This is a genomic window from Flavobacterium weaverense, from assembly GCF_003688495.1.
GTDB lineage: Bacteria > Bacteroidota > Bacteroidia > Flavobacteriales > Flavobacteriaceae > Flavobacterium > Flavobacterium weaverense.
Window position 1 is genome coordinate 115,343 of sequence record NZ_REFH01000009.1, and the last position, 57,671, is coordinate 173,013.

The following is a 57,671-nucleotide window of genomic DNA, read 5'->3' on the forward strand; positions in this document are numbered from 1 at the left end:
AGTTCAAAGATGCGCCTAGAATGTTAAAGGCATTCGAACATTGGTTTGGACCTTATCCTTTTTATGAAGATAGTTACAAGCTCGTTGAAGCGCCTTATTTAGGAATGGAGCATCAAAGCTCAGTGACTTACGGCAACGGATTTGAAAACGGTTATTTAGGTAGAGATTTGAGTGGTACGGGTTGGGGACTCAAATTTGATTTTATAATAATACATGAATCAGGGCATGAGTGGTTTGCTAATAATATTACATATAAAGATATTGCTGACATGTGGATTCATGAGAGTTTTACAAATTATTCAGAGAGCTTATTTGTAGAATACTATTACGGAAAGCAAGCTGGATATGAATATGTAAAAGGACTTAGGAAAAGTATAAATAATGATATACCTATTATCGGTAAATATGATGTAAACAACGAAGGTTCAGCTGATATGTATTATAAAGGTTCGAATGTTTTACATACTTTGCGACAAATTGTAAATAATGATGAGAAATGGAGAGCAATTTTAAGAGGTTTAAATAGCACTTTTTACCATCAAACAGTTACAACTAAACAAATTGAAGACTATATTAGTAAAGAAGTTGGAATGGACTTAAATCCCTTTTTTAATCAGTATTTGCGAGATACTAGAATTCCAACATTAGAATACTTTTTCAAGAATAATGCTTTAGGTTATCGTTGGACTAATAGCGTAATGGGATTCAATATGCCGATAAAAGTAATGTTAAATGGTAAAGAGCAACTTTTAAAGCCAACTAGTGATTGGTCTACTTTAGCTGCTGTTAGCAGTCAGCCTAGCTTAACTGTCGATAGTAATTTTTATGTGGCACGCATTAATATTACGGACTAAATTAATTTTCATTATATAAAAAAAGACAAATTGAGCGATTTGTCTTTTTTTGTACAATATATTTTAGCGGTCAAATAATCCTAAAGTACCGCCAACCCAATCCTTATCTTTATTAAACTTTACTCCAATCATTTCGCCTCGACTCAATCGAACTAAGTTGCAAAGTAGAGTAGGAGCTTTATCTTCTTTTTTCCAAGCGCAAAGGATACGAACTTCTACCTTAACTTTTCCATCAGGAGATTGTACTATTGGCTTATAATGTACTTTTTTCTGTAAAATGTAAAGATCCTTATCTACAATACCTTCAATATCTCCCTTTTTCACATGGAAAATGACTCCAGTTCCTGAAAATGAGAATAGCGGTTTTAAAACGTAATTTTCCAAATCTTCAGGGATTTCTTTTAGTTCACTTAATAATGTGGTTTCAATAAAATATTTTCCTTTTAAAAAAGGCAATATAAATTTACTAATTCGAAAGAACCAATTAGGATGTCCAGCCCATTCCACATCTAAATCATCTGAAAAGCTAAAGTCCATTTTCAAATCAGTTCTTAAATCTAATTCGTCAAAAATAACTCTATTATAGATTCGCTTTACTAAAATTTCTTCACCTTCATTATTATTGTAATAAAGCTGTTTTCCTTTCTTTGTTAATTCAGTTACACAAACTACAGGAATTCCAATATCTTTATTGCAATAATAAAAATCGATTTTAGTATTTTGTTTCTCTGGTTCAATTTCGAGAAGAATAACATTTTCCTTTGGATGATTATTGCAAATAACCTCTTCAATTATATCGTGATATTCTTCTGCAGAAATTCCATTGATAAAAGGAGTAAGCTCTTCTAGAAAAGGATAATGGTTTTTAAATTTTTCGTATAAATTGATTTGGTAATTATACAAAGAAGGAAATCCTTGCACTTCAATTAATTTAGACAAAACTTGTCCATCTTCCTCACATATTCCGAAATCAATGGCTAGAAAAGAAGTGTGTTTATCTTCATTCGGAACTTTACGGTTGAGTTCTAATGATTTATTTGTTAACTCTTTAAAGTCATCTCGTTGAATGAAAGATATAACTTCGTTACAACCTTCAATAAGCTGCTCCTTGAGTTCATTCGAGATAAAAAAAGGAGTTTCACCTAACCTAAAAGTCGGCAGATAATTAAAATCGGAAGCAATATCATTTTTAAAATCTAGATATTTTTGTTCTGAGAATTGAGTGTTAAATAACTCCCGATATTTTGTAATCATATTTAAATAACTTTATTAATTAGATAACATTTTCTTTGTTTTCATTAAATCGTTAATCGCAGTTCTGAGAAAATTTGGAATCAAGGTTTCGTTAGTTTTATATATCTTGTCATCATCCATAAGATCTTCAAGCATATTTCTAAACTTCTTTTTTCCCTTCATGTTCTTAATTTTTTCCTTAGCTTCTTTGTTTCTCAAGTGAGCAACAAAGCTAATTGGATCTGCTTCTGGATGAAACTGTGTTCCCACAAAATAATCTGTAAAACGAACTGCCATAATTGCGCGTTCGTACTGTACATGATCACGAATTTTTTCTAGAGAAATAATCTTAGCTCCCTTTTTAGCAAAAACACTTAATTTTGGCTGTACTACTTGATAGTCTCTAGAATCAATTCCGTAAAATGGATTTGCTAAACCTTCAAATAGTGAATCTACAGCACCTTCTTTGGTTTTATGAATCGTCATTACGCCAAAAGAAGTATCGTTTCGTTTCGTTACTGTCGCTAAACCAAAATGAAGACAAGCCATTTGGAACGAATGACAAATAAACAGCACATGCTTCTTTACGGTATTTTCAATGTTCCACTTGCTAAGTAGATCTATGAAATCATAATATTTTTTGTCCCAATTGCCATCTCCAATAAGCGGATTTCCAGGACCACCGGTCGAAATATAAATATCAAACTTCTCAATATTTGGCAATTCACATTTTACTCGAACATCAAATATTTCAAAAGCAACGACTGGACTAAATCTATTGATGACATCAATTATACAACGCATTCCTTGATTAGGTTCACCGTTGTACATATCTAAAATAGCAATTTTTATAATTTTATTAGGCATAAAAAAGTTTTAAAGGGAAAAACGCAAAGTTACTTCATTATTCTATAATCCCTTGGTAAATTCACTAGTTATAAAATCTACAACCTTAGAAAGATCATTCGTTTCTTGAAAAATAGCAAGCTGTTTATCAGCTCCAGTTCCTTCATTTAAAATTTTATGCACAAAATTGATCTCTTCACGACTTCCTAATTCATCGACTACATCATCAATGAATTCAAGTAGTTCGAGAATTAATCCTTTTGTCTCTACTTCTTTTTGTAAACCAAAATCAATCATGCTATTATCAATTCCGTAACGAGCGGCACGAAATTTATTCTCTTTTATTAATGCTAGCCTATAAATATTAAAACTAGTATTATTCATATTTAACTTATAGAGTTTAGCTACAATTGCTTGAATAATTGCTACGATGCAAATGGTTTCATCCACGGTCAAACACATATCGCAAATTCTAAATTCGATTGTATTGTAAAAAGGGTGCAGACGTAAATCCCACCATATCTTTTTTGGATTATCAATGCAATTAGTTTTTACCAATGTGTCTAAATAATTTTGATACGAAGCAACGGAATCAAAATATTCAGGTAAACCCGTTCGAGGAAATTTATCAAAAACTTTAGTTCTAAAGGATTTGTAACCCGTTTGTCTTCCTTCCCAGAAAGGAGAGTTTGTTGATAATGCGAATATATGTGGCAGAAAATATGTCGCCTGATTCATTAATTGCAAACCAATTTCTCGATTTTCAATCCCCACGTGACAATGCATTCCAAAAATTAAATTTGATCTTGCCGCGTCTTGCAGTTCATTTACAATATCGTGATAGCGAGGATCGTCAGTAATAGGTTGGTCTTGCCACTTAGAAAATGGATGAGTTCCAGCACCACCAACAATCAAATCCTGCTTATCAGCAAGTTCGACAATTTTTGATCTTAAAAACCGAATCTCATTCCTAGCATCATTAACATTATTACAAATATTTGTGCCCACTTCAACCACAGATTGATGCATTTCAGCTTTTACCTGCTCATTTAAAATGATTTTTGCACCATCTACAATTTTAGACAAATGCGAGCGCAAATCTCTAGTAATAGGATCTATAATTTGATATTCCTCTTCTACACCAAGTGTGAAAATTGGTAATTTTTTCATTACATTATTTTTTTTAGGAGCTGTATTCCGCTACGCGATTTAAAATTTACACTTCATTCCGCAATTAAGGAAAAATGAAGTGCAAATATTTTTCTCGAAAAATAGGGACAATCGGAAATAGTTGATTTTTAAATCCACACTATTTATTTTCCTGCAGCATCCTTGATGAATGTTCCCCAAGTCAAATTCATTTTACCTGGTTTTTGTTTTTTTGCAGCGGCAATTGCCATTTTTGCAGCTTCCTCAACTACCCATTCGAAATTCTCTTCACCCACAGAAGATAACTCCGCGTCTGGCGCCGGATTACCAAAATCTATAGCGTAAGGAATTCCATCGCGCACCGCAAATTCCACAGTATTGAAATCATAACCTAATCCTTTGCAAAGTCTAAGTGTATAATCTTTTATTGTGGCTAATAATTTTTTATCAGTTGGTGGTCCGTCAATTACATATCGTAAATGATGTGGATTTCTTGGTTCGTACTGCATAATTTTAACCGCTTTATTGCCTAAGCAATACACTCTAAAATATTCAGTAAAAACAATTTCTTCTTGCAACATCATCACCAGTTGCCCAGTTTCTTGATGCTTTTCCCAAAATTCTTCTTTATTTTCAAGACGGTAAACATTTTTCCATCCGCCACCAGCATACGGTTTCATATACGCTGGAAATCCGATGTAATCAAATATTCCCTCCCAATCCATTGGATATTTTAAGTTTCGAAAAGACTTACCAGTAGTATCTGTAGGATGTTCTGCAGATGGTAAAATTACGGTGTTAGGAAGTGGTACGCCAAGAGTGTCCGCTAAAGCATTATTAAAAAACTTGTCGTCAGCACTCCACCAGAATGGATTATTAATCACATTGGTTCCAGTAAGTGCAGCATTCTTTAGATACGCACGATAGAAGGGAACGTCTTGCGAAATTCTATCAATAATTACAGCATATTCGCCGCCTTTATTTTGAACTACTTTATCTATACTAACTGCTTCTGCAATTATTCCTTTTTCATTTTTTGAATTTACTCGGTCTATAAATGCTTGCGGAAAGGTATCTTCCATTCCAAATAAAATCCCTATTTTTTTCGATTCCATACTTTTATATTTTTAAAAAAATTTAATTCTTGATAGATAATGTGGAAACATTTCTTTCCAAACTGGCCAATCATGCTTTTGATCTTGACGAATATCTAACCAATGATGAATATTCTTATCACTTAATACTTTGCTCATTTTTAAGTTGGCATCTAGACAAATATCCCAATTAGAAGTTCCTAATACAATATCCATATTCCAAAGTTCGTGATCATTTAATCCGTACAGATAATCTTCTGGGCTGTTATAAAATACATCATCATTATGGAAACCATCCATGAAAGTGTTAATTTGGAAAGCACCACTCATTGAAAATAGATGACTTACATAACCAGGATGTCTAAAAGCAAAGTTTGCTGCGTGATAACCGCCAAAGCTGCATCCTGCAACAGCAATTTTTCCAGAAGGAGTATTATTTTTAACACGTTCAACGATCTCGTGACAAATCATTTTGTCGTATTTGACGTGATTTTCAATGCGATGGACAGGATGTATTTTCTTATTGTAGAAACTATTTTTGTCAATACTATCAGGGCAGTAAATCTGTATTAAACCTTGTTCGATATACCATCTTGCTGATTCAATCAAACCCATATCTTTATTTTCGTGATAGGATCCCATAGAAGTTGGGAATAAAACAACAGGATATCCTGAATGTCCAAAAACCAGCATTTCAATATCGGTATTTAAATTTGGGGAGTACCATTTAAAATATTCTTCCTTCATAAAATTTAGTTTTAACAATTATAATGAAAATAACGGTGCAAAGAGCATATAATACTAAGGTAAGTCTAAATTTATTATATAGAAGATTAAGATTATTAAATGGTATTTGAAATGCAAAAAATCGACCTGTAAAGGCCGATTTTTTAAAGTATGAATAATAAAAATGCTGAATTTAACATTCTACGAACTTTTTAGAAACCTTTTTTCTTTCCAATTGATCTCGAATTTCTTTGTTTGTTCTAAAAACTGCTGTTAACGAAGATAAAGTGTGCTGCATACAGAGAAATGGTGCTGTTAATTATCAAAAAGCTGTATTTGGCTTTTTAATCTTTCAGCAAGCATACTCATCATTCTTTTATTAATATTTGAATCATTTTCTGCATAAATAGAATATTCATCAGTAGTGAATAAACCGATTACGGCGCCTCGAAGCGTGTTTCTAAATTTGACATCTTTTTGAAGTGCATTATCAATGACAGCTAATTTTGCTTCCATAGTTTTAGCTGTAAATTCAACTTTATTTTTTTCAATGTACGAATTGAATGCAGCAATAAATAAATCGTTTTGAAGTTTTAAAATCGGGCGTAAGACTTCATTTTGGAATGATTCCTCAGAACTAGAGTCGGTTGTTACCGATCCAATTGCTTGTCCTCTAAATTCTAGTAAAAATGTATCGCGTGTGTTCATGTTTTTTCTTTAAAATTAAAAAAAAATAAATAGAGAAAATACTTTTTTAGTAATCTTTAAGAAAAAAAATCCGATTTACTCCTGCAAAAAAGAGCTTTGAAATCTTTATGTTTTATGATAGTGAGATTAAATAACCGATAGAAGATGGAACAACTAAACGTCACAAATGAAAAATTGCGCAAAGAGCAACCAATTAACTGGAGCACTTTACGCAATTAAAATGTAATAACTATTTCTGCTTTGTTTCGAATAATAGACAAGAATTTACTTCGAATCAAAATTATTCTCAGATGGTAACTCAAAAATCTCCAAATCAAAATAACCTACAGATGCTATAATATGATCAAAGATATCTGACATTAAAAATTCATAATTTTCAAATCGCTTATCCTGTGAAAACGCATAAACTTCAAGAGGAACGCCGTGCGAAGTTGATTGCAATTGACGGCAAAGCATCAACATATCTTTGTTAACGCCAGGATAATTATGTAAATATTCGGTGATGTATTTTCGAAACAAACCTAAATTGGTCATATTCCTACCGTTGATAGGCAAGGTTTTGTCAATGCTATTCTCACTATTGAATTCGTCAATTTCTAATTTTCTAGAATCGATATAGTCAGATATTAGATGAATTTTCTTCAAACTACTCAACTCTTCTGCTTCTAGAAACCGAATACTTGATGCTTTAATTAAAATGTGCCTTTTAATTCTTCGACCTTCGGAATTAAGCATTCCGCGCCAGTTTTGGAACGAGTCTGAACTCAAACTATACGTTGGTATTGTCGTTGTGGTGTTATCAAAATTTCGAACCTTAACCGTAGCTAAATTGATTTCGATAACATCTCCATCAGCGCCAAAGCGATCCATTGTAATCCAGTCACCGATGCGCACCATATCATTAATAGACACTTGTACGCTTGAAACAAACCCTAAAATAGTATCTCTAAAAATTAAAATAATAACAGCAGAAACAGCTCCTAAAATAGTTAAAAGTTCTTTCTGATTTATTTCGAATAATGTGGAGAAAATTACCGCAATCCCCACAGCCCAAAGCACAATCATAATTACTTGTATGAAACTGTCTATAGGTTTATCGCTGTAGCGCGGCTTTAATTTTAAGTAATCTCGTAGAGCGTTAAATACAGTCCTAATGATCCATAAGATCAGCAAGACGATGTAAATTCCAACAAACTTTCCAAAAACGCCTTCCCAGTATTCGTAGCGATCTAGGATTATTGGAACTGATTTGTAAATAAATAGAAATGGTATTAAATGCGCTATGTATTTAGCTGTTTTATTGGTCACCAATAAATCATCAAATTTAGTTTTAGTCTTTTGGGCGATAAGCACCATAATGGTGACTAAAATTAATCGGAACACTACGTAAATTGCATACGCCAAGACGCATAAAACTACAATATTGATGAATAAGCTGATGTAAGAAGCAAAACCGCTTCCCAATCCCATTTTTTTAAAAAATGGATATACTAGATGAAATAACTTTTCTAGATAGTTATGCATTTTTCAAGTATTTTCTCTCGATGTAAAAAGTTCCTAGTGGAACTAATGAAGCAAATTGAATTAAAAGAAAAGTTTTGAAATCCCATTTTTGCGATTTTTTTAGTAAAATTGCTAATAAAACGTATCCGATAAAAAGTACACCGTGACTCATTCCTATAGGATAAAGTAAGGTTTTGTAAAGATCCATATTGTTGGGTTTAACCAGCAACATATTTGCAAATAAAACCAAATAAGAAATTCCCTCTAGAATCGCTGTAATCTTAAAAATCTTAAGCATTTTTTGTTTTTTAGTAATAATCGACAAAAATAAGTATTAACATTGATTTTTAGGGTATTGATTCCTAAAGTAATTTACTTTTGTACTCTTAAACTTTGATAATGAGCAAGCGCGATTTAAAAAAATATTTGGCTGAATTGAATAAAGAACAATTAGAAGAACAAATCATCGAATTGTACGAGAAATTCAGTCCTGTGAAAGTGTATTATAACTTTGTTTTTAACCCAAAGGAAGAATCATTACTGCAGGAATGCAAACTCAAAATTTCACATGAATATTTTCCCATTAAGAAATCGGGTAGGCGTAGCAAACCAAAAATGAGACGCTCTGTCGCACAGAAATACATCAAACACTTTATCGTTTTAGGAGTGGATCCTTTTGTAATTGCTGATGTCATGCTTTACAATGTAGAAATTGCACAAACATTCTCATCAGAAAATGCGGTAAAGCAAGATTTGTTTTTTAAAAGTATGTTCAACTCCTTTGAGCAAGCGGTAATTTTTTTAATTGCAAATGGAATATTGTCGGAATTCAAAGCGAGAATTTTAGCGATTCACAATCAGACAATTGTCCAAAAATGGTATAACGAACCAGAATTCAACGCGATCATCGAGCGATTTGAATATTAAATCAAGTATTTTTCATACAAATTTGCTCTTAATAATACTTAGAAATGTAAAAATAGAAGGCGGATGGAATAATTATGAAGATCCAGATCGATGATTTTTAAACAAGTTATTTCTTACCATTTATTATCCGTTATTTTAAAAATGCTAATAAAATAGGCGTTTTTTACTCTTCCCTTAAAATAATTTTATTTAAACACTACCCTATATTTTTAGATAAATATGGCCCGTAAACTGTTTTTTAGCCGTATTTTTGCAAAAATCCAATAAGAAGCAATGCCGGAAAACACCTTAGAAATTGAAATCGAAGACAAAAAAGAACTCTATGCTTACCAGAAGGGAGATATAGATTCCATCTTTGAACGTATCGATAATGGACCTCGTCAACATCATTTGTTATATCAACTACCTACAGGCGGTGGGAAAACAGTAGTTTTCTCTGAAATAGTACGCCGTTATTTATCTAAACACGATAAAAAAGTAGTGGTTTTAACACACAGAATCGAACTTTGTAAACAAACTTCAAAAATGTTGAAGGGTTTTGATGTAAAAAACAAAATCATCAACAGTAAAGTAAAAGAACTTCCAGATCAAAACGACTATTCTTGTTTTGTGGCGATGGTAGAGACTTTGAAAAACCGAATCAATGATGAAAAATTGCATTTGGATAACATTGGTTTAGTAATTATCGATGAGGCGCATTACAACTCTTTTAGAAAATTATTAAGCTCTTTCAAAAACGCATTTATATTAGGAGTTACGGCAACACCGCTAAGTTCTAATGTAAAATTACCAATGCATGAAAGCTATGATGAATTGATAGTAGGAGATACTATCAGTTCTTTGATTGATAAAGGATTTTTGGCAAAAGCCATTACTTATAGTTATGACGTTGGATTGACATCATTAAAAGTGGGGATTAACGGAGATTATACCGTAAAATCTTCTGATGATTTATACACCAATATGGCCATGCAAGAAAAATTATTGCATGCCTACACCGAGAAATCTATTGGTAAAAAAACCTTGATTTTTAATAACGGGATCAATACCTCTTTATATGTTTATGAAACATTTAGAGAAGCCGGTTATGAAATCCGTCACTTAGATAACACTAGTAGCACTGAGGAACGTAAAGAAATTTTACATTGGTTTAAGCACACTCCAGATGCTATTTTGACATCTGTTGGAATTCTTACCACTGGTTTTGATGAACCTACAGTCGAGACAATTATATTAAACAGAGCTACTAAATCATTGACTTTGTATTACCAAATGATTGGTCGTGGCTCTCGTAAATTACCTAATAAAGATAGCTTTAATGTAATCGATTTAGGTAATAACGCAGCACGTTTTGGATTGTGGAGTGAGCCTGTAAACTGGCAACACATCTTTAAATCTCCTGAGTTTTACTTAGAGAATTTACGTGATGATACGGAGATTGAATTGTATTTTAAATACAGTATGCCTCCTGAATTACGTGAAAAATTTAGTAAAACTGCTGTCGTAACTTTTGATGTCGATGAAGAACACAAATTAATCATCAAGCAAAATTTACGTTCTAAGGAAGTTTTAGATAAATCACTAGAGCAACATGCCGCAATGTGTGTCGATAATTCGGATACTTTGCAGGAAGCAAAAGCTTTAGGAAAATTGCTAGAGGACGATATCGATTGTCGTATCAAGCGTTATTCAAAATGCTTGAGTCAATGCAGTAAAAATTATCGTGAATGGCTAGTGGACGATTACAAATTGAAACTAGTATTGCTAACAGGTAAAAAATACCGTGAGAAAATTATGAACGAACCGGATGAAGATTAATTTCATTAGGAGCTTTTTCCCGCTATCCGCTATATCTGCTGTGGCAAACACGGCCACAACAGGATAACGCTACTATCGGGGCTAGCGTTCTCGATTACAAACAACTATTTTTTCCAACTTATAAAATCCAAATAAAATGTCAAAACAATTCGCTGATTTAGGAATTTCTAAACCAATATTGAATGCACTTTCTGATTTGAATATTGTTACTCCGACAGAAATTCAGCAAAAAACAATTCCGTTATTATTAGCTAACACAACTGATTTTGTTGGATTAGCTAAAACAGGAACTGGTAAAACAGCTGCTTTTGGATTGCCTATTTTACAATTAATAGACACTAATTCTACACTTGTTCAAGCGGTTATTTTAGCGCCAACGAGAGAATTAGGCCAACAAATATTCAAGAATTTAGAATCGTTTGCTACATTCTTGCCAGAAGTTTCTATCGCAGCCACTTGCGGAGGAATTCCTATAAAACCTCAAATCGAACGTTTAGCATCGCCAACGCATATTGTTGTAGCAACGCCAGGACGTTTAATTGATTTAATTCAACGCAAAGCGATTAATCTTAAGGAAACTAAATTTTTAGTGCTTGACGAAGCAGATGAAATGGTCTCTATCTTAAAAGAAAGCCTTGACGAAATCGTAGCCGAATTACCTAAAGAGCACAAAACCTTTTTGTTCTCAGCAACGATGCCAGGAACCATCAAACAACTGGTTCAGAATTACCTAAGTAAAAACGTAGTTCAGGTCAGTGCTAACATGGAAACAGTAGGAAATCAAGGAATTGATCACGAGTATATTGTGGTAGATCCTATTGAAAAACTAGATGTTTTGATGCATTTCTTAAACTCAAAAGAAGGCGAACGCGGAATTATCTTTTGTAAAACAAAAGCGGCTGTAAATAAACTAGCTAAGAATTTAGCAATTAATCGTTTTTCATCAGGCGCTTTACACGGAAGTTTATCACAAGGAATTAGAGATCGTATCATGGAGCAATTCCGTGAAGGTCATATCAATATATTAGTGGCTACAGATCTTGCGGCAAGAGGAATTGACGTAAAGGAAATTTCGTATGTGGTTAATTACCATTTACCAGACGCTTATGAAGCATACGTTCACCGTAGCGGAAGAACGGCAAGAGCAGGAGCAAAGGGACTTTCGTTAACCGTATTACAACCGGAAGAAGTTGGCGAAATTGCCGATTTCGAAAAAGAATTGGGAATTAAATTCACCGAATTTAAAAAGCCAAGTTCACTAAGCATCGAGGAAAACAATACCCTTTTATGGGCCAAACAAATATTCAAAACCAAACCTAACCATGAAGTGGATGCGGAATTGAAAACAAAAATAAAAACCGTTTTCCATCATTTAACTAAAGAGGAGTTGATCGAAAAACTGTTGGCTAATTATTTGTTACAAAACAAAAACGAACCAGCCGAAAAACCGGTTAAAAGACAAAAAATGAAATAGAATTTTTTTTCTGTTTTAAGAAATTGAGAAACCATTATAAAGCTTGAAGAAGTTTTGTAATGGTTTTTTTTTATAAATTTTCTAAAATTGAAAGAAAAAGATTAATTATTTAATTAAATAAAGAATTAAGTATATATTTGATTTTGTATGTTATTAACGGCTTTGATAAAAAAAAATTAGATTAACATTATGGGGTCAGAAAAAATAAAAAGTTAATAATAATATCCCTATGTTCAAGCAAATATACTTTTAGTCAACACTAATAATTTCTTTACATTGACAACTAAGATTTAAAACGAATGACAGCATTAATTATAATTGGAGTAATAATAATCATAGTTTTTGTTGTGAAAGGCAATAAAAAGCGAACACGACAAGACGCTATTTACTCAAATTTGAAAATCAGACAGAAATCAGAGAAAGAAATTCACGACGAATTAGTTCAAAGTCTTGTCAAAAATATTAAGATTACTGTGACGACAAGTAACGGAACTAGTAGTTATAACGATGACTCAATAATTGATGTAACAGACCAAATTTATAACATTAATTCAAACAATAGTTTGAAAAAATACAGTATTGGGGTACCTTACTGGACACATTATTATGTTTATTCGTACTCTGAATTATTAAGTGCATCGGCTGAACAAAAGAAATTTTATAACATTTTTAAAGCTAACTTTTTAAATGGCGAGTATATCGATTTAGAAGGGAATACAAATTACGCATTCATTTTATTGTTTGACTTACTCAATGAATACGATAAAGATATATCAATATTAGAAAGCCAACTTAAAATCTTAGGGCAATATTATCCAAAAACTAAATCGTATGGAGTTTCATTTTTAATTAAAAAATTGGAAATAGATGGTTATAGTGAAGACGTTTCAAGACTTAGAAGAGAGGACAGGTTTAGCTATCAAAATTACAACTCAGATTACGATTATGACTACTGGAGGTTAGGGAGTAAATACAAATCCAGATTAAATCTCAATGAAAAAGAAGTAAAACTTTTAAACAAGCTTTATTATCCAAGTAATAATTTTTGCAGGATTGAATTTTGTATCCTTGAAGTTATAAAACTTTACATGTCGTTGATTTCTGAATTGAAATCTATATATGAATCAGAGGGAACAAATATTGATAAAGAATTTTTATTTGTTGCAGATGTGCTCGCAAGGAAACACTTCAGATACAGAAAAGGAAGTCAGAATTATAATTATTCTATTGTATCAACCACAAATGAATTCTATTCTAACATTTTTAAACATTGTGAAAATGCAGTTCGTGAATCCTTTGGTCATAAACGGAAATTAAATACAGATACTTATTACACGAATGATGAAGCCAAATTTGAATTTGAATCTAAAATAGTGGCAAAGGTTTTAGAATTATTGCCAGCCTTAATTTCTAATGTTAACGCACCTGATGAAGAAACTGAAATTGAACTTTATTCACAGACGATAAGTAGATGGAAATTAAAATTTGAGGAATTAACAACGAATTATAAAAGTAATCAAAAGGAATTTGTAGAATCAATTATCGAGCTTGGAAAACTTAATAAAAAGAATCCCTCTATTGAAAATATATTTTTTGAAGCATCAAAATTTATTGCAAAGCACGATAAAGTTTCATCATTGATACTTTATATTCTTTACTTACACCACGATATAAAATCTGTAACCTTTGACAACAAGAAACTAACAAAGACAATCCAGAAAGGTCTTTTTAAAACTAATGAGCAAATTCAAGATTTTGAACAAATTGTTAACGAATTTATAAGTGATAAGAAATTAGATAAGGCACTCAAAGCTGTTGTGAAAGTGTACGAAGTAAAACGAAAAAAAATACAACTAGACAGAACTACAATTAAGGAAGTTCAAGCACAACATTCCGGAACGGTTGAACTTCTTAATGAATATTTACGTGATGACTTTGAAGATGAAAATGACACGATTCAAAATCAAGAAATAAATAGTGAAGAAATAATGATTGAAATAATTCAGAAAAATGATGAATCTCATCAATCGCCATTTTTACCTGAATTATCACTTAATCAAATCCAAATTTCTATTTTAGAACTGTTTTATAAAAATAATTTTTCAATTCTTCAAAGTGAAATTGAAGAATTTGCAAAATTAAAAGGTGTGTTTAAAAATCAAGTAATCGAAAGTGTCAATGAAACCTGTTATGAAGTTTTAGATGATGTGTTAATCGAAGAGGAAGACGATTACTATTCAATAATTCCAGAGTATTTCCAAAAAATTTCAATAAAATGATAGATAACATAAAACCAAAAGAAGCCACTTCAATAATCAATTCACTTATTGGTGGTGTAGTTCCAAAGATTGGTATTCAACATATAACTGTTGGTCGATCAGAAGAAATAAATGCAGTCGTATCTGCTTTAGAGGATGTGAAAAATGGCCATAGTATGGTGAAATTCTGGATTGGAGACTTCGGTTCAGGTAAATCGTTTATGCTTCACTTGCTCAATACAGTTGCTTTAAAACAAAAGTTTGTAGTAGCTAATGCAGATTTCACACCTGATAACCGTTTGTATTCAAATGATGGAAAAGGTGTTGCTCTTTATTCTGCAATAATGGATAATGTTTCCATTCAGACAAAACCCGAAGGTGGAGCTTTGCCTACTTTGTTGGAAAAATGGATTGAACAAATTATTACAAAAACAGCAGATGAAAATAATATCTCGATAGCTGATATTCGAAATGAGCAATACTTGAATCTGATTCAGAACAATATAATGACAACCATAAATGAAATTACTGACGTTGGTGGTTTCGACTTTGGAACAGTTGTAATGAAATATTACGAAGGTTACATTAAAGGAGATGAACAACTAAGAAGAAATGCATTAAAATGGCTCAAAGGAGAATATAGAACAAAAACCGAAGCAAGGCAGGATTTAGGCGTTAGAGAAGTAATTAATGACCTAAATTACTATGATATGCTTAAAAACTTCTGTAAACTTTTTGTAAGTATGGGTTATAGTGGTTTTATGATAAATCTTGACGAAGCTATAAATCTATACAAGATTTCGACTTCTGTAATGAGAGAAAAAAACTATGAAAAGATTCTAGCTATTTACAATGATTGTTTTCAAGGAAAGGTTTCTAACATATTCTTCAATTTTGCTGGAACAAAAGAGTTCTTGGAAAATGAACGTAGAGGGCTTTTCAGTTATGATGCTCTGAAAACAAGACTTGCAACCAATAAATTTGAAACAGCTCTAATAAGAGACTTCGCGCAGCCTGTTCTGAAATTATTACCTCTAAATAATAACGAAATATTTGTATTACTTCAGAAATTAAAAGCAATCTTTGATTACAACTACAAAACTGAAATACAAATTTCTGATGATGAAATTCAGCAATTTATGGAGGAGCTATTCAATAAACCTGGTGCTTCAGAATTTTTAACTCCGAGAGAAGTAATTAGGGACTTCTTAAATATCCTAAACATTATTCGACAAAACCCAACTATTGATAAAAACATGTTATTTGGAGAACTTGAAGTTTCTGATGAAAGACCTGAAGAATTTTCATTAGATAGCATAGAAGAATTATAATGTCATTTGATTTACTTTCAGAACCAATACGAAAATTTATTCGTGATAAGGGTTGGGAACAGTTGCGACCAATTCAAAATGCTGCTATTTCCAGAATTTTGAGTTCAGATGAAAATTTTATTTTGGCTTCAAGAACTGCATCTGGTAAAACAGAAGCAGCATTTTTGCCTATACTTTCAAAAGTAAACTTCAATGATAAAGGTGTTCAAGTTCTTTATATTTCACCATTAATTGCTCTTATAAATGATCAGTTTTATCGTGTTGAAGAACTTTGCAAAAATCTTGATGTAACCGTTACCAAGTGGCACGGCGAAGCTAACAAAACTTTGAAAGAAAGATTATTAAAACAACCAAGCGGAATTATACTAATCACACCTGAATCATTGGAAGCAATGTTTGTGAACAAACCTTACAATGTCAAACAATTATTTTCCAATTTAAAGTATGTAGTTATTGATGAAATCCATTCGTTTATCGGAACAGATAGAGGAACTCAACTAAAATCCATATTAAGCAGACTTCAAAAAGTAAATTCCAGTTCTTTTAGTATTGTTGGTCTTTCTGCCACAATGAGCGAAGAAAATAAATTTATTGAAGTAAAAGAGTTTACTGGAAATGTAGAAAAAACAAAAATCCTAATAGATCGAACAGCGAAAGAAATCAATTCTGTATTTCGTTTCTTCAAAAATGAAAATGAAGAATTACCGTTAGAACTTTTGAAGGATTTATATATAGAAACGAAAGACAATAAAGTTTTAATTTTTCCAAATAGCAGAGGGCGAGTTGAAGAAGTAGCTGTAAAACTTAAAAAAATATCTGAAAGAGTAAAAGGACATCCTAATTATTTTTCGCATCATTCATCCGTTGATAGAGAAGTACGAGAATATGTAGAATACTTTGCAAAGAATAACAAGCGAAATAACTTTTGTATTTCTTGCACATCAACATTAGAACTTGGAATAGATATAGGTTCTGTTGATGAAGTTGTCCAAATCGATGCTACGCATAGTATTGCTTCTTTGATTCAGAGAGTTGGAAGAAGTGGTAGAAAAGACGGAGAAAGTAGTAATTTATTTCTTTATGCAACAAATAAATGGAGTTTACTTCAATCTATTGCTTGCTGGCTTTTGTATAAAGAGGGTTTCATAGAGCCTCCAGAAAAAAATGAAAAGCCTTATGATATTTTGGTGCATCAGGCTTTATCAATTACTAAAGGACATTCCGGAATACTTCTTACTGAATTAATAAAACAACTTAAAGAAAATGCTGCATTCAATTTGATTGAACGATCAGAAATTGAAGAAATACTTCAACATTTGATTGAAATTGATTTTCTAGAAAAACTTCAACTCGAAGTTATTATAGGCGTTGAAGGCGAGAACATTGTTAATAGTCGGGAATTTTATAGCGTATTCAAAACTGAAGAAAACTTTAAAGTTGTAAATGCTGGCAATACAATTGGTCAAATACCTTTTTCACCTCAAATTATTGAGGATGAAAACATATTGCTATCTGCAAAAATATGGAAGATAAAATTCGTTGATCACAAAGCTAAGAAAATTGAGGTCATATCAGCAAAAGATGGTAAAAAGCCAATGTTTTTTGGTGGAGGTGCAGCTATTCATCAGAAAATTAGAGAGAAAATGTTTGAAATATTATATTCTAAAATAGAATATGATTTTCTTGATGAGCCTAGTTTTGATGAAATAGAAAATATGCGAAAAGATTTCTTAGTATTCAAAATTAAGGATTTACAATCTGAAAGACCATTGTTGACATCAGAAAAACACGTGCAACTATTCACATTTACTGGAACACGAATTAACAGGACTTTACAATTGCTTTTAAATATTGCTGGCATTAAAAACAAGATCGACGAGAGTAATAGTTCGTTTGATATTGAAGTTTCAGAAGAAGATTTGATTTCAAAATGGAATTTTTTGTCCTTTCCATTGACTGATATTGACACTCACATTTCGACACTTTTAGAGTCTAATCCCACTCTTTTAGACTTTTCTAAATGGGGAATATATTTGCCCTTGAAATATAAAATTAAAGTTATTAAGAATAAATACTTTGACATTGAACAGACAAAAGTATTATTAAATAATTTTAAATTAATTTCTACTAAATAGCATTGACAACAAGTCATAAGACTAATAAAAGCAAAAAAGGACAAAATTCGTTCCTCCTAATTACTACATAATTAGCAATTTTATAAATCCTTAATAAATGAAAAGAATCAAATTCGACAATTTACAATACAATTGGTTTTTTATTTCATTAATATTACTATCCTTATTCTGTATCATGTTCGGTCTTTTTGAAATAAATGAATTTCAAAATCCAAAAATAAATAAAGGAATTAGTGCAATTGGATATGTATCGCAAGTAGTATTTTTCTCAAGAATGTTTTGGTTTAAGAATTATGTACAATATAATAAAAAAGGAATTTTTATTCGGATTAAAACATTTTTTGGAAAATCAATATCATTTGGTAATGTGGAGAGAACAGAATTAGAGAATTAGGTTCTAACAATTTATAAATGTGATGGAAATAGATATGATTTTCACTTACAAGAAATTGATGAAAATGATTCTAGAAAGCTTTTTGAGGTAATTAATCAATAGTCTTCTTAGAATAATTATTATGTGACTAAATATAACTTCTATTGTAGAAACTGCTACCAAATTAATGTTCAAACTTTAACAAACGGATTATACTTCTTAAAATTAGAAAGCGGTAAAACCTTTAAAATTTTAAAAGAATAAAAACTTTTTTTTTAAGTAAACACAGATAAAAGTATGCCATTGTATGAACTTGATAGAGTAGTGCAATGGCTATTTTTAAATCTTCAATTTTATAAAATGATACTGTTTAACTAAACCCAACAGAACGTTAAAATTAAACCTATTAAATAAATTACTTCTTACCTTTGGCTCATGATTAAAAAGTTGCACCTATATCTCGTAATTCTAACTCTTGGCCTATTCTTACTGCCAGGTTTGACTTATGCGTGTGGAACTCAGTCAGAAAAAGAATGTTGTAAAATGGAAACAACTTCAAAACAAGAGCATAAAGGATGTTCTGAAGAAAGTCATGCTGCTGATAAAAATAGCGGTTGCGACGGTCAATGCGGACATTCAAATTGTACAACAACTTCGGTACAAGTAAGCTTAGCTTTGTTTAGCCAAAATGAATTTGGCTACACTTTCTTTAATTTTCCTAATGAAAAGCAAAAGTTTTACAGTTCTAAAACTTTCGTATCATCTGGATATACTACATTATGGCTTATTCCTAAAATAGGCTAGTTTTATTTCTTGACAGCCATAACTATGGCTATTTCACTGCATTTGCAGTACATTAACTTCAATTTTTATATTAATAAGGAACGTATTTACGCTCTTATTATCTACTGATTGTTCACAAATCAAAATTTTAATTAAAACACTTTCGAAAGAAAACTCTCTTTTGATATAAAACCCTATACTATGAAATATTCAATTTCAAACGTAATGGTAGCAGCAACAATGTTGTTAACCTTTACAATCTCTAGCGCACAAATAAAAAATTCAGTAACTGAAAACGTAAAGATTTACGGTAACTGTGGCATGTGTGAAAAAACAATAGAAAAAGCAGGTAATCTAAAAAACGTTGCTACTGTTGATTGGAATAAAGACAGCAAAATGGCTTCGATAACTTATGATTCTAAAAAAACAACTCAAGACGAAGTTTTAAAACGCATTGCTTTAGCAGGATACGATAGCGATACTTTCCTTGCGCCAGAAAATGTTTATAATGAATTACCAGGTTGTTGTCAATATGATAGAGAAAGTAAAATTGCAGTAAAAGCAACTTCATCTACGATGAATCATCAAAATCACACAAATCACATGGATATGACAAATACAGCAATGAAAGAAATGAACCAACTTACGTCAGTTTTAGATAATTATTTCGCAGTAAAGGATGCATTAGTAGGTACAGACGGATCAATGGCCGCTGCAAAATCTAAATCGCTACTTACTAATTTAGAAGCGGTACAAATGGATAAATTGGAAATGGATGTTCACATGGTGTGGATGAAAGTTTCTACCAATTTAAAAGAAGATGCTAAACACATCGCTGATACTAAAGATACTGAACACCAAAGAGAGCGTTTTATCAACTTGTCAAAAAACATGTATGAATTAATCAAGGTTTCAAATACCGAAAACCCTATTTACTACCAGTTTTGTCCAATGGCAAACAAAGGAAAAGGTGCTAACTGGTTGAGCAAAGAAAATGCAGTTAAGAATCCATATTACGGTTCAATGATGATGACTTGCGGTAAAACGGTAGAAACAATTAAATAAACGGAGCAAAGTCCATTTGTGAAATTTGGGCTTTGTTTTTTATTAAAAAAAATAATTATAATGGATATCAGGACAAAACTAATCGTCTTTTTATTAGTAGCTTTTAGTCTTACTTCATTTGCACAAATAAAAATTGGAGACGCAATTCCATCAATTGAATTGAAAAGCAGCAAAGAGGTAAAAATTAATATAAATGAATTCAAAGGTAAGTTCGTATTAATTGATTTTTGGGCTTCCTGGTGCGGACCATGCAGAGTGGGGAATAAAAAGCTAGTGCAAATGCATAAAGATTTAGATTCAAGTAAAATAGAAATTATTGGAATTTCAATTGATACAGACGCTATTAAATGGAAAAAAGCGATTGAAAAAGACAAGATACATTTTTTGCAATTAATTGATCCAAAAGGATTTGATGCTAACGCAGCAGTAACTTTTGGAGTAGAAGAGTTGCCTTCAAAATTCCTATTTGATAGCGAAGGAATATTAATAATGAAAAACCCAACAGATCAAGAAATAATAAATCTAATAAATAAATAAAATGAAAATAGTAAATATAAAATACAGCGCTCTAATAGTTTTAATGGTGATGTTTTCGGCGGTAAGTAATGCACAAATTTCAAAAGCAGAGATTGTAGCAACGGGATTAACGTGCTCTATGTGCTCTAATGCAATAAACAAACAATTAAAATCAATGACAGAAGTTAAGAATGTTGAAATCGACTTGAATTCAAACACTTTCATTGTTTCGTTAGCAGATAATAATTCACTATCACCTTCGATCTTCAAAGAAAAAGTGGAAAAAGCAGGTTTTTTCATTGGTTCCCTAATCGTAACAGTTGATGCTGAAACTTTAAAGAAAAACTCGTTCGTTGTTTTAGACGGTAAAGAAAGCAAGAACAAGGAAGTTCAAATACAAGTTTTAGATAAAGGTTACGTAACTGATAAAGAGTTTAAAAAACTCTCTAAGACATACAAGAACAGCACAAATTATGCTATGAACAATGAAAAAGATTTCCATATTAAAATTGTAAAATAATGAAGAAGTTTCTAGTACTAGTTGTCCTATTCATTTTCCAAAAAGGTACGAGTCAGGAACTATTTCTGATGACAGATCCAGCCAGTAACGTTCCTGCAAACTCCTTAGGTGTAAATGTATTGCAGTCTTTCTTAAAAAAAGAAGGTACTTCAGCATACAATTATTATCTCATGCCGGAGGTAAGTTATGGAGTTAATAAGAATCTAATGTTAAGAGCGTCAGCGTTTGCGAGTAATGCCGACAATAATTTTGTAGGAGAAGGAGGGAGCGTTTACGCTAAGTATCGCTTCTATTCTGAGGATGATATCAATAGTCACTTCCGAATGGCTGCTTTTGGCCGCTATAGTTTTAACAATTCTACAGTAAATCAAGAGCAAATTGAAATTATGGGTAACAATACCGGTTTTGAAACTGGTGTTGTTGCTACAAAATTGATTAAAAAAGTAGCGATCAGTTCATCGGTAAGTTTTGAGAAGGCATTCGATAATACTTCAAACCATAGATTTCCAACTAATTTTGGAAGTACTGCGACGAACTATACTTTGTCTTTTGGTAAATTAATGTATCCAAAAAAATATACCAGTTTGAAACAGACGAATATTAATTTAATGTTAGAATTTGTTGGTCAAACGATCAATGAAAATGGTAAATCCTATCTAGATGCAGTACCAGTTATTCAATTTATTTTTAATAGTCAAGCCCGTTTGGATTTAGGATATAGAAAAGAATTAATTAATTCTATGACGCGTTCCTCTTCAGATGGAATTTACTTTAATTTATACTATACTTTTTTCAATTTGAAAAATTAGCACGTGAATTATGAAATAATTTTTATAAAATTTATAATATTTTTTGCTAAATATAAACGTCTTTAGCATCAACTTAAAACTCTACAAAATGAAAATATTAAATTTTAGTTTACTATTAGGTTTGTTTTTAATCATAACTTCTTGTAAACAGCAAACTATCGAAGACAATAGTAATAAAGAATCACACATGATGAATGATTCAACAATGATGAACCATGATTCAACGATGATGAACCATGATTCAACGATGATGAACCATGATTCAACGATGATTCAAAATAGTGATAAGAAGATGGATACTAATATATCATATTCTTGTCCAATGCATCCAGAAGTTATTGGAAGTAAAGGCGATAAATGTCCTAAATGTGGAATGGATTTGGAGCAAATTTCCACAAAAGATTTACAATAGAAATAATGATTTCAATATCATTTTTCAAAGTTGATTTATTCGAATAGATCAATCAATATTTAACTTAAAGACTATAGTAAGATGGAAAATTTAGAGAAACACAAAAAGCAAAACATGTATACAAAATTCATTTCAATGTTAGGACTCTCCTTTCTTGCAATGTATGGTACGATGTATTTAAATACGTACTCAGTAGACCATGTATACTTTAGTCTGACACGATTTTACATGACTTGCTTAGGAATTTCAGCCATGTCATTAATAATGTTATTTTTTATGATGGGAATGTATCGCAACAAGAAAAAAAACATGCTGATAATATTAGGAAGTATTCTTTTATTTAGTTCTGCTTTGTTTCTTGTTCGCGTTCAAAAACCAATCGTTGGCGATACGCTTTGGATGAGAGCAATGATTCCACATCATTCAATCGCAATTTTGACAAGTGAAAGAGCAGATATTAAAGATCCAGAAGTTAAAAAATTAGCAGATGATATTATCACTGCGCAAAAAAAAGAAATTGAACAAATGAAACTAATGATTAAAAGATTAGAAAATGAAAAATAATATTATAATCGCTGTTGTTTTTGTACTCTTTATTTCAAATATGCTTTTGGCTCAAAAAGTCGTCCATTATGATCTTTATGTAAAAGATACTTTAGTGAATTTTTCTGGAAAAGAAAAAAGAGCAATTGCGGTAAATGGACAGATTCCAATGCCAACGCTAACTTTTACAGAAGGCGATATTGCTGAAATTGTAGTTCATAACCAATTGAAAGAAAGTACTTCATTACATTGGCACGGATTATATTTGCCAAACAAAGAAGATGGTGTTCCGTACTTAACACAAATGCCTATTGAACCTGGTGAAACCTTTACGTATCGTTTTCCAATTGTGCAAAATGGTACACACTGGTACCACAGTCATAGTGGAATGCAAGAGCAAATAGGAATGTACGGTTCGTTAATTTTAAAGAAAAAAGCCGACGATAAAACGTTCAGAAAAGGAATTGATGACTTACCACAAGTTCCTGTAATTTTAAGCGAATGGACGGATTTAAACCCTAAAAACGTACATCGATTATTACACAACGCTTCCGACTATTTTGCCATTAAGAAAGGAACTACTCAGAGTTACTCAGAAGCTATAAAGGCAGGACATTTCAAAACGAAACTAACTAACGAGTGGAAACGCATGTTAGCCATGGATGTGAGTGATGTTTATTATGACAAATTCTTAATAAATGGTCAAAACGAAAGTCAGCTAACGCAATTTAAAGGCGGAGACAAAGTACGATTACGAATTTCCAATGGTGGTGCATCATCCTATTTTTGGTTGAATTATGCTGGCGGAAAAATGACTGTAGTGGCTAACGACGGTAATGATGTAGATCCGGTTGAAGTAGATCGATTGATTATCGGAGTTTCAGAGACCTACGATGTTGTGGTTACCATTCCTGCGGATGACACGTCGTACGAGTTTGTAGCTACTCCAGAAGATAGGACTAAAGCAACTTCTATTTATATTGGTAAAGGGATCAAACAATTAGTTAGTCCGATGCCAAAATTGAAATATTTTGAAGGAATGAAGATGATGAACGACATGATGAACATGGACGGTTCAATGAATGATATGGGAATGGATATGTCGTTGCAAAAAATGGATATGAATACAGTTATGTATCCAGAAATTTCAGGAGTTACTAAAAAGCCGAAAGCTAGAGGTAGCGATCCGATGAAAATGGACGGAAATATGGATCATTCAAAATCATCTGCTAAATCTTCAAATGAAGCTAAACAGGAAAGTGGAATGAAAATGGATGGAAATATGGATCATTCAAAATCATCTGCTAAATCTTCAAATGAAGCAAAACAAGAGAGCGGAATGAAAATGGATGGAAATATGGATCATTCAAAATCATCTGCTAAATCTTCAAATGAAGCAAAACAAGAGAGCGGAATGAAAATGGATGGAAATATGGATCATTCTAAACACAATATGAGTGCGATGAATTCTGATATTGTAACGCTGAATTATTCAATGTTAAAATCACCAACTAAAACTTCTCTTGATAAAAATGCTCCTGTGCGCGAAATTAGGTTTGAACTTACTGGAAACATGAATCGTTATGTGTGGAGCATGGATAATAAAGTTTTATCTGAGGTGGATAAAATTTTAATTAAAAAAGGGGAGATCGTTCGTATTACTTTATACAATAATTCAATGATGCGTCATCCTATGCATTTGCACGGACATGATTTTAGAGTTATAAATGGTCAAGGAGAATATTCCCCTTTGAAAAATGTATTGGATATTATGCCAATGGAAACAGACGTCATTGAATTTGCTGCAAATGCAGATGGTGATTGGTTCTTCCATTGTCACATTTTATATCACATGATGTCTGGAATGAATCGCGTTTTTAGTTATGAAAATTCAGAACCAAATCCATATCTACCAAATAAAGCTGCAGCCTATAAAACATTGCAAGCTGAGAGTAATGAAACTCATTTCATGGCTCAAAATGATTTTGCTACCAATGGAAACGACGGAATGGCAATGATACAAAATGCGCGCTGGAGTTTCGGAACAGAATGGCGTTTAGGATATAATAAAATGCATGGTTATGAAGTAGAAACTCATGTGGGACGATACATTGGAAAGAATCAATGGTTTATGCCATTTGTTGGATTTGATTATCGCTATCGAAAAATGGGAATGGACCAGCAAGAAACTAATTTATTCAATCAATCCAATACTAAGGACAATCGCAGTTTAGTTAGTTTAGGGTTTGATTACACTTTACCAATGCTCGTTATTTTTCAAGCAGAAGTATATCACAATGGAGATGTTCGTTTCCAATTAATGAGAGAGGATATTCCAGTTTCAAAAAGATTACGAGCTGGTTTTATGGTTAATACAGACAAAGAATATATGGCTGATTTACGATACATCATAAATAAAAACATGGGTATTAGAACGCATTACGACAGCGATATGGGATTTGGAGTAGGATTGTCGGTAAACTACTAAAGTAAGAATAGATATTTAATAGATTTCTTTTAGAATTAAAATTTAAACCGTTATTAGACTTGGAAGAGTTTAGTAACGGTTTTTTTATGCGAAAGATTATATAAAAATCTCATCTAATTCTAAAACACGAAAATTGACTTTTACTTTATCTTTAAAATATTAAACTTAAACGTATTATGAAAGATAAAGAAACTGCCCAGGAGATAAAACATGTAGGTGATGAAGCCATGTCGATTCATAAGCGAAAGAGAGGTAAAGGCTATCAATATTTTGATGAAGAAGGAAATAAAATCACCGATACCGTATTATTAAGTAGATTTCGCCGACTAATAATTCCGCCAATGTGGAGCGATGTTTATATCTGTAAATGGGATGATGGACACATTCAAGCCATTGGTAGAGATGCAAAAGGCAGGAAACAGTACATTTATCACTCTACATTTGAAAAAGCGAAGCAAGAAGAGAAATTTGCAAAGATGAAAAGCTTTGGAAAAGCATTGAGTAAATTTCGACAAAAAATATTAGAAGATATTGACACTAAAGAATGGAGCAAGGAGAAAATTCTAGCGCTCATTGTTTTACTTTTAGACGAAACTGGAATCCGAATAGGTAATAAGCAATATGCCAATCAAAACGGAACTTTTGGACTTACAACATTACGCAGAAAGCACATTACTTTTGAAAAAAACCATGTGGTATTTGAATACAAAGGAAAAAGTAACCAAATGCGACATATTGAAGTCGATGATATGCAGTTAGCAAAATTGATAAAAAAGTCTTCTGAATTACCCGGTTACGAAATATTTAGATACAAGGACGATGATGGTAATTTCCAGGCGATAGATAGCGAAGATGTGAACGAGTATATTCGCACACACATGGGAAAAGGTTTTAGTAGTAAAGATTTTAGAACATGGGTCGCAAGCCGTTTAGCAGTTGAATTATATCCTCATGCGTTAGAAGCCATTGGTGATACTAAAAAAAGAAAATTCAGTAATACATTGATTCGAATGGTGGCTGATGAATTAGGAAATACACCTACAGTATGCAGATCATATTATGTACATCCTAACATCATGCAGAAAATTGAATCGAAAAGTCTACCCAGTAAATGGCATGAGGATGACGGGATGAATCAGTTTGAACTCACTTCGTCAGAAAAAGAAGTGATGAAGCATATTTAATTAATGAACGGTTACTATTTCCTCATCAGACGAAATAGCAATCGTTTTTTTTATTTTCTTTCTACCTAAAATTAGAATTATTAAAGCTAAAATAGTGGTTACAGCCATTATAGCAACCATAGGAACTGTAGAATTATGTACAAAAACACCAACTAAGAACGAAACAAAAGCACCTAATCCTAATTGTATGGCACCCATTAAAGCAGAAGCGCTTCCAGCATTCCTCGCAAAAGGAGCAAGGGTTAATCCAGCAGTATTAGGATTTGAAATTCCTAAACACGCAAGAAATAAAAACAACATCGTGATTGTTCCATATAAACCTAGTAAATCATTTAATGATAGAATTAGGAATAACGATACAATAAAGGTTTGCGAAATTAATGCACCAAAAATCATTTGCTCACTGTTAAACTTGCGTAACAGTAATGAATTCAATTGACTAGCACTTATAAAACTTAAAGACATAAAAGCAAAAATCCAACCGTAAGTCTTTGCATCTACTTTAAATATATCCATGAATATGATAGGAGAGGCAGCGACATACGTAAATAAACCAGAGAAAGCAATTGCACCTGCAAAAGCATAAGTATAAAATTGAGGCTCTTTTAGAATACTAATAAAATTAGTAATAATTGGTTTTGGTTTTAACGAAATTGAAGTATCTGGTAGATAGGTGTTTGGTAAAATTAATTGCGCTACAATCATAATAACTATTCCCATGCACATCAATATAAAAAATACAGTATGCCAACCATAATCTGCAGTTACGTATCCACCAATTGTTGGCGCTAACATTGGTGAAAGCCCAACAACTAACATTAATAATGAGAACACCTTTGGAATATCTTTAACTGGAAATAAATCACGCACCATCGATACTGAAGCGACCGTTGCAGCACAACTACCCACAGCTTGAATGAATCGTAAACCAATAAAAGTGTCAATATCAGTTACAAAAACGCAACCTAGAGATGCTAAAATGTAAACTAATAATCCAATAAATAAAGGTTTCTTTCTACCAAAACGATCTAATAATGGTCCGTATAATAATTGTCCTGCAGATATACCAATAAAATAACTCGATAATGTCATAGACACATTAGCAACTGTCGTGTTTAAATCCTTTGCAATTCCAGAAAATCCAGGTAAATACATATCAATTGAAAATGGTCCTAATGCAGTTAACGAACCTAAAATTAGGATTAACTTAATATATCTCTTTCTGGACATCGCGGTATTATTGTTCAAAGTAGCTGTTTTAATTTTTTGCAAAGGTAAATTAATTAAATCGGTCATTGAAACTTAAAAGCCTTATAGAAAGTTAAAACTTGGGCTTTGATCAATTCTAATTTTTAATGATTAGCATAAAGCCTGAAATAAAAAGTAAACCTAGAATGAATTTCTTCAAAAATTCTTCGTTCAATTTGAGATAAACCATCTTTCCCAAAACTAAAGCTAGAATAAAAAAGGGAAGAACGTATAAAGAGTTAATCAATTCGCTTCTAGTTAAAACACCTTCAAAAGCTAATACAGAAATACGCATTATTGAAACAATTCCTAATATTCCAAACATCGTAGCGCGGAAAGCTTGCACCGTAGCGGTTTCACTTTTAATTATTACTGCATACAATGGACCGCCCGTTGAAAAAACTCCAGAAAAGAATCCACCAAAAAGACCCAATATAAATTGAACTTTAGCTCCAAAACGTTTATTATTTTTATTTATTAAATTGTTTATAACAAAGAGCAAAATAAAGATTCCCAAAGCTTTTTTTAAGATATTGGGTTCGCCAAATAATAAAACTATGGATCCTATTAAAACACCAAAGAAAGAAGTGATTGCTAGTTTTTTTAGTAATTCTTTGTCCATATTCTTCCATTCCTTATAGAAATAGATTGGTGAAGCAATCGAATAAAAAATAGATATATAACAAACAGCTTCTGCTAATGGCATTACAAGGAGTAAAAAAGGTAAAGCAACTAATGCACCAGCAAAGCCGCTAATAGTTTGAACAAAAAAACCAAAGAAAATCCCGATTATAAGTAATAATAACATTGTATCCATATTACAAAAGTAGTTCTGGAGTTGATTTTATTAAAATTTAATCAGTGGTTATATTAGCAATTTTCCGCTAAAAAAAGTATTTTTGCACTAAATAAACATTAATAATGGTAGATACTATAGATTTAAAGATAATAGATAAATTGAAGCTAAATTCTAGAGCCTCATTTGTTGAAATAGGCAAACAAATTGGTTTATCACCATCTAGCGTTCGAGAACGCGTTCAAAAACTTGAAGATTCAGAAGTTATAAAGGGTTACCATATTCAGCTCGATAATAAGAAATTAGGTTTTGGTCTTGAAGTTTTTATTATGTTCAAATTGTTCAGTGGAAAATTAATTCTTTTTTGTGATCACTTAAATGTATTTCCCGAAATAGCTGAAATACATAGAATCACTGGAACACACAATATTTTTATGAAAGTCATCTTAACTGATCAATTGCATCTACAGCAATTTATAGACAGACTTTTGGTTTATGGCGAACCAACGACTCATTTAATATTATCAGATTTAAAGGACGAGTAGCTAACAAGAGTTTTAATATGGTGTTTTCATTGATTTAGGTCTACTTTCACTCTTTTTGCAACTATATATAAATGAACTATAATTTATATTATGTAAAATAGACTTTATTAAAACCTTGCTCTTCATATATTAGCAGTAACAAAAAAAGCACCGTCTCCCGACGATGCTCTACTAATAAACATAATTCTGCTTATTTAATCATTACTGGAATATTCCATTTCTCCCAGCTAAGTGTCATTTTATTTTTTGCTATTGTGTATACCAACTTTTCTGCTGATGATTTTGCAACTTGTGGTTTAACTTTAACTCTCAGCTGATCTTCTTTTTCGTTGTACTTTCCAGATCCCCATTGTTTCGCTTCTTTGTTAAAGATGATGATACATTCTTTTGCGCTTGGAATAACAAAAAATGAATACTTTCCAGCTGGTAGTTTTGATCCTTCTACCATAATATCTTTAGTAGTTTCAAAAGTTGTAGCTTCATTTGCACCAGCGCGCCATACTTCATTAAAAGGAACTAATCCGCCCCAAATTTCTCTCGCTTTCACTGATGGACTACTGTAATTGATAGTAATATCGGCACCCTTAATTTTTCCAGTTGCAACTTCTTTGCTACTAGCTGGTTTGGCTTGCGCGTTCATAAAATTTACAATAAGCAGTGCAATAAGTGAAAAATGTAATTTTCTGATTAACTTCATGATTTAAAATGTTTTAGTTTGATAAATAAAAGTAAATAATGTTGTTCTAAATACTTATAAATCTCAATTTTTTTAGGAAAAAATTAAGCATTGTATAATTAACCTATTTTGCTTGAGTTATGATAGTGATATAATTTTAATTTCGTTATTTTTACAAAAACATACCTTATTTACTTACACGATATGAATACTATTGCTGAACACATTGCTGATTTTTTAAAGGAATACGCTCCTTTTAATCATTTGACTTTTGAAGAATTATCTGAAATAGCCACTAGCATACGTGTTGTCAATCTTGAAAAACATAAAATATTATTTCAAGTCAATGATGTTTTGCATGATAGTTTTTACGTTGTTGCAAGTGGTATTATATCGTTATCAGTCATAGCTGATTCTGAAGAGACATTATTAAACAAATGTACCGAAGGAGAAATATTTGGAATACGTCCGTTTTTTGCCAAAAATAATTATATGATGACCGCTAAAGCGCGAGAGGAAAGCATTGTATATGCAATTCCTATTGCTATTTTTCGTCCTTTCGTAGCTAATAATTCTGATGTTTTAAATTATTTATTAGAAAGTTTTGCAGTCAATACTCGTAATCCAAAAGATAAAGAAAACTTAATAGGTAAATTAATTTCTGATAATGTTTACTATTCCGGTGAAAAATCAGAAATGCAATATTTTCAGTCTTTATCGTACAACACCTCACCATTAAAAACGAATAGTTCTGCAATAGTTCAAGATGTTGCGCAGATAATGACAGAAAGTTTGAAAAATAATATCGTAGTTTGCGATAATAACAATCCTATAGGAATTATTACCGATACGGACATGCGTTCTAAGATAGCAACTGGTCGCTATCCAATTACTACCACAGTTGATAAAATAATGTCGGCTCCAGTTATTACCGTTATGGAAAATGTCTCTTTGGCGGAAGCCCAATTATTGATGTTAAAATATAACGTAACGCACTTATGTGTTACTAAAGACGGTACTGATAAATCAAATGTAAAAGGTATTATTAGCGAAAATGATTTAATAATTGCCCAAGCTAGTAATCCAGGTGTTTTAATCAAAGAAATTAAACGTTGTCAAGCTCCAAAAGAATTAAAGCAAATTAGAGATCGTTTAACCGATTTAATTCAGACTTCGATAACTAAAAATATTCCAGTTTCACACATTTTTAATATTGCTAGTGAAATCAATTTGGCTATCATCAAGCGTTCTGTAGAATTATCGATTTTAGACTTAGGCTCACCTCCTGCTCGCTTTGCATGGCTAAGTATAGGTAGTCAAGGTCGTAAAGAGCAACTACTATTAACCGATCAAGATAGTATTCTTATTTTCGAAGATGTTTCAGCCGATAAATACCGCGAAGTGAAAGATTACTTCCTGAAATTAGGTAAAAAAACAACGACGACTCTTGAAGAAATAGGTTATGCCTTATGTCCTAATGGACACATGGGAAGCAATACGCAATGGTGTAAATCATTGACGGACTGGATTAAACAGTATGACAGTTGGATGAATACTCCAGGTGAAAATAGTAACGAAATAAGTAGTATTTTCTTTGATTACGAAATCGCTTTTGGTGAACAAAAAATTGAAGATACAATAAGCGATGTCGTTTATAAGAATGCAAAAAATAATATTTTATTTTTTGACTTCCTAGGAAATGATGCCTTAAGAAAAAATTCTCCTCTTAGTTTTTTCAAAAACTTTAATGTGGAGGATGAAGGTCCAAATAAAAATAAATTTGATATAAAAACTCGAGCGATATTGCCATTAGTTGATGGTGCTCGTCTGTTTGCTTTAAATTTTGAAGTTAGAGGAATAAACAATACATATCAAAGATTCAAGCAGTTTGCGATCAATGATCCGCGACACGCAGAGATTTATTTGAATTGCGGAGAAGCATTTTTAACTTTGTCAAAATTTAGAACATTAGAAGGTTTGAAAAATGATAGTTCAGGCCAATTCATTAATCTCGATGAATTATCTAAACTTGATCGCGACAAACTAAAAAGTGCATTAGCACCAATGAGGGAATTAGAGGAATTAATTAAAAGTAAATTTAAACTAACTCAATTTTCATAACTATGTTAGACTGGTTAAAAAATATTAGCAAAGAACATCCAGAATTTTGGAAGAGCTACCTATCAAAATTTGATGAGAAATCATCTCGATACGTGGTATTGTCAACTGAAACTTCAGGTTTGAGCGCTATAAAAGATGTAATCTTATCAATAGGTGCCTTTGCTGTGGTTGATGACAGTATTAGAATTGGAGATAGTTTTGAGGCCGTTTTATTGCAATATAAATTTTTTCACGACAACGGAATTCTGAATGAATTTTTAGTAGAAAGTAAAATGAAAAAATTTCCGGAACCGGAAGCAATTCAAAACTTTATTGAATTCATAGGCAATGCAGTTTTAGTGGGACATCACGTAGATTTTGACGTAGAAATAATCAATACAGCCTTAGATCGTTTGGGTTGCGGAAGATTAAAAAATGAAGCACTCGATATCGATGTGATGCATAGGAAGTTGCATGATATAAATGACAGACAGTTTTCATTAGACGAACTTTGTAAAACTTACAATGTGCCTATAAGCGAAAGAAATTCTTCAGCAGAGGATGCTTACAAGACAGCTTTATTATTTTTGAAGTTGAAATCGAGATTGGGAATAAAATAGTACTTGCAAAAAATCAGTATTCAAACTTCAATGCGATTCCTTTCCAAAAACGGCCGTGATGCGTTATAGAAACCACTCTTTTAAATGATGAATTTTGGTTCTCTAAAAAAGGAATACCGTCTACCTTAATGATTTTATCTTCAATTACAATAGCTGCTATTGTCTTAAATAAATCCTGCTGACTAACGGCGATTGTGTATACAAAATCTTCTGAAAGCACTGTTTTAGTAAAATATTCAAAACCTCTACAAGAAACAGTTCCTATATTCTCAGATTCATAACTACATTCAAGCTGTAACGGAATAAAGGCTCGAATACTAGTTTCTCTATTATAAATCTTATACGCCGCCTCTTTCCTACTCCATAAATTCCAAACCATTAAATTAGGATTTTGAGTGTTATTTATAAGATGCTGTTCTTGCTGCGTGAATATTTTTTCAAGATATCCTTTTCGGCGCCAATTGCTTTGCTTTTTGGCTAAAGCCAAATCAACGATATCGTTTCCAATCATATTTGAAAAATTAAAATTCTAATTTTTCTCTGCTAATTTACTTGCAATAATTTCCATTGCTGCTTTAACATTTATCATTCGCTCCATAGCATCGTTGTCAATTTCGATATTATATTTCTCTTCAATATCAAGAATGACATCTACTAAATTAGCTGAATTTATTTTCAAATCACTTATGAAATCAGTGTCTTCTGTTAATGCATCAAACGCCGTTTGATCTTGAATATAAGGTTTTACAATTTCTTTTAATTGATCTATAACTTGTTGCTTATCCATTTTAATTTGCTGATTTTTCACTAAAGTAAAGGTTTTATTTTTAATTACTATAGCTTTATTTTCTATTTCTATTTTATAAATTTTTTAAAAATCACACAGCCATTCACGTCTCCAAAACCAAAACTAGCTTTAGCCACAATCTGAATATCTTTGTGGATTAACTTCATTGGTATTTGCGATTCATCTATTATTGCAGTGATATCGGGATTCAAGTCTTCGCAATTGATATTTGGAAAAATAAAACCGTGATGTAATTGCAATACTGCAGCAACACTCTCAATACTTCCAGCTCCTGATAAGCAGTGGCCAACCATTGATTTTAATGAATTTATGTATGGAAAATGTTTTCCTTTTCTATTTAATGCTTCACTCCAGTTTTGAATTTCTAAACTATCCTTAGAGGTCGCAGTCAAATGTCCATTAATCACGTCGATTTCATTAGCATTTACTCCAGCGTTTAAAAGCGCATCAGTGATACATTTTTTAACTGCAACTGGGTTTGGCGCCGTCATAGTGCCGAGTCCGCGTTGACCTCCAGAATTTACATTTCCTCCTAAAATCTCAGCGTAAATTGTAGCGCCACGTTGCAAAGCGCTTTCTAAATCTTCGATAACCATTGCTCCTGCGCCACTTCCTGGAACAAATCCAGAGGCAGTTGCACTCATGGGTCTCGAACCTTCTTCAGGCGATTGATTGTGTTTAAAAGTACAAACTCGCATAGCATCAAAACCACCCCAGATATAAGGGCCAGAATCGCTAGTACTTCCTGCTACTATTCGTTTAGCTTGACCTAATTTAATTCTTTCGTATGCCATCAAGATACTTTCGGTACCCGTTGTGCAAGCAGAAGAATTTGTTGTGACTTGGTTACCCAAACCTAATTTTCCACCTAAATAAGCGCTAACACCACTATTCATTGTTTGCGCGACGGCCGTACTTCCCAAACGTCTCGTTTGGAGATCGTCAATTTTATAAATGCTCTCTCGAAATTTATCAATCCCAGAAGTTCCAGTTCCAAATATAGTTCCGCTATCCCAATCAGGTTCTTTATTATTTTCTATAGCTAAACCTGCATCTTTCCATGCATCAATTCCTGCAATAACACCGTATAGAATCCCAGACGAATTAAAATTGCGCAGTTCTAACTCTGAAAAATAATTCAAAGATAATTCTGTAGAAATTTCTGGTTTTCCTGATATCTGACATGAAAACTGCAAGCGTTCCAATTCAGCATCGTGCTTTATTCCTGATAAACCATTTTTTATGGCGTCAGTGAATGCGTCAAGCCCCACTCCATTTGGTGCAACTACTCCAAGTCCCGTTATTACTACTCTTCTATTCATTTGTAAATACAGTTTAAAGGACAATTAAAAAATAGTAAGATGAAATTAAATATCAATTTCAATTGTATAAAAATAATGGTTTAAGATCATACAAATTAAACGAGCATTCCAGCAATTATTCCTGTACAAACTACTTCATTATTTTGATTTTTCATTACTACTTTGCATTTTAATTTTCCAAATCTAAAATATATTTTTTCTGAAATTACGCTTACTTTTTCGTTAGGAAATACTGGTTTTAAAAATTCAATATCAGTTGATGTTAAGGCAATTGAATTACTTTTACTTACTTCTTTATTTAATATGAATATTCCCAAACAAACGAGACCAATTTGAGCCATTGTTTCGGTCAAAATAACTCCAGGAGTAATGGGATTGTCTTTAAAATGTCCTTTATAAAATTCGAGGTTTTCATCGAAAGTGTAATTCCCTTCCACTCCATTTTCATCAATATGAGTTATTTCATCAACAAACAAAAATGGTTTTGAATACGGTAATTTTGAAATAAGATCTTGAAAATTCAGCATTTTAAATATTTCATTTTTTATAATGTGATTACAAAAATTAAGTTCAGTAATTAATATCTAAATTTTTACGAACTAATTTTCTTTCTAAAACTGCAGTAAAACACGTTGAGCTGAAAATCCTGGACCAAAGCTCAACATAAGTCCTCTTGTTCCTTTTTCTGGTTTATCATCCATAATACGCTCTAAAACATACAAAACTGTAGCGCTTGACATATTGCCGTAAAGTCTAAGCACTTCTTTAGTGTCATTTATATTTTTGCCCATGTCAGAAAATAATGCTTCAACCGTTTGAACAATTTTTTTACCACCTGGATGAAAAATTAAATGATCAATTTGCGAAATGTCTAATTGATTTTTTTCCAGAAAAGGATTAATTATTGCAGGAAAATGCGAAGAAATAGTTTCAGGGACCTCTATATCTAATACCATCTGCAAACCAGAATTAGTAAGTTTGAAACCCATCATGTCTATGTTGTCATAGAAATGATACATTTCTTCAGCTACTATTTCAGGACCTTCATCATCTTCATGTGAAGAAAGTAATACGCAAGCAGCTCCATCACCAAAAATAGCGGCGCTTACTATATTAGCCATAGAGTAATCATCTAATTGAAAAGTTGCTGTTGGACTTTCGACAGCAATTACAGCAGCACGTTTACCAGGATTTGCTTTCAAGAAGTTTTTAGCATAAATTATCCCTGAAACACCTGCAGCACAACCCATCTCAGTAACAGGAAGGCGTACAATATCTTGGCGCAATTTTAATTTATTAATTAGGTAGGCATCAAGCGAAGGAATCATAATTCCAGTGCAGCTCACCGTGATTATATAATCTAAATCTTCTGGCATCCATTTTGCCTTTGCTAGCGCTTTTACTAATACTTTTTCACCTAAATCAATTACTTCGCGTACATAAATATCATTTCTTTCTTCAAAAGAAGTTTTGGTAAATACTTCGATTGGATCCATTATGGAATATCGTTTATCTACTGCGGCTCCTTCAAATATTTTTTTTACTTTTCGAATGAAGCGCTCGTCTTGACCTTCTAACCACGCGTCAAGAAACGGAATGATCTCGTCAGTATTTCTAGAATATTTTGGTAACTGTTTTGTTACTGTTTTTATCTTTACACTCATAATTTTGAAATTATCCATTGGTATCTAAATGCCCATTTCCAATGAATTTTATAATGGGTAAAATTTAATTTTTTAGAAAAAGTTACTAATTCTTCTTTTTTAAATCCTCTTAAAATCGAAGTTAGTCCATCTTCTCTTGACATATCGTTCAAATTAAAAACAAAGCATAAAGCTTGAAATAACCGGTAAGCGACAGCGCTTCTTTGTAAATCGTTTATAACAATTCCTATAGTTGCATTTGAATAAAAAGTTTGTAATAAGTCAACTATTTCGTCATCTTTAAAATGATGTAAAGTCAATGTGCACAATACAATATCATATTTCATTTCGCGGAATTCTTCATCGAAAATGTCTTGACAACTATAACTAATATTCTTGTAGTTTTCTGATAATTTTATTGCGTGCGATATTGTAAATTTATTTGCATCTATTCCTAAAAGTTTAAATTTAATGTTTTTTTCCAAACCAAATTCAGCTAGAGTACGCAGCATATCACCGTTTCCACAACCTATATCTACAATTACAATTTCTCTATCTTTTGCATCTGCAGGAAGTAAATCTTTCACTCCTTCTAATGTAAGTTTGTTTCCTCCTAAAAGCTGATTGATTTTGGCGATTTTATCTAAAGCATCTCTCAAAATTTCACCCTCCATTGCAAAATCGTCCATTATCTCTGGCTCATCAGTTCTATATCTCGTATCTATCGCCATCTAAATTGGTTTTCCATGCGTTTTTTTTATGATCATTGGTAACAAAGAAGGAAATAAAATTAAAAACTTAAGTGCAAATTGTGCTGTCTTTTCATGTTGAAGTAATTTTCCTAATGTACGTCCTACTTTTAGTCTACTTTTAAAATTATTATTCCAATCTAGCCTATAATTATTTTCTAAGGTAGACCTATTTATTCTATTTTCAAGAAACTCAATTGAATTTTCTGCTGCTAATTTTGCGCTGTGAATGGCCATAGCCATACCGTTACCGCAAAGCGGATGAATTAATCCCGCTGTATCACCAATCATTAGAATATGATTTTCTACACTTTTTTTCTCTTCAAAAGACACTTGACTGATCGTTAACGGTTTTTCAAATTGTATACTTGCAGCTCTAAATATTTCTTTTAAAATCGGATTCTTACAAACGATGTTTTCCTGATAATCATCGATAGATTTATAGCTTTTAAAAGTCTCGTAATTAGCTAAATAACAAATATTTACTAAATCATTTTCGACTTTAGAAACACCGCAGTATCCACCTTTAAAATGATGCAGTCCTACAACATCATCTGGAAAATCTAATTTGTAATGTGCTTTAACGCCAAGCCAGTTGGACTGTTTTTGAATAAATTTTCGTTTTAATTTGATGTCTAAGTTTGATCTTTTGCCAAATGCACCAAGAACAATTGACGCACTATAATGAGCAGTATTTGTAGTAACTTTAAATAGATCATCTGAGAAATCAATATTTAAAACAGTCTCTTGAATCACTTGACAACCAATGCTTCTCGCATAATTATAAAGATATAAATCTAATGCATATCGACTAATCCCTATTCCACCTAATGGTAATACAGTGTTAATCGTTTTTCCTGAGACTAAAGAGAAGGATAGATTTTCAATATGTTTTGGAAGAAGTGACTCAATGTTTAAACCTAGAGATTCTAAATATGGTAAAACTTCTTTAGAGATATATTCTCCGCACACCTTATGTTTAGGAAAGTCATTTTTCTCAATCACTAAAACAGTATAATTTTTATTTCGAAGATGAATAGCTGCAGTAAGCCCAGCTAATCCACCTCCAACAATCACTATAGTTTTTTGTGCCATATCTCGTAAATTTAGCAATTTAGCAGACTAATCACGTAATAACAGTATTAAATTTTTAATGCTTTTTGTAATAAAAATTTAAAATGCTAGATTTGTTTAATAATGAAAATTAAAAATATAAAAAGTGCCTTACTAATTTTCCCCGTAATTTTTCTGGGAATCTACTTTTGCGCGGGAATTTTTTTTGATTCAAATTTAGTCGTTTATATCAAACCACTTATCATACCCTCATTCTTAGTTTACGCATTAGTTAATAATTATAATAAACTCACTCCTAACTATATTTTATTTGTCGTTCTATTTTATTTGAATGAATTGCTGATTTTATTTTGGGATGATTCGGTGCAGTTATTTAGAGCAGCTTTGCTAGCCTCTTTTTTCTGTTACCTATCATTAATCAGTTTAGGGTATAAATCAATAAAAAGTTTAAAATTATATACCCCTCCAAACGGATTTACACTATTTATTCTAGCTTTAAACGCTGTTTTTTTAATAGCTATAATGTATATTTTAATATCGGCAATAGGAGACCTTTATCTGAATGTTATATTAATTTTTAATTCACTTGTAACTATACTTTTAGCTATTACTGCTGTTTTATATTTAGGAAAATTTGCGAATAAAAAAGCATATTACTATTTTTTTGGGGCAATAGCCTTGATATTTAATGATGTTTTTGCTGCTATAGGTACTTACTTTGTTGAAAATGTGGTGCTAAACACTTTTGATAGACTACTACATTTCATTTCGTTTTATCTTATTTACCTTTTTGTGATAACAGACAAAAAAAAGGTTGGAAATCATATCACTGATTCCCAACCTCAATTTTAAATAATACTTTATTCTTTCTTAAATCTTACCTTCTTTTATTTCTTCTACAATTTCAGGATTTAATAAAGTTGAAATATCACCAAAATTAGAATAATCTCCTTCTGCAATTTTTCTAAGAATTCGTCTCATAATCTTACCAGAACGCGTTTTAGGTAATCCAGAAACAAACTGAATTTTATCTAATTTAGCAATTGGACCAATATGATCAGAAATAAGTTGGTTAATTTCCTTAGTTAAATTCTCTCTTACACGATATTCTCCAGTCTCTTTTAAGATTACAAAACCGTAAAGAGCGTTTCCTTTTATATCATGAGGAAAACCTACAATAGCGCTTTCTGCAACTGCTGGATGTTCGTTGATTGCATCCTCAATTGGTGCAGTTCCTAGATTATGTCCAGAAACAATTACAACATCATCTACGCGTCCAGTAATTCGGTAGTAGCCCACTTCATCTCTTAATGCGCCATCTCCTGTAAAATATTTACCTGGAAAAGCAGAGAAATAAGTGTCTTTATAACGCTGATGATCTCCCCAAATAGTTCTTGCGATTCCTGGCCACGGAAATTTAATACATAAACTTCCTGTAACTTGGTTTCCTTCTATTTCGTTGCGTTTATCATCCATCAAAACAGGTTGAACTCCAGGTAATGGTAGAGAAGCGTATGTTGGTTTTGTAGGTGTAACAAATGCTAGTGGTGAAATAAGAATTCCTCCAGTTTCAGTTTGCCACCAAGTATCTACTAAAGGACATCTTTTACCTCCAACATGGTCGTTGTACCAATGCCAAGCTTCTTCATTAATAGGCTCTCCTACAGAACCAATTACTTTTAATGACTTAAGTTCATATTTTTGAACGTACTCCAAATTCTCTTTCGCTAAAGCGCGAATAGCAGTTGGAGCAGTATAAAACTGTGTAATTTTATGTTTTTCGATTATTTCCCAAAAACGGCTAAAATCAGGATAAGAAGGAACACCTTCAAAGATTACTGTTGTCGCTCCATTCAATAATGGTCCATAAAGTATGTACGAATGCCCAGTAATCCAACCTATATCAGCAGTACACCAGAAAATGTCATTGTCCTCGTAGTTAAAAACATTTTTAAAGGTGTAAGCACTGTAAACCATATAACCTGCAGTGGTGTGAACCATTCCTTTTGGCTTTCCAGTTGAGCCAGAAGTGTAAAGAATAAATAATGGATCTTCAGCATCCATTATTTCTGCAACATTATTATCCGTTGCTGAGTCTAAAAGTGGTTGTAACCATTGGTCACGACCTTCTTTCATAGTAATTTCAGAGTTTATTCTTTTTACTACCAACACATTTTCGACGCAAGAACATTTTTCTAAGGCTTCATCAACTATTCCTTTTAGATCAATTGTTTTGCTACCTCTATAACCACCATCTGATGTGATAACCATTTTACACTCACTATCGTTGATACGGCTGGCTATAGCTGATGCTGAAAATCCAGCAAATACAACAGAGTGAACTGCTCCTATTCTAGCGCAAGCTAAAGTCGTAATGGCTAATTCAGGAATCATTGGTAAATAAATACAAACGCGATCTCCTTTTTTAATTCCTTGGTCACGTAATACATTTGCCATTTTACATACGCGCTCGTGTAATTCATTATACGTTATATGCAATGCCTCTTCCGAAGGATCATTAGGTTCAAAAATTATTGCAGTCTTATCTCCTTTTTTAGCTAAATGTCTATCTATACAGTTTTTAACGATGTTTACTTTTGCTCCGGTAAACCATTTGATATCGGCTTCTACCATATCAAATTCTACAACTTTATCCCATTGCTGGTACCAAGTGAAATTTTCTTGTGCAATTTTACCCCAGAATTTTCTAGGCTCACGAACTGATTTATTGTAGTGTTTAAAATACTGTTCTAAATTTTCTATTTTATAGTAGCTCATGTTTAATTTTTTTTATAAAAGTATTAAATCTCTCTGTATTCTTAAAACTATTTACATTATTAATAAGCACATAAAAAAACACATAATGAATAAAAATCATAGTTTTTATGCTAATTCATCTAAAATTTAGGTTTGTTCGAAAAAAATAGAAATAAAAAAAACGAGAAAGATTTACTCCTTCCCGTTTTTCTAATAACAAAATTGAAAACCTAGTATTTAGTAACAGTAAGTATCATCTAAATCATAATTAACCACTAATTTAATTTAAAACAAGAACACTTATTACCAAAAATTTTAAAATTGAAATTCTATAAAAGAAACTCAATTATTGCATTAATTATGTACTATTCTAAAAAATAAGGGATCAATTCACTTAACTCTATCCTCATATAAAGTCAAGTGAATGTAAAAGCAATCTACTTCATTTTTAACCCTTTAATAAATTTTAACTAATTCAAAATAATATTAAATTAAATGAGATAGTGCTAATCCCTAAAACAAATATTTAAAATTCCTTTCTAAGGAAATTATCCAATTTTCTTCATCGCAGTCATCGATTCTCTCAACCATTCACCAACTTCTTCAATTGGATGTTGACGGATGCTTTTATTCACTGCAATCAATACTGCATTCTCAACTCCATTTGATTTTGAAAATGGTTTACCAATAACATTAGTATCAACTGTTTTCATAAAGTCAGTTAATAATGGTTTACAAGCGTGGTCAAATAAATAACAACCATATTCTGCTGTATCAGAAATTATTCTATTCATTTCGTACAATTTCTTTCTCGCAACAGTATTTGCAATTAAAGGAAGCTCGTGCAAAGATTCATAATAAGCTGATTCTTCAATAATTCCGGATTGAGTCATCGTTTCAAAAGCTAGTTCTACTCCTGCTTTTACCATTGCAATCATTAAAACTCCATTGTCAAAATACTCTTGCTCTGAAATATCTGCCGTAGTTGGCGCTGTTTTTTCAAAATTAGTTTCTGCAGTTGCAGCTCTCCACGTTAATAGATTGATATCGTCGTTCGCCCAGTCAATCATCATGTTTTTTGAAAATTCACCTGAAATAATATCATCCATGTGTTTTTGAAACAATGGACGCATAATATCTTTTAATTCATCTGCTAATTCGTACGCTTCAATTTTTGCAGGATTAGACAAACGATCCATCATATTGGTTATTCCGCCATGTTTCAAAGCTTCGGTTACTGTCTCCCAACCAAATTGTATTAATTTAGAAGCATAAGCTGGTTCAATTCCTTTTTCGACCATTTTGTCAAAACATAAAATAGAACCTGTTTGTAACATGCCACAAAGAATGGTTTGTTCACCCATTAAATCTGATTTTACTTCAGCAACAAATGAAGAATTTAAAACTCCTGCTTTATGACCTCCAGTAGCAACTGCGTATGCTTTTGCTTGTTCGAATCCAACTCCGTTAGGATCGTTTTCTGGGTGAACTGCAATTAAAGTTGGCACTCCAAAACCTCTTTTATATTCTTCTCTTACTTCAGAACCTGGACATTTTGGCGCACACATAATTACCGTAATATCTTTGCGAACTTGCATTCCTTCTTCCACAATATTGAATCCATGTGAATATGCTAGAGTAGCACCGTTTTTCATTAATGGCATAATTGCATTAACAACAGCAGTATGCTGTTTATCTGGAGTTAGATTACAAACTAAATCTGCTGAAGGAATTAATTCCTCGTATGTTCCAACTTTGAATCCATTATCAGAAGCATTTTTAAAAGAAGCTCTTTTCTCTGAAATTGCATCTGCTCTTAAAGCGTAAGATATATCTAATCCAGAATCTCTCATGTTCAATCCTTGGTTCAAACCTTGAGCTCCACAACCAACTATGACTACTTTTTTTCCTGCTAAAGCTTTTGTTCCATCTACAAATTCTGATTGGTCCATAAATTCACAAACGCCTAATTGCTCTAATTGTAATCTAAGTGGTAATGAATTGAAATAATTTGCCATTGTATATTTTTTAATGATTTTTTAATTTTTATTTGAAGTGACTTTATTCGAAAAGAGAAAGTCTAATTTTTATTTTAATGCTTCTAACATCGTTGATATTTCCATTTTTTGTTTCGATACCGAAATTCTTCCAGAACGAACAAACTGCATAATCCCAAAAGGTTTCAACTTTTTGTATAATTCCTCTATTTCTGCTCGTTGACCTGAAATAGATATCACAAAAAAGTCTCTCGCAACAGTCACAATTTCTGAATGACTTTCCTTAATTATATTTTGAATTTCTCTTTCGTCAAAAAGTAAACTAGATTCTATTTTGAATAAAGCATTTTCCAAGAAAATAGTTTCTTCATCAATATGATAAAAAGCTTTTATAACCTCTATTTGCTTTTCTATTTGCCCAACTATATTTTGGACCCATTTTTCAGTAGTATCAACCACAATGATAAATCTTGAAACGTTTTCTATTTCAGATTCAGATACATTTAAACTTAAGATATTGATATGGCGCTTCAAGAATATTCCAGATATTCTATTCAATAAGCCCACATTGTTTTCTGAATAAACAGAAATGGTGAATGTTTTATTTTCCATAATATTAACTTAATCGGATATCAGAAACCGATGCTCCTGTTGGAATCATTGGGAATACGTTATTTTCTTTTTCTACCATTACCTCTAAGAAATAAGATTCTTTAGAAGCCATCATTTCTGCGACAGCGGCATCAAGATCTTCGCGTTTAGTGACTTTTTTAGCTTTGATGTAATACCCTTCAGCGATAGCAATAAAATTAGGATTTGTCATTTCTGTAGAAGCGTAACGCTTATCAAAAAACAGTTGTTGCCACTGACGAACCATTCCTAAAAACTCGTTATTCAGCACTACAATTTTTACAGGAACTTTAGTTTGGAAAATTGTACCCAGTTCTTGAATTGTCATTTGGAAACCACCATCTCCTATTATAGCGACCACTTCACGATCAGGCATTCCCATTTTAGCGCCGATTGCTGCTGGTAAAGCAAATCCCATTGTCCCTAAACCACCTGAAGTTACATTACTTTTTGTAGTATTAAATTTTGCGTAACGGCAAGCAAACATTTGATGTTGCCCTACATCTGAAACCATAATTGCATCACCTTTTGAGTGCTTATTAATCATTTCAATAGTTTCTCCCATCGAAATACCTTTACCATTTGTAGGAGCTAACTCCTCGTTGATAACTTGATCTAATTCAATTTGATATTTCTCCTTAAACTCATTGTGCCAAGATTCGTGCACATTATTTTCGATTAAGGGAAGTAATGCAGTTAATGATTCTTTTAAGTCAGCTAAAACTGCTACTGTAGTTTTTACATTTTTATCAATTTCAGCAGGATCAATTTCTAGGTGAATTACTTTAGCTTGTTTCGCGTAAGTAGCTAAATTTCCAGTAACGCGATCATCAAAACGCATTCCTAATGCAATCAATACATCGCATTCATTTGTTAAAACATTTGGGCCGTAATTTCCATGCATTCCAACCATTCCAACATTAAGTGGATGGTCAGTAGGCAAAGCTGAAAGACCTAAAATAGTCCACGCAGCAGGAATTCCTGATTTTTCAACTAATGCTTTTAATTCCGCTTCGGCTTCACTAAGAATGATACCTTGACCAAAAATTATAAAAGGTTTTTTTGCAGAATTTATTATTGCCGCCGCTTCTTGAACTTTTTCAAGATTCAATACTGGCTTCGGATTATAGCTTCTTATGCTTGTACATTTTTTATAGCTGAACTCGATTTCATCAAATTGAGCATTTTTAGTAATATCAATTAATACGGGACCTGGACGACCTGATTTTGCTATATAAAAAGCTTTCGCCATTATTTCTGGAATTTCAGATGCTTCCGTAATTTGATAATTCCATTTCGTAACAGGAGTTGAGATTCCTATGATATCCGTTTCTTGAAAAGCGTCAGAACCCAATAAATGTTTTCCTACTTGACCCGTAATACAAACCATTGGTGTGGAATCTATTTGAGCGTCAGCAATTCCAGTAACTAGATTAGTTGCTCCCGGTCCTGAAGTTGCAATTGCTACTCCTACTTTACCAGTTGCTCTTGCAAATCCTTGCGCAGCATGTGTTGCTCCTTGTTCATGACGTACTAAAACGTGGTGCAATTGACCTTGAAATTTATATAATTCATCGTAAACTGGCATAATCGCCCCACCGGGATAACCATAAACCAAATCTACCCCTTCTTCTAGCAAGCATCTTATTACAGCTTCAGCACCAGATATTTTATTATTTTTCATTTGATATTTGTATTTTCAAATCGTATTGAAATTTCTTTTTTTTCTTCTGCTTACTTATCTGTAACACATCCTGTTGAGGCACTTGAAACTGCTCTCGCGTATTTCAACAACACTCCTTTTGTTGCTTTTAATTCGGGTTGGACCCAAAGTGCTTTTCGAGCAGCAAATTCTTCATCAGAAATTTTAAGATTTATCGTGTTGTGTTTAGCATCAATAGTAATTACGTCTCCGTTCTTGACGAGTGCTATTCCACCACCATCAAAAGCTTCAGGAGTAATGTGCCCCACAACGAAACCATGTGTACCTCCAGAAAATCTACCGTCAGTAATTAAAGCAACTGAATTTCCGAGTCCAGCTCCCATAATCGCAGAAGTTGGTTTTAACATTTCTGGCATTCCTGGACCACCTTTTGGACCACAATTTCGAATGACAACTACATTACCTGGATGAACTAAACCACTTTGAATTCCAGGAATAACTTCAAATTCACTTTCGAAAACGATAGCCTCACCTTCAAAAAATTCTCCTTCATTACCACTAATCTTCGCTACAGAACCTTCCTCAGCTAAATTTCCGTACAAAATCTGAATGTTACCTGTCGGTTTTAAAGCTTTCTGAATTTCGTGAATCACATCTTGTCCATCACTTAAATCAGGAACAGATGCTAAATTTTCTGCAACTGTTTTTCCAGTAACCGTTAAACAGTCGCCATGAAGCAAACCTTCTTTTAGTAAATATTTCATTACCGCTGGAACGCCACCTACTTGATGTAAATCTTCCATCATGTATTTACCACTTGGCTTTAAATCAGCCAAAACTGGTGTTTTATTACTTATATCTTGGAAATCTTTTAACGTAATTTCGATATCTACAGAATGCGCCATTGCTATAATATGCATCACGGCATTTGTTGATCCACCTAAAACTGCTACCATCATAATCGCATTTTCAAAAGCCTTGCGAGTCATAATATCCATAGGTTTGATATCTTTTTCTAACAATAGTCGTATCGCTTGACCAGCATGAACGCACTCTTGTTTTTTCTCATCGCTTAAAGCAGGATTTGACGAACTATATGGCAAACTCATTCCTAATGCTTCAATTGCCGATGCCATTGTATTAGCGGTGTACATTCCACCGCAAGCTCCAGCACCTGGACAAGCATTTTGAACTACTCCTTTAAAATCTTCGTCAGTTATAGTATTATTGAATTTCTTTCCTAGAGCTTCAAAAGCAGAAACAATATTTAGAGATTCACCTTTCCATTTCCCAGAGTGAATTGTTCCTCCGTAAACCATTATAGCAGGACGATTTACTCTACCCATTGCGATTATTGCACCTGGCATATTTTTATCGCAACCTGGAATTGCAATCATACTATCGTACCATTGTGCACCCATTACAGTTTCAATAGAATCAGCAATTACATCTCTTGAAACTAATGAGAAACGCATTCCTTCTGTTCCATTTGAAATCCCGTCACTGACTCCAATAGTATTAAAAATTAAACCAACTAAATCTGCATTCCAAACTCCCTTTTTAACATCTTTTGCAAGATCATTTAAATGCATATTACAAGTATTCCCTTCATAACCCATGCTCACAATTCCCACTTGTGCTTTCTTCAAATCATCTTCAGTTAGACCTATTCCGTAGAGCATTGCTTGAGCAGCAGGTTGTGTCACGTCTTGAGTTATTGTCTTACTATACTTGTTTAATTCCATTGTGTTGTTATTTGTCTAATTTTTAATTTATTCCAAAAAAAAACCTCCCAATTTACGGGAGGTTTTAAATATATTTTAATTTATATCTATACCATTTCCCCTGCGCTTGTGTTTACCACAACGACATTAATAATTAGAGAAATAATAATTGAATTTTGCATCTTAATCTTTTATTTACTCTGCGAAAGTAGGACTACTTAAGTAATAAAAAAAACAAAATCTCAATTTTTAAGAAAATCTTAATTATTAATATACTTTTTTAACAATTTAATATTAAACAATCGTTGATTGTCCGATATATACATTATCGCTTTTAAAATACAAGTCGTCTTTACTCAAAATGTAATTTGAAATAAAATCTCCTACCTCATTTGTTCCAAATTTTGAATAAGGATTTAAGTCAGCCGTCACCACATTTAATTCGATTGCTTTATGAACAGCTTCGTAAACTTTTTCAGATTCAAGATGAAGACCAAAATGTTCTAATAGCATTGCTGCTGATAATACAGAAGCGATTGGATTTGCGATATTTTTTCTTTTAGCTTCTGTAAAAGAACCATGAATTGGTTCAAAAAGAACACTTGAATTTCCTAATGATGCAGATGGCAATAAACCAATAGCGCCAGTTATAACACTAGCTTCATCAGATAATATATCACCAAATAAATTTTCAGTTAGTATAACGTCAAATTGTTTAGGATTAATTATTATTTGCATCGCGGCATTGTCAACTAAAAGGAATTCTAGCGCTACATCAGGATAATTTTTTGCAACTTCAGTCGCTGTTCTTCTCCATAATCGAGAAGTTTCAAGAATGCTGGCTTTATCGACAAGAGTAACTTTGTTTTTTCTTTTTTGCGCAGCTTTGAAAGCCAAATGAGAGATTCTGATAATTTCTTCTTCCGTGTATTCACACAAGTCCGAAGCTACAGTTCCCTGATCATTTATCTTTTTCTCACAAAAATAAGAACCTCCAGAAATTTCTCTGAAAATTATAAAATCCGTGTCTTCAATAATTTTTCTTTTTAAAGGAGATAAATCAAGAAGGTCTTTATAAGGTTTAATCGGTCGAATATTTGCGTACAAACCTAGTGCTTGGCGCAATTTTAGTAAACCTTGAATAGGATTTAATTTATTATTTATATCATTGTCATGCTCTGCATCGCCTACAGTTCCAAAAAGTACTGCATCAGTATTTAAGCATAAATTTAGTGTTTGTTCTGGTAGCGGATTCCCCGTTTTTTCGACAGCAATTGCCCCAATAAAAGCATCCTCAAATACAAACTCATGGTCATAAACAATAGCAATAGCATTTAATGCTTTTTTTGCTTGTAAAATAACTTCTGGACCTATCCCGTCTCCTGAAAGAACTGCTATTTTTAAATTCATAAGATTGCTTATTTTTATATTCGAATGCTACTTTTTAAATCTTGAAAACTGTATTAATTTATAATCAACTCATCTTGTATTTTACAGACTTCAATAATTTGATGAATGTCGTTGTCTACAACTTCTTTCTTAATATCGGCAAATCTTAAAAATTCAATGTAGACAATATCTAATTGAACTTTCGAAAGTTCGTAGCCTACTTTTTTAGCTCTGTATGCTAAAGCTGCTCTACCACTTCTAGCCGTTAGCACGATAGAAGACTCATTTACACCTACATCAAGAGGATCCATTATTTCATAAGTTGATCTGTTTTTTATAACGCCATCTTGATGAATTCCAGAACTATGAGCAAACGCATTAGCGCCAACAATTGCTTTATTAGGTTGAACAATCATGCCCATACTTTCAGAAACTAAACGACTCATTTCGTTTAATTGTTTTGAATCAATATCAGTATATAAATTTAAATACGGATGTTGTTTGAATATCATTACCACTTCTTCAAGCGCAGTGTTTCCAGCTCTTTCTCCTATTCCATTTATAGTACATTCTATTTGTCTTGCTCCATTTACAGCACCAGCAATTGAGTTAGCAGTTGCCATTCCTAAATCATTATGACAATGACAAGAAAGAATTACATTCTCAATACCCTTAACATTTTCTCTTAGATATTTAATCTTAGCGCCATATTCTTCAGGTAGACAATATCCAGTTGTATCTGGAATATTTAAAACTGTTGCACCAGATTTAATAGCTTCCTCACAAACTCTAGCTAGAAAATCGTTATCAGTTCGTCCTGCATCTTCAGCATAAAATTCTACATCTTCAACATATGATTTTGCATGTGCGACAGCATATTTTGCTCTCGCAATAACATCCTCTCTAGTGGTATTTAGTTTGTGAACTATATGTGATTCTGAAGTTCCAATTCCAGTATGGATTCTTGGTTTTTTTGCATATTTAAGTGCTTGAGCAGCAACATCTATATCATTTTTTACAGCTCTGGTTAAACCACAAACTGTTGCATTCTTTACAATTTTACTAATCTCTGTAACAGATAGAAAATCGCCTGGGCTAGAAACTGGAAAACCAGCTTCAATAATGTCAACACCCATCTCGTCTAAACGATTTGCTATCACTAGTTTTTGATTGGTATCTAACTTACATCCTGGGACCTGTTCTCCATCTCTCAAAGTGGTATCAAAAATTTGGACTTTCTCTCTATTCATTTTCATTTATTTAATGTAATTTCACATCTTAATAACAAAGTTATATCTGAAGGCTTTGATTATAAAACTCATTTTAACCTAATATACTATTTATAAAGCATACATAACACACTTAATGTATTGATTTTAAATATATTACACTTCTTTAATTTACAATGGCTAACCATCAAAAAGATTTTTTATTTGTTTTAATAAAATCCCTTTCTAAGTCTGAGAAAAGGCAATTCAAGATTTTTGCGAGTAGATTAGAAACAAGTTCTAACACTAAATTTATCGAGCTTTTTAATATTCTCGATAAATCGGAAGGCTACGATGAAAAGCTGATTTTAAAAAGTGGAGTTATAAAAAAAGTACAATTATCGAATCTCAAGTCGTACTTATACAAACAAATTCTAGTAAGCATAAGACTGAATATTCCTAGTCAAAACATGAGGTATCAACTTCGTGAACAAATAGATTTTGCAACAATCCTATATAACAAAGGTTTGTACAAACAAAGTCTGAAAATTCTAGATAAAACTAAAATTCTTGCATTGGAAAATGATGAGAAATTGATGGCTTATGAAATCGTAGAATTCGAAAAGTTAATCGAATCACAGTATATCACGCGAAGTATCCAAGGCCGTGCAGATGAATTAGTAGTACAAGCTAAAGAATTGAATTACCAAAATACGATTTCAAGTAAACTGTCTAATCTATCGCTGCAGCTTTACGGGATAATGTTAAAAACGGGTTACGTAAAAACAGACGAGGAATATAAATATATTGATAGTTACTTTAACAAACATATCTCAAAGTTAGACGAAAATAAATTTGGTTTCAGAGAGAAATATTGGTTTTACAACGCTAATCTTTGGCGCAGTTTCTTAGTACAAGATTTTTTAAGTAGTTATAAATATGCTTATAAATGGGTCACTCTATTTTATGATCATCCAAGTATGATTTCGCTAAACCCAGTTTTCTTTCTCAAAGGAAATCACTATTTATTGGAGTCCTTATTTATGCTTAAATATAAATCTAAATTTAAAGAGTATTTGCTAAAATTAGAAGAAACTATAAACGATGTCAAATTTCCAGTAAATGACAACATTGCATCTTTATCATTCTTATACCTATATAATAATAAATTAAATTATCATATTCTAGAAGGAACGTTTTCAGAGAGTGAATACCTGATTCCAGAAATTCTACATAAGTTAAATTTACATAGTGAGCATTTAGATGAGCATCACGAAATGTTATTCTTTTACAAGATTGCTAGTATTTACTTTGGAAATGAAAAGTATATCGATTGTATTTTTTATTTAGAAAAGATAATTAGCAATAAGAATTTATCGATGCGTGAGGATTTAATGTGCTTTGCAAGACTTTTGAGTTTAATTGCGCACTACGAGCTAGGCAATGACTATTATTTAGAAAATCAGTTGAAAAATACCTACAAATTTCTTCTAAAAATGAATGACTTACACGAAGTTCAAAAGGAAATAATGCGTTTTATGAAAAATCTAAATTCTATTTATCCAAGCGATATAAAAAAGGAGTTTATAAAAATGAGATTGCGTTTTATAGAGCTGGAAAAAAACACGTATGAGAAAAGAGCCTTCTTATATCTAGACATTATCTCATGGCTGGAAAGCAAAATTGAGAATAAAAAAATAAGTACTATTATAAAAGAGAAAGCAAAATTAAGTAATAGATAAAGAAAAAAGAGGAACATTGTTCCCCTTTTTTTGTCATTATAATTCTTTCCTACCTCTGATAATATCATCAAACGCAGCACACTTAACATGTTCCTGTTCTCCATCAATTGTCATAGGAAGAAAAACGAATTCCACTTCAGATAAATCTTCTTTTAAATAAAACTGCATGTCTTCTAATTTATAAAACCATTCTGTATCAAATTGAACTTTATTAATAGTTGCATCTTTAATCAGCAACTTTTCTTTGAGAGGTTTCATAATTTTTAAATTAAGTTTCAAAATTAAAGTATCGTTAAACATTTGCCAAATTATTATACTATTTTTATCATCAAATCAAAAAAATTTGTTTTGGTTTTTCAAAAAAATAAAAATTGAATAGGAACTTTTTTAACGATCAATAAGTATACTAATAACCTTAAAAATTAAAATTATGAACGGATTTTTTAAAACAATTATTGCAGGATACGGTGCCAAAAAATTAGGTGGCGGATGCTTCGGAACAATTATATTCTTTATAATTATTTACTGGATATTAGGTTATTTTTAGAATGTAAATTCTAAACTTCCCGATTTACAATATTAATTAATACTCTAAAAGCTCTTTAAGATCATTTTCGAATCTGCCTTTTGGCAAATACTGATCTTCAAGGGCTTTTGTAAATGGTATTGGGCTGTCTAAACTTGCCACGCGCTTTACTGGAGCATCTAAGTACTTAAAGCAATTTTCCATAATCATCGCTGATATATCGCTAGCCAATCCTCCAAACATGCTGTCCTCTTGATATATGATTACTCTTCCAGTCTTTTTAACTGATGCAAAAATAGCGTCGCTATCTAAAGGTTGTAACGTTCTTAGATCTAATAAATCAGCAGATATCTGCGGATTTTTTGTCAAAGTATCTAATGCCCAATGTACGGCTGCACCAAAAGAAATAATAGTCACGTCATTCCCTTTCTTTAACAAAGCTGCTTTTCCTAGTGGAATAGTGTAATAGTCCTTTGGAACTTCTTGGTAAACGCTTCGATATAGTTGTTTGTGTTCAAAAAACATCACAGGATTCGGATCGTTAATTGAAGTATTCAATAATCCTTTGGCATCATAAGGAAAAGCTGGATAAACTACTTTTAAACCTGGCGTTTTAGTAAACCATGCTTCGTTTGTTTGCGAATGAAAAGGTCCGGCTTGAGTTCCTCCACCGCACGGCATTCTAACTACAACATCTGCGTTTTCTAACCATCGGTAATGCGATTTAGCTAATAAATTTACTATTGGATTAAAACCTGTTGATACAAAATCAGCAAATTGCATTTCTACAATTGCTTTGTAACCGTTAATAGATAATCCCATTCCTGCAGAGACTATTGCACTTTCACAAATAGGTGTATTTCGAACCCTATCTTTTCCAAATTGGGCCATAAAACCATCTGTGATTTTGAAGGCACCACCATAATCAGCGATGTCTTGTCCCATTATAACAGAGTTAGGATGGCGTTCCATCGATTCTCTTAAACTATTAGAAATAGCATCTATAAAACGTATATTTTCTTTTTCTTCTGAATGTATAAAATCCTCATGCTGATACGGTTTGTAAACATCATTCAATTCATCACTATAAGTAGCTTCAATCTCTGGTTCTGCATTGGCAATAGCTAAACCTTCATCAATTTCTTTCTTAATTTCATTTCTTAAAGCCAAATCAAACTCTTCAGAAAGTACACCATTATCTTTTAAAAACTTTCTATAATTATCTACTGGATCTTTAATAGCCCACATGTCCATTAATTCTTGTGGAACATATTTCGTACCACTGGCTTCTTCATGTCCGCGCATTCTAAAAGTTTTAAACTCTAGTAAAACAGGACGTGGTCTTTCAATCATCGAAGCCTTTAGCTCTGACAAAAGATTAAAAACTTCTAATATATTATTACCGTCGATAATATGACTTTCCATTCCGTAACCAATTCCTTTATCAGCAAGATTTTCACAACGGTATTGTTCATTTGTGGGAGTAGATAATCCATAACCATTATTTTCAATAACAAACATAACTGGCAATTCCCAAACCGAAGCAATGTTTAATGCTTCATGAAAATCACCTTCACTTGTCGCTCCTTCACCTGTAAAAACAGCAGTTATTTTGCCGTTTTTCTTTAGTTTATTAGCTAATGCAATTCCGTCAGCAACTCCTAATTGAGGTCCTAAATGCGAAATCATTCCAATGATTTTATATTGCTGCGTACCAAAGTGAAAACTACGATCCCGACCTTTTGTAAAACCATTCGCTTTTCCTTGCCATTGCGAAAAAAGACGGTATAAAGGAATATTTCGACCAGTAAATACACCTAAATTTCGATGCATTGGAAGAATGTACTCATCAGTATCTAAAACAGCTGTAATTCCAACAGATATCGCTTCCTGACCTATTCCTGAAAACCATTTGGAAACCTTTCCTTGTCGTATTAGAATTAACATTTTTTCCTCTATCAGCCTAGGCTTCAGTATTCTTTTGTATAAATCTAATAATTGGTTATCAGTAAGATTTTTTCTGTCAAAGATCATTTTTTCGATATTTTGGTGTAGTTCAAAGATAAAAAAATATAACAGTTTCACTATAAATTGTTATATTTTTTTATTTTAATAATTGTTTTAAAAATTTGGAATTAAAATTATTCTTTATCTTTGTGTTTACAAGATTTATCTCTTGTAATTTATTAAATAAAATAGATATGCAAAACATTCCTAGTGTTGACTTGCGTGATTTCCTTTCGGATGACCCGAAACGTAAACAAAAATTTGTAAATGAAATCGGAAGTGCTTTTGAAGTCATTGGCTTTGTAGCACTCAAAGGGCATTTTTTAAACGACCAACTGGTCGATGAATTGTATGGTGAAATTAGAAATTTTTTCGCTTTACCATTAGAAACAAAACACAGTTATGAAATTCCAGGAATTGGCGGACAAAGAGGTTATGTTTCTTTCGGAACAGAACATGCTAAAGGCCGCAAAGAAGGAGATTTAAAAGAATTTTGGCATTTTGGACAATACGTCTCAAAAGATTCAAAATACGCAGCTGAATATCCAGAAAATGTAGAAGTGAAGGAATTGCCTCGTTTCAATATAGTTGGTAAAGACGCTTACCAAATGCTAGAAAAAACAGGTGTTTATGTACTGAGAGCTTTGGCTTTGCATTTAGGATTAGATGAATTCTATTTTGACAAATTTGCTAAAGATGGAAATTCGATACTAAGACCTATTCACTATCCGCCTATTACATCTGAACCTGCAAATGCAATTCGTGCAGCCGCGCATGGAGATATTAATTTGATTACCCTATTAATGGGTGCACAAGGAAAAGGTTTACAAGTACAAACGCATGAAGGCGAATGGATTGACGCAATTGCTGAACCAGATGAATTGGTTATAAATGTTGGTGATATGTTATCGCGTCACACTAATAACAAATTAAAATCTACAATTCACCAAGTGGTAAATCCACCTAGAGAATTATGGGGAACTTCACGTTATTCTATCCCGTTTTTTATGCATCCTGTTAGCGATATGAAATTAGATTGTTTGGAAAACTGCATCGATGCAGAAAACCCAAAGAAATTTGAAGATATAATTGCAGGCGATTATTTATATGAACGTTTAGTAGATTTAGGGTTAATTAAAAAGTAAAACCTTAAATCGCCGGGAAGAGCAATAATTATACATAAATTCCAAAATCCAAGAAAATGAGACTAATTTAAACGTCGCAAAATATTGGAATTTGGAATTTGTTTTTTGAATTTTTTATTAAATTATTTATGGACTTACAAGACCAATTAAAAAATCTTTTTCCAGATCACGAACCAGGTCCTGAGGAAATAATTGAAGCAGAACCACATGAATTATATGTTCAAAAAGAACCTATGATTTGCAAATTCGAAAAGAGAAAAGGAAAAGCCACAACGATCATTGAAGGTTATGAAGGAATCGATGAAGATTTCAAAATTCTAGCTAAAGAAATTAAAACGAAACTTAGTGTTGGCGGTACTTTTAAAGACGACTCCATCATCATACAAGGAGATTATCGTGATAAAATCATGACCATTTTAAAAGATAAAGGTTTTAAAGTAAAACGTGTTGGAGGCTGAAACAAGTGCTCCCTGGGCAGTTACTAGTACTCTCTTAAAAAATAAATTTAAATAGCTTAGTGAACTTTGCAAAATCCTTTGTGAACTTTGCGGTTAAACCAAATTAGAAATGATAAAATCATCAGAATTAATTTTAAATCCAGACGGTAGTGTTTACCATTTGAATTTAAAACCAGAAAATATCGCGCACGACATCATCTTTGTAGGTGATCAAAATCGTGTCGAAAAAATAACTCAGTTTTTTGATAGCATTGAATTTTCGACTCAAAAAAGAGAATTTAAAACTCAAACCGGACTTTTTAAGGGTAAAAGAATTACAGTAATGTCTACTGGAATTGGCCCTGACAATATAGACATCGTGATCAATGAATTAGACGCGTTAGTAAATATCGATTTAGAAACTAAAATGTCTAAAGAGAAATTAACCTCTCTCAATATTATCAGAGTTGGAACTTCGGGTTCTTTGCAGGCTGATATTCCAGTCGATTCGTTTGTGATGTCAAAATTTGGTCTAGGATTAGATAACATGCTCCGCTCCTACTTGATAGATGAAGTTTCTAATATCGAAATTGAAGATGCTTTTGTAAAACACACCAATTGGGACCCTAAAAAAGGAAAACCTTATGTTATCGCTTGTTCAGAGAAACTGGAAAAAATGATTGAAAGCGACAAAATGCACAAGGGAATTACGGCAACTGCTGGTGGTTTCTATGGTCCTCAAGGACGCGTTTTACGTTTGAATATCCAAGACGAAAATTTAAATTCTAAAATGGATAACTTCCAATTTGAAGGTAACAGAATCACCAATCTCGAAATGGAAACCGGCGCTATTTACGGACTTTCAGCACTTCTAGGACATAATGCACTTTCTTTAAATGCGATAATTGCTAATCGTGCTTCGGGAACATTTAGTGAAGATCCATACAAAGCAGTCGACGAATTGATTGCTTATACTTTAGACAAATTGGCGAAAGCATAATTTTTTTTTGGGGAGCTATTTCCTGCTCTTCACTGTATCTTTTGTACTCCTCGGCCGGAGTACAAAAGGATGCCGTTTCGATCAGGGCTAAAAAATCACTAAATACATCCTAATAATTTTAAAAAACATGAATCTAGTACTTGAGACGGACCGACTATTGCTTCGGGAAATGAAATTGTCAGATGCAGAAGCACTATTCGAGATGGATTGTAATCCAAACGTTCATAAATATTTATGGAATAAACCGATGAATTCTATTGATCAAGTCAACGAGTATATTAATATGATCAGAGCTCAATACGTCCAGAACAAAATTGGAAGATTTGTAGTGATCGAAAAAGAAAGTAATAAATTAATAGGCTGGGCTGGATTAAAATACGATACTGAAAAAATAAACAATAGAATAAATTTTTATGATATCGGTTACCGACTCAATGAAAGCGCTTGGGGAAAAGGATATGCTTCTGAAGTTGCGTTTGCTTGGCTTGATTACGGTTTTAATACCATGAAATTAGATTCGATTATGGCAGCAGCGCATGCTGAAAATGCAGCTTCGAATGCAATTTTAAAAAAGATCGGCATGAAAATCACCGAAAACTATCTCGAAAACGGAGTATTATGGAACTGGTTTGAATTAAAAAATGAAGCAAAACTATGAAAACAATAAAAATAGCTGGAGTACCAGAACATTTTAATCTTCCTTGGAATTTAGCAATAGATAATGGAGATTTCGAAAAAGAAAATATTGATTTGCAGTGGACTGATGTTCCTGAAGGAACAGGAAAAATGTGCCAAATGCTTCGCGATGGATCTACTGATATCGCTGTTATCCTAACAGAAGGAATCGTAAAAGATATAGTTGCAGGAAATAAAAGCAAGATTGTGCAGATTTATGTTGAAAGCCCTTTAATTTGGGGAATTCACGTAGCTGCTAAATCTGATTATAAAACGCTAGCCGACTTAGAAAATAAAAAAGTGGCTATTTCTCGTTTAGGTTCTGGGTCGCAATTGATGGCTTACGTAAATGCGGATAACCAAAATTGGAAAACAGAAAACTTGCAATTTGAAATTGTTAATACAATAGATGGCGCAGTCGACGCGCTGACAAGTGGGAAC

At 32.3% G+C, this 57,671-nt stretch carries 54 protein-coding genes (2 of these 54 running past the window's edge); 27 read left to right on the forward strand and 27 right to left on the reverse strand.

Annotated features, from left to right (window positions below):
- On the forward strand, nt 1-854 hold the 3' portion of the coding sequence (locus tag BC961_RS07240) for a M1 family metallopeptidase (protein ID WP_121925203.1). Its footprint begins 802 nt before the window's first position; only the last 854 of its 1,656 coding nucleotides appear in the window; its start codon lies beyond the left edge, outside the window; its stop codon occupies nt 852-854.
- 63 nt (nt 855-917) lie between these two features.
- On the opposite strand, the gene BC961_RS07245 is transcribed toward BC961_RS07240, so the two are convergent.
- From BC961_RS07245 to BC961_RS07280, 8 genes are all read right to left on the reverse strand, one after another.
- Nucleotides 918-2,108, reverse strand: a complete 1,191-nt coding sequence (locus tag BC961_RS07245; protein ID WP_121925204.1) for a hypothetical protein — start codon at nt 2,106-2,108, stop codon at nt 918-920.
- Nucleotides 2,109-2,123: 15 nt separating this feature from the next.
- Nucleotides 2,124-2,954: a type 1 glutamine amidotransferase gene (locus BC961_RS07250; protein ID WP_121925205.1), complete on the reverse strand. Its 831-nt coding sequence runs from the start codon at nt 2,952-2,954 to the stop codon at nt 2,124-2,126.
- A gap of 42 nt (nt 2,955-2,996) precedes the next feature.
- Nucleotides 2,997-4,103, reverse strand: coding sequence for a carboxylate-amine ligase (locus tag BC961_RS07255; protein WP_121925206.1), 1,107 nt, complete (start codon nt 4,101-4,103; stop codon nt 2,997-2,999).
- Between the two features lie 143 nt (nt 4,104-4,246).
- Nucleotides 4,247-5,197 carry an ATP-grasp domain-containing protein gene (locus BC961_RS07260; RefSeq protein ID WP_121925207.1) on the reverse strand — a complete coding sequence of 317 codons (951 nt, stop codon included), beginning with the start codon at nt 5,195-5,197 and terminating at the stop codon, nt 4,247-4,249.
- A 12-nt stretch (nt 5,198-5,209) separates the two neighbouring features.
- A complete protein-coding gene (locus BC961_RS07265; protein ID WP_121925208.1) occupies nt 5,210-5,923 on the reverse strand; it encodes an esterase family protein in 714 nt (237 codons plus the stop codon).
- 294 nt (nt 5,924-6,217) lie between these two features.
- Nucleotides 6,218-6,610, reverse strand: a complete 393-nt coding sequence (locus tag BC961_RS07270) for a glyoxalase (RefSeq protein ID WP_121925209.1) — start codon at nt 6,608-6,610, stop codon at nt 6,218-6,220.
- A gap of 264 nt (nt 6,611-6,874) precedes the next feature.
- On the reverse strand, nt 6,875-8,134 hold the full coding sequence (locus BC961_RS07275; RefSeq protein ID WP_121925210.1) for a mechanosensitive ion channel family protein: 1,260 nt from the start codon (nt 8,132-8,134) through the stop codon (nt 6,875-6,877).
- Entirely contained in the window at nt 8,127-8,411 is a 285-nt protein-coding gene (locus BC961_RS07280; RefSeq protein WP_121925211.1) for a DUF3817 domain-containing protein, read from the reverse strand. Before BC961_RS07280 ends, BC961_RS07275 begins: the two co-directional genes overlap by 8 nt.
- Nucleotides 8,412-8,512: 101 nt before the next feature.
- Here BC961_RS07280 and BC961_RS07285 point away from each other — a divergent pair, with 101 nt between their 5' ends.
- From BC961_RS07285 to BC961_RS07360, 16 genes are all read left to right on the forward strand, one after another.
- Complete coding sequence (locus BC961_RS07285; RefSeq protein WP_121925212.1) at nt 8,513-9,040, forward strand: DUF6155 family protein; 528 nt, start codon at nt 8,513-8,515, stop codon at nt 9,038-9,040.
- Between the two features lie 273 nt (nt 9,041-9,313).
- Nucleotides 9,314-10,858, forward strand: coding sequence for a DEAD/DEAH box helicase (locus tag BC961_RS07290; RefSeq protein WP_121925213.1), 1,545 nt, complete (start codon nt 9,314-9,316; stop codon nt 10,856-10,858).
- Nucleotides 10,859-10,994: 136 nt separating this feature from the next.
- Nucleotides 10,995-12,332 (forward strand): DEAD/DEAH box helicase, encoded by a 1,338-nt coding sequence (locus BC961_RS07295; RefSeq protein ID WP_121925214.1) that lies wholly within the window; start codon nt 10,995-10,997, stop codon nt 12,330-12,332.
- Between the two features lie 299 nt (nt 12,333-12,631).
- Nucleotides 12,632-14,611 (forward strand): tellurite resistance TerB C-terminal domain-containing protein, encoded by a 1,980-nt coding sequence (locus BC961_RS07300; RefSeq protein ID WP_121925215.1) that lies wholly within the window; start codon nt 12,632-12,634, stop codon nt 14,609-14,611.
- Nucleotides 14,608-15,921 (forward strand): ATP-binding protein, encoded by a 1,314-nt coding sequence (locus BC961_RS07305; RefSeq protein ID WP_121925216.1) that lies wholly within the window; start codon nt 14,608-14,610, stop codon nt 15,919-15,921. Before BC961_RS07300 ends, BC961_RS07305 begins: the two co-directional genes overlap by 4 nt.
- Complete coding sequence (locus tag BC961_RS07310) at nt 15,921-18,056, forward strand: DEAD/DEAH box helicase (RefSeq protein WP_121925217.1); 2,136 nt, start codon at nt 15,921-15,923, stop codon at nt 18,054-18,056. The genes BC961_RS07305 and BC961_RS07310 overlap by 1 nt, the downstream gene beginning before the upstream one ends.
- A gap of 97 nt (nt 18,057-18,153) precedes the next feature.
- A complete protein-coding gene (locus tag BC961_RS07315; RefSeq protein ID WP_147440534.1) occupies nt 18,154-18,450 on the forward strand; it encodes a hypothetical protein in 297 nt (98 codons plus the stop codon).
- A gap of 414 nt (nt 18,451-18,864) precedes the next feature.
- On the forward strand, nt 18,865-19,233 hold the full coding sequence (locus BC961_RS07320) for a hypothetical protein (RefSeq protein WP_147440535.1): 369 nt from the start codon (nt 18,865-18,867) through the stop codon (nt 19,231-19,233).
- A 180-nt stretch (nt 19,234-19,413) separates the two neighbouring features.
- Complete coding sequence (locus tag BC961_RS07325; RefSeq protein ID WP_121925220.1) at nt 19,414-20,277, forward strand: DUF3347 domain-containing protein; 864 nt, start codon at nt 19,414-19,416, stop codon at nt 20,275-20,277.
- A 60-nt stretch (nt 20,278-20,337) separates the two neighbouring features.
- Nucleotides 20,338-20,814: a TlpA family protein disulfide reductase gene (locus BC961_RS07330; RefSeq protein ID WP_121925221.1), complete on the forward strand. Its 477-nt coding sequence runs from the start codon at nt 20,338-20,340 to the stop codon at nt 20,812-20,814.
- A gap of 1 nt (nt 20,815) precedes the next feature.
- Nucleotides 20,816-21,313, forward strand: coding sequence for a heavy-metal-associated domain-containing protein (locus BC961_RS07335; protein ID WP_121925222.1), 498 nt, complete (start codon nt 20,816-20,818; stop codon nt 21,311-21,313).
- The gene (locus tag BC961_RS07340) at nt 21,313-22,122 is read left to right on the forward strand and encodes a hypothetical protein (protein ID WP_121925223.1); all 810 of its coding nucleotides are present in this window, start codon (nt 21,313-21,315) and stop codon (nt 22,120-22,122) included. Before BC961_RS07335 ends, BC961_RS07340 begins: the two co-directional genes overlap by 1 nt.
- Before the next feature lie 88 nt (nt 22,123-22,210).
- Nucleotides 22,211-22,534 (forward strand): heavy metal-binding domain-containing protein, encoded by a 324-nt coding sequence (locus BC961_RS07345; protein ID WP_121925224.1) that lies wholly within the window; start codon nt 22,211-22,213, stop codon nt 22,532-22,534.
- An 81-nt stretch (nt 22,535-22,615) separates the two neighbouring features.
- Nucleotides 22,616-23,098 (forward strand): DUF305 domain-containing protein, encoded by a 483-nt coding sequence (locus tag BC961_RS07350; protein ID WP_121925225.1) that lies wholly within the window; start codon nt 22,616-22,618, stop codon nt 23,096-23,098.
- Nucleotides 23,088-25,565 (forward strand): multicopper oxidase domain-containing protein, encoded by a 2,478-nt coding sequence (locus tag BC961_RS07355; protein ID WP_121925226.1) that lies wholly within the window; start codon nt 23,088-23,090, stop codon nt 25,563-25,565. The genes BC961_RS07350 and BC961_RS07355 overlap by 11 nt, the downstream gene beginning before the upstream one ends.
- A gap of 176 nt (nt 25,566-25,741) precedes the next feature.
- The gene (locus tag BC961_RS07360; protein ID WP_245980847.1) at nt 25,742-26,749 is read left to right on the forward strand and encodes a DNA topoisomerase IB; all 1,008 of its coding nucleotides are present in this window, start codon (nt 25,742-25,744) and stop codon (nt 26,747-26,749) included.
- On the opposite strand, the gene BC961_RS07365 is transcribed toward BC961_RS07360, so the two are convergent.
- Nucleotides 26,750-27,979 carry a multidrug effflux MFS transporter gene (locus BC961_RS07365; protein WP_121925672.1) on the reverse strand — a complete coding sequence of 410 codons (1,230 nt, stop codon included), beginning with the start codon at nt 27,977-27,979 and terminating at the stop codon, nt 26,750-26,752.
- 115 nt (nt 27,980-28,094) lie between these two features.
- A complete protein-coding gene (locus BC961_RS07370) occupies nt 28,095-28,805 on the reverse strand; it encodes a sulfite exporter TauE/SafE family protein (protein WP_245980849.1) in 711 nt (236 codons plus the stop codon).
- 113 nt (nt 28,806-28,918) lie between these two features.
- Between BC961_RS07370 and BC961_RS07375 the strand changes: the two genes are divergently transcribed.
- A complete protein-coding gene (locus tag BC961_RS07375; RefSeq protein ID WP_121925228.1) occupies nt 28,919-29,338 on the forward strand; it encodes an Lrp/AsnC family transcriptional regulator in 420 nt (139 codons plus the stop codon).
- Nucleotides 29,339-29,528: 190 nt separating this feature from the next.
- On the opposite strand, the gene BC961_RS07380 is transcribed toward BC961_RS07375, so the two are convergent.
- Nucleotides 29,529-30,035, reverse strand: a complete 507-nt coding sequence (locus BC961_RS07380; protein WP_121925229.1) for a DUF2911 domain-containing protein — start codon at nt 30,033-30,035, stop codon at nt 29,529-29,531.
- 183 nt (nt 30,036-30,218) lie between these two features.
- Here BC961_RS07380 and BC961_RS07385 point away from each other — a divergent pair, with 183 nt between their 5' ends.
- Both BC961_RS07385 and BC961_RS07390 read left to right on the forward strand, forming a co-directional pair.
- Nucleotides 30,219-32,135: a DUF294 nucleotidyltransferase-like domain-containing protein gene (locus tag BC961_RS07385; RefSeq protein ID WP_121925230.1), complete on the forward strand. Its 1,917-nt coding sequence runs from the start codon at nt 30,219-30,221 to the stop codon at nt 32,133-32,135.
- A gap of 2 nt (nt 32,136-32,137) precedes the next feature.
- Nucleotides 32,138-32,734 (forward strand): 3'-5' exonuclease, encoded by a 597-nt coding sequence (locus BC961_RS07390; protein ID WP_121925231.1) that lies wholly within the window; start codon nt 32,138-32,140, stop codon nt 32,732-32,734.
- A 13-nt stretch (nt 32,735-32,747) separates the two neighbouring features.
- On the opposite strand, the gene BC961_RS07395 is transcribed toward BC961_RS07390, so the two are convergent.
- From BC961_RS07395 to BC961_RS07425, 7 genes are all read right to left on the reverse strand, one after another.
- Complete coding sequence (locus tag BC961_RS07395; protein ID WP_121925232.1) at nt 32,748-33,245, reverse strand: 4'-phosphopantetheinyl transferase family protein; 498 nt, start codon at nt 33,243-33,245, stop codon at nt 32,748-32,750.
- An 18-nt stretch (nt 33,246-33,263) separates the two neighbouring features.
- Nucleotides 33,264-33,521 (reverse strand): acyl carrier protein, encoded by a 258-nt coding sequence (locus BC961_RS07400; RefSeq protein ID WP_121925233.1) that lies wholly within the window; start codon nt 33,519-33,521, stop codon nt 33,264-33,266.
- 68 nt (nt 33,522-33,589) lie between these two features.
- Complete coding sequence (locus tag BC961_RS07405; protein ID WP_121925234.1) at nt 33,590-34,864, reverse strand: beta-ketoacyl-[acyl-carrier-protein] synthase family protein; 1,275 nt, start codon at nt 34,862-34,864, stop codon at nt 33,590-33,592.
- A gap of 95 nt (nt 34,865-34,959) precedes the next feature.
- Complete coding sequence (locus BC961_RS07410) at nt 34,960-35,388, reverse strand: 3-hydroxyacyl-ACP dehydratase FabZ family protein (RefSeq protein ID WP_121925673.1); 429 nt, start codon at nt 35,386-35,388, stop codon at nt 34,960-34,962.
- An 87-nt stretch (nt 35,389-35,475) separates the two neighbouring features.
- Nucleotides 35,476-36,528, reverse strand: coding sequence for a type III polyketide synthase (locus tag BC961_RS07415; RefSeq protein WP_121925674.1), 1,053 nt, complete (start codon nt 36,526-36,528; stop codon nt 35,476-35,478).
- Nucleotides 36,525-37,238 carry a methyltransferase domain-containing protein gene (locus tag BC961_RS07420; RefSeq protein WP_121925235.1) on the reverse strand — a complete coding sequence of 238 codons (714 nt, stop codon included), beginning with the start codon at nt 37,236-37,238 and terminating at the stop codon, nt 36,525-36,527. Before BC961_RS07420 ends, BC961_RS07415 begins: the two co-directional genes overlap by 4 nt.
- Nucleotides 37,239-38,351 (reverse strand): NAD(P)/FAD-dependent oxidoreductase, encoded by a 1,113-nt coding sequence (locus BC961_RS07425; protein WP_121925236.1) that lies wholly within the window; start codon nt 38,349-38,351, stop codon nt 37,239-37,241.
- Between the two features lie 102 nt (nt 38,352-38,453).
- On the opposite strand from BC961_RS07425, the gene BC961_RS07430 reads away from it, so the two are divergent.
- Nucleotides 38,454-39,182 carry a hypothetical protein gene (locus BC961_RS07430; protein ID WP_121925237.1) on the forward strand — a complete coding sequence of 243 codons (729 nt, stop codon included), beginning with the start codon at nt 38,454-38,456 and terminating at the stop codon, nt 39,180-39,182.
- 18 nt (nt 39,183-39,200) lie between these two features.
- Here the strand turns inward: BC961_RS07430 and acs are convergent, their stop codons facing one another.
- From acs to BC961_RS07465, 7 genes are all read right to left on the reverse strand, one after another.
- Nucleotides 39,201-41,108 (reverse strand): acetate--CoA ligase, encoded by a 1,908-nt coding sequence (gene acs / locus BC961_RS07435; protein WP_121925238.1) that lies wholly within the window; start codon nt 41,106-41,108, stop codon nt 39,201-39,203.
- Nucleotides 41,109-41,635: 527 nt separating this feature from the next.
- On the reverse strand, nt 41,636-43,105 hold the full coding sequence (gene ilvC, locus BC961_RS07440) for a ketol-acid reductoisomerase (RefSeq protein WP_121925239.1): 1,470 nt from the start codon (nt 43,103-43,105) through the stop codon (nt 41,636-41,638).
- A 69-nt stretch (nt 43,106-43,174) separates the two neighbouring features.
- Nucleotides 43,175-43,696, reverse strand: coding sequence for an acetolactate synthase small subunit (ilvN, locus tag BC961_RS07445; protein WP_121925240.1), 522 nt, complete (start codon nt 43,694-43,696; stop codon nt 43,175-43,177).
- A 4-nt stretch (nt 43,697-43,700) separates the two neighbouring features.
- Nucleotides 43,701-45,398 (reverse strand): biosynthetic-type acetolactate synthase large subunit, encoded by a 1,698-nt coding sequence (gene ilvB / locus BC961_RS07450; RefSeq protein ID WP_121925241.1) that lies wholly within the window; start codon nt 45,396-45,398, stop codon nt 43,701-43,703.
- A 50-nt stretch (nt 45,399-45,448) separates the two neighbouring features.
- Nucleotides 45,449-47,122: a dihydroxy-acid dehydratase gene (gene ilvD / locus BC961_RS07455; protein WP_121925242.1), complete on the reverse strand. Its 1,674-nt coding sequence runs from the start codon at nt 47,120-47,122 to the stop codon at nt 45,449-45,451.
- Between the two features lie 273 nt (nt 47,123-47,395).
- On the reverse strand, nt 47,396-48,511 hold the full coding sequence (gene leuB, locus BC961_RS07460; RefSeq protein WP_121925243.1) for a 3-isopropylmalate dehydrogenase: 1,116 nt from the start codon (nt 48,509-48,511) through the stop codon (nt 47,396-47,398).
- Between the two features lie 53 nt (nt 48,512-48,564).
- Nucleotides 48,565-49,740: a 2-isopropylmalate synthase gene (locus BC961_RS07465; RefSeq protein ID WP_121925675.1), complete on the reverse strand. Its 1,176-nt coding sequence runs from the start codon at nt 49,738-49,740 to the stop codon at nt 48,565-48,567.
- Nucleotides 49,741-49,895: 155 nt separating this feature from the next.
- Here BC961_RS07465 and BC961_RS07470 point away from each other — a divergent pair, with 155 nt between their 5' ends.
- A complete protein-coding gene (locus tag BC961_RS07470) occupies nt 49,896-51,440 on the forward strand; it encodes a hypothetical protein (protein WP_121925244.1) in 1,545 nt (514 codons plus the stop codon).
- Between the two features lie 36 nt (nt 51,441-51,476).
- On the opposite strand, the gene BC961_RS07475 is transcribed toward BC961_RS07470, so the two are convergent.
- On the reverse strand, nt 51,477-51,698 hold the full coding sequence (locus BC961_RS07475; protein WP_147440536.1) for a hypothetical protein: 222 nt from the start codon (nt 51,696-51,698) through the stop codon (nt 51,477-51,479).
- Nucleotides 51,699-52,023: 325 nt separating this feature from the next.
- Nucleotides 52,024-54,000 carry an alpha-ketoacid dehydrogenase subunit alpha/beta gene (locus BC961_RS07480; RefSeq protein ID WP_121925246.1) on the reverse strand — a complete coding sequence of 659 codons (1,977 nt, stop codon included), beginning with the start codon at nt 53,998-54,000 and terminating at the stop codon, nt 52,024-52,026.
- A gap of 167 nt (nt 54,001-54,167) precedes the next feature.
- Between BC961_RS07480 and BC961_RS07485 the strand changes: the two genes are divergently transcribed.
- The 5 genes from BC961_RS07485 to BC961_RS07505 form a co-directional block, all read left to right on the forward strand.
- On the forward strand, nt 54,168-55,118 hold the full coding sequence (locus BC961_RS07485; RefSeq protein WP_121925247.1) for an isopenicillin N synthase family dioxygenase: 951 nt from the start codon (nt 54,168-54,170) through the stop codon (nt 55,116-55,118).
- A gap of 128 nt (nt 55,119-55,246) precedes the next feature.
- On the forward strand, nt 55,247-55,576 hold the full coding sequence (locus BC961_RS07490) for a translation initiation factor (RefSeq protein ID WP_121925248.1): 330 nt from the start codon (nt 55,247-55,249) through the stop codon (nt 55,574-55,576).
- Nucleotides 55,577-55,685: 109 nt separating this feature from the next.
- Nucleotides 55,686-56,555: a nucleoside phosphorylase gene (locus BC961_RS07495; RefSeq protein ID WP_121925249.1), complete on the forward strand. Its 870-nt coding sequence runs from the start codon at nt 55,686-55,688 to the stop codon at nt 56,553-56,555.
- 127 nt (nt 56,556-56,682) lie between these two features.
- Nucleotides 56,683-57,213 carry a GNAT family N-acetyltransferase gene (locus BC961_RS07500; RefSeq protein ID WP_121925250.1) on the forward strand — a complete coding sequence of 177 codons (531 nt, stop codon included), beginning with the start codon at nt 56,683-56,685 and terminating at the stop codon, nt 57,211-57,213.
- A protein-coding gene (locus BC961_RS07505) for a substrate-binding domain-containing protein (protein WP_121925251.1) crosses the window boundary here: on the forward strand, nt 57,210-57,671 show its 5' portion. 390 nt of this gene lie beyond the right edge of the window; 462 of the gene's 852 nt are visible here — the first part of the coding sequence; it begins with the start codon at nt 57,210-57,212; its stop codon lies off the right edge, out of view. The genes BC961_RS07500 and BC961_RS07505 overlap by 4 nt, the downstream gene beginning before the upstream one ends.

Excerpts from the sequence above, each read along its gene's own strand:
- BC961_RS07340 (WP_121925223.1), top strand. The coding sequence starts at position 21,313 with ATGAAGAAGTTTCTAGTACTAGTTGTCCTATTCATTTTCCAAAAAGGT.
- BC961_RS07465 (WP_121925675.1), bottom strand. The coding sequence starts at position 49,740 with ATGAATAGAGAGAAAGTCCAAATTTTTGATACCACTTTGAGAGATGGA.
- BC961_RS07425 (WP_121925236.1), bottom strand. The coding sequence starts at position 38,351 with ATGGCACAAAAAACTATAGTGATTGTTGGAGGTGGATTAGCTGGGCTT.
- BC961_RS07310 (WP_121925217.1), top strand. The coding sequence starts at position 15,921 with ATGTCATTTGATTTACTTTCAGAACCAATACGAAAATTTATTCGTGAT.
- BC961_RS07260 (WP_121925207.1), bottom strand. The coding sequence starts at position 5,197 with ATGGAATCGAAAAAAATAGGGATTTTATTTGGAATGGAAGATACCTTT.
- BC961_RS07355 (WP_121925226.1), top strand. The coding sequence starts at position 23,088 with ATGAAAAATAATATTATAATCGCTGTTGTTTTTGTACTCTTTATTTCA.
- BC961_RS07280 (WP_121925211.1), bottom strand. The coding sequence starts at position 8,411 with ATGCTTAAGATTTTTAAGATTACAGCGATTCTAGAGGGAATTTCTTAT.
- BC961_RS07385 (WP_121925230.1), top strand. The coding sequence starts at position 30,219 with ATGAATACTATTGCTGAACACATTGCTGATTTTTTAAAGGAATACGCT.
- BC961_RS07395 (WP_121925232.1), bottom strand. The coding sequence starts at position 33,245 with ATGATTGGAAACGATATCGTTGATTTGGCTTTAGCCAAAAAGCAAAGC.
- BC961_RS07495 (WP_121925249.1), top strand. The coding sequence starts at position 55,686 with ATGATAAAATCATCAGAATTAATTTTAAATCCAGACGGTAGTGTTTAC.
- BC961_RS07365 (WP_121925672.1), bottom strand. The coding sequence starts at position 27,979 with ATGTCCAGAAAGAGATATATTAAGTTAATCCTAATTTTAGGTTCGTTA.
- BC961_RS07250 (WP_121925205.1), bottom strand. The coding sequence starts at position 2,954 with ATGCCTAATAAAATTATAAAAATTGCTATTTTAGATATGTACAACGGT.
- BC961_RS07400 (WP_121925233.1), bottom strand. The coding sequence starts at position 33,521 with ATGGATAAGCAACAAGTTATAGATCAATTAAAAGAAATTGTAAAACCT.
- BC961_RS07330 (WP_121925221.1), top strand. The coding sequence starts at position 20,338 with ATGGATATCAGGACAAAACTAATCGTCTTTTTATTAGTAGCTTTTAGT.
- BC961_RS07475 (WP_147440536.1), bottom strand. The coding sequence starts at position 51,698 with ATGAAACCTCTCAAAGAAAAGTTGCTGATTAAAGATGCAACTATTAAT.
- BC961_RS07290 (WP_121925213.1), top strand. The coding sequence starts at position 9,314 with ATGCCGGAAAACACCTTAGAAATTGAAATCGAAGACAAAAAAGAACTC.
- BC961_RS07325 (WP_121925220.1), top strand. The coding sequence starts at position 19,414 with ATGAAATATTCAATTTCAAACGTAATGGTAGCAGCAACAATGTTGTTA.
- ilvN (WP_121925240.1), bottom strand. The coding sequence starts at position 43,696 with ATGGAAAATAAAACATTCACCATTTCTGTTTATTCAGAAAACAATGTG.
- BC961_RS07420 (WP_121925235.1), bottom strand. The coding sequence starts at position 37,238 with ATGGCGATAGATACGAGATATAGAACTGATGAGCCAGAGATAATGGAC.
- BC961_RS07255 (WP_121925206.1), bottom strand. The coding sequence starts at position 4,103 with ATGAAAAAATTACCAATTTTCACACTTGGTGTAGAAGAGGAATATCAA.
- ilvB (WP_121925241.1), bottom strand. The coding sequence starts at position 45,398 with ATGAAAAATAATAAAATATCTGGTGCTGAAGCTGTAATAAGATGCTTG.
- leuB (WP_121925243.1), bottom strand. The coding sequence starts at position 48,511 with ATGAATTTAAAAATAGCAGTTCTTTCAGGAGACGGGATAGGTCCAGAA.
- BC961_RS07300 (WP_121925215.1), top strand. The coding sequence starts at position 12,632 with ATGACAGCATTAATTATAATTGGAGTAATAATAATCATAGTTTTTGTT.
- BC961_RS07405 (WP_121925234.1), bottom strand. The coding sequence starts at position 34,864 with ATGAATAGAAGAGTAGTAATAACGGGACTTGGAGTAGTTGCACCAAAT.
- BC961_RS07320 (WP_147440535.1), top strand. The coding sequence starts at position 18,865 with ATGATTAAAAAGTTGCACCTATATCTCGTAATTCTAACTCTTGGCCTA.
- BC961_RS07285 (WP_121925212.1), top strand. The coding sequence starts at position 8,513 with ATGAGCAAGCGCGATTTAAAAAAATATTTGGCTGAATTGAATAAAGAA.
- BC961_RS07245 (WP_121925204.1), bottom strand. The coding sequence starts at position 2,108 with ATGATTACAAAATATCGGGAGTTATTTAACACTCAATTCTCAGAACAA.
- BC961_RS07415 (WP_121925674.1), bottom strand. The coding sequence starts at position 36,528 with ATGAGTGTAAAGATAAAAACAGTAACAAAACAGTTACCAAAATATTCT.
- ilvD (WP_121925242.1), bottom strand. The coding sequence starts at position 47,122 with ATGGAATTAAACAAGTATAGTAAGACAATAACTCAAGACGTGACACAA.
- BC961_RS07345 (WP_121925224.1), top strand. The coding sequence starts at position 22,211 with ATGAAAATATTAAATTTTAGTTTACTATTAGGTTTGTTTTTAATCATA.
- ilvC (WP_121925239.1), bottom strand. The coding sequence starts at position 43,105 with ATGGCAAATTATTTCAATTCATTACCACTTAGATTACAATTAGAGCAA.
- BC961_RS07390 (WP_121925231.1), top strand. The coding sequence starts at position 32,138 with ATGTTAGACTGGTTAAAAAATATTAGCAAAGAACATCCAGAATTTTGG.
- acs (WP_121925238.1), bottom strand. The coding sequence starts at position 41,108 with ATGAGCTACTATAAAATAGAAAATTTAGAACAGTATTTTAAACACTAC.
- BC961_RS07335 (WP_121925222.1), top strand. The coding sequence starts at position 20,816 with ATGAAAATAGTAAATATAAAATACAGCGCTCTAATAGTTTTAATGGTG.
- BC961_RS07490 (WP_121925248.1), top strand. The coding sequence starts at position 55,247 with ATGGACTTACAAGACCAATTAAAAAATCTTTTTCCAGATCACGAACCA.
- BC961_RS07470 (WP_121925244.1), top strand. The coding sequence starts at position 49,896 with ATGGCTAACCATCAAAAAGATTTTTTATTTGTTTTAATAAAATCCCTT.
- BC961_RS07350 (WP_121925225.1), top strand. The coding sequence starts at position 22,616 with ATGGAAAATTTAGAGAAACACAAAAAGCAAAACATGTATACAAAATTC.
- BC961_RS07480 (WP_121925246.1), bottom strand. The coding sequence starts at position 54,000 with ATGATCTTTGACAGAAAAAATCTTACTGATAACCAATTATTAGATTTA.
- BC961_RS07500 (WP_121925250.1), top strand. The coding sequence starts at position 56,683 with ATGAATCTAGTACTTGAGACGGACCGACTATTGCTTCGGGAAATGAAA.
- BC961_RS07275 (WP_121925210.1), bottom strand. The coding sequence starts at position 8,134 with ATGCATAACTATCTAGAAAAGTTATTTCATCTAGTATATCCATTTTTT.
- BC961_RS07305 (WP_121925216.1), top strand. The coding sequence starts at position 14,608 with ATGATAGATAACATAAAACCAAAAGAAGCCACTTCAATAATCAATTCA.
- BC961_RS07270 (WP_121925209.1), bottom strand. The coding sequence starts at position 6,610 with ATGAACACACGCGATACATTTTTACTAGAATTTAGAGGACAAGCAATT.
- BC961_RS07430 (WP_121925237.1), top strand. The coding sequence starts at position 38,454 with ATGAAAATTAAAAATATAAAAAGTGCCTTACTAATTTTCCCCGTAATT.
- BC961_RS07360 (WP_245980847.1), top strand. The coding sequence starts at position 25,742 with ATGAAAGATAAAGAAACTGCCCAGGAGATAAAACATGTAGGTGATGAA.
- BC961_RS07265 (WP_121925208.1), bottom strand. The coding sequence starts at position 5,923 with ATGAAGGAAGAATATTTTAAATGGTACTCCCCAAATTTAAATACCGAT.
- BC961_RS07380 (WP_121925229.1), bottom strand. The coding sequence starts at position 30,035 with ATGAAGTTAATCAGAAAATTACATTTTTCACTTATTGCACTGCTTATT.
- BC961_RS07370 (WP_245980849.1), bottom strand. The coding sequence starts at position 28,805 with ATGTTATTATTACTTATAATCGGGATTTTCTTTGGTTTTTTTGTTCAA.
- BC961_RS07315 (WP_147440534.1), top strand. The coding sequence starts at position 18,154 with ATGAAAAGAATCAAATTCGACAATTTACAATACAATTGGTTTTTTATT.
- BC961_RS07375 (WP_121925228.1), top strand. The coding sequence starts at position 28,919 with ATGGTAGATACTATAGATTTAAAGATAATAGATAAATTGAAGCTAAAT.
- BC961_RS07485 (WP_121925247.1), top strand. The coding sequence starts at position 54,168 with ATGCAAAACATTCCTAGTGTTGACTTGCGTGATTTCCTTTCGGATGAC.
- BC961_RS07295 (WP_121925214.1), top strand. The coding sequence starts at position 10,995 with ATGTCAAAACAATTCGCTGATTTAGGAATTTCTAAACCAATATTGAAT.